The sequence below is a fragment of the Dolichospermum planctonicum genome (genome assembly GCF_005402965.1).
In the GTDB taxonomy this organism is placed as follows: Bacteria; Cyanobacteriota; Cyanobacteriia; order Cyanobacteriales; family Nostocaceae; genus Dolichospermum; species Dolichospermum planctonicum.
Genome location: NZ_BJCF01000018.1, coordinates 1 through 57,671, shown reverse-complemented (window position 1 = coordinate 57,671; position 57,671 = coordinate 1). Strand labels below are relative to the sequence as shown.

The 57,671-nt window shown below is 37.1% G+C and carries 60 protein-coding genes and 4 pseudogenes (1 of these 64 running past the window's edge); 32 read left to right on the top strand and 32 right to left on the bottom strand.

Annotated elements, in window-relative coordinates:
* From FFO06_RS10025 to FFO06_RS09980, 9 genes are all read left to right on the top strand, one after another.
* Nucleotides 1–327 carry the 3' portion of a DUF2808 domain-containing protein gene (locus tag FFO06_RS10025; protein ID WP_137907909.1) on the top strand. 186 nt of this gene lie to the left of the window's left edge, so only the last 327 of its 513 coding nucleotides appear in the window; its start codon lies beyond the left edge, outside the window; the stop codon is at nt 325–327.
* A gap of 466 nt (nt 328–793) precedes the next feature.
* Nucleotides 794–928, top strand: coding sequence for a 50S ribosomal protein L34 (gene rpmH / locus FFO06_RS10015; RefSeq protein WP_015209090.1), 135 nt, complete (start codon nt 794–796; stop codon nt 926–928).
* 25 nt (nt 929–953) lie between these two features.
* On the top strand, nt 954–1,325 hold the full coding sequence (gene rnpA, locus FFO06_RS10010) for a ribonuclease P protein component (protein ID WP_137907908.1): 372 nt from the start codon (nt 954–956) through the stop codon (nt 1,323–1,325).
* Nucleotides 1,312–1,698, top strand: coding sequence for a PH domain-containing protein (locus FFO06_RS10005; protein WP_028084490.1), 387 nt, complete (start codon nt 1,312–1,314; stop codon nt 1,696–1,698). Before rnpA ends, FFO06_RS10005 begins: the two co-directional genes overlap by 14 nt.
* A 255-nt stretch (nt 1,699–1,953) precedes the next feature.
* Nucleotides 1,954–3,099, top strand: a complete 1,146-nt coding sequence (gene yidC / locus FFO06_RS10000) for a membrane protein insertase YidC (protein ID WP_137907907.1) — start codon at nt 1,954–1,956, stop codon at nt 3,097–3,099.
* 2 nt (nt 3,100–3,101) lie between these two features.
* Nucleotides 3,102–3,617, top strand: coding sequence for a Jag family protein (locus FFO06_RS09995; protein ID WP_137907906.1), 516 nt, complete (start codon nt 3,102–3,104; stop codon nt 3,615–3,617).
* 86 nt (nt 3,618–3,703) lie between these two features.
* Nucleotides 3,704–4,207, top strand: a complete 504-nt coding sequence (locus FFO06_RS09990) for a YceD family protein (protein WP_137907905.1) — start codon at nt 3,704–3,706, stop codon at nt 4,205–4,207.
* A 261-nt stretch (nt 4,208–4,468) separates the two neighbouring features.
* Nucleotides 4,469–4,768, top strand: a complete 300-nt coding sequence (locus FFO06_RS09985) for a type II toxin-antitoxin system HigB family toxin (RefSeq protein ID WP_137907904.1) — start codon at nt 4,469–4,471, stop codon at nt 4,766–4,768.
* On the top strand, nt 4,752–5,153 hold the full coding sequence (locus tag FFO06_RS09980; RefSeq protein ID WP_137907903.1) for a helix-turn-helix domain-containing protein: 402 nt from the start codon (nt 4,752–4,754) through the stop codon (nt 5,151–5,153). Before FFO06_RS09985 ends, FFO06_RS09980 begins: the two co-directional genes overlap by 17 nt.
* Before the next feature lie 53 nt (nt 5,154–5,206).
* Here the strand turns inward: FFO06_RS09980 and miaA are convergent, their stop codons facing one another.
* A complete protein-coding gene (gene miaA / locus FFO06_RS09975) occupies nt 5,207–6,097 on the bottom strand; it encodes a tRNA (adenosine(37)-N6)-dimethylallyltransferase MiaA (RefSeq protein WP_137907902.1) in 891 nt (296 codons plus the stop codon).
* Between the two features lie 224 nt (nt 6,098–6,321).
* Here miaA and gyrB point away from each other — a divergent pair, with 224 nt between their 5' ends.
* Together gyrB and rpoD are read left to right on the top strand one after the other, a co-directional pair.
* Complete coding sequence (gene gyrB / locus FFO06_RS09970; protein ID WP_137907901.1) at nt 6,322–8,259, top strand: DNA topoisomerase (ATP-hydrolyzing) subunit B; 1,938 nt, start codon at nt 6,322–6,324, stop codon at nt 8,257–8,259.
* Between the two features lie 1,141 nt (nt 8,260–9,400).
* Nucleotides 9,401–10,570, top strand: coding sequence for an RNA polymerase sigma factor RpoD (gene rpoD, locus FFO06_RS09965; RefSeq protein ID WP_137907900.1), 1,170 nt, complete (start codon nt 9,401–9,403; stop codon nt 10,568–10,570).
* 54 nt (nt 10,571–10,624) lie between these two features.
* On the opposite strand, the gene FFO06_RS09960 is transcribed toward rpoD, so the two are convergent.
* The 6 genes from FFO06_RS09960 to FFO06_RS21500 form a co-directional block, all read right to left on the bottom strand.
* Complete coding sequence (locus FFO06_RS09960; protein WP_028084498.1) at nt 10,625–10,858, bottom strand: hypothetical protein; 234 nt, start codon at nt 10,856–10,858, stop codon at nt 10,625–10,627.
* A gap of 106 nt (nt 10,859–10,964) precedes the next feature.
* Nucleotides 10,965–11,876, bottom strand: coding sequence for a tetratricopeptide repeat protein (locus tag FFO06_RS09955; protein WP_137907899.1), 912 nt, complete (start codon nt 11,874–11,876; stop codon nt 10,965–10,967).
* A 77-nt stretch (nt 11,877–11,953) separates the two neighbouring features.
* Nucleotides 11,954–12,421, bottom strand: coding sequence for a restriction endonuclease (locus tag FFO06_RS09950; protein WP_137907898.1), 468 nt, complete (start codon nt 12,419–12,421; stop codon nt 11,954–11,956).
* 2 nt (nt 12,422–12,423) lie between these two features.
* On the bottom strand, nt 12,424–12,927 hold the full coding sequence (locus FFO06_RS09945; protein ID WP_137907897.1) for a hypothetical protein: 504 nt from the start codon (nt 12,925–12,927) through the stop codon (nt 12,424–12,426).
* A 16-nt stretch (nt 12,928–12,943) separates the two neighbouring features.
* A complete protein-coding gene (locus FFO06_RS09940) occupies nt 12,944–13,597 on the bottom strand; it encodes a ParA family protein (protein ID WP_137907896.1) in 654 nt (217 codons plus the stop codon).
* Nucleotides 13,598–13,655: 58 nt separating this feature from the next.
* Nucleotides 13,656–13,811 carry a hypothetical protein gene (locus tag FFO06_RS21500; RefSeq protein ID WP_190371842.1) on the bottom strand — a complete coding sequence of 52 codons (156 nt, stop codon included), beginning with the start codon at nt 13,809–13,811 and terminating at the stop codon, nt 13,656–13,658.
* A gap of 333 nt (nt 13,812–14,144) precedes the next feature.
* On the opposite strand from FFO06_RS21500, the gene FFO06_RS09935 reads away from it, so the two are divergent.
* Nucleotides 14,145–14,408, top strand: a complete 264-nt coding sequence (locus tag FFO06_RS09935; RefSeq protein WP_028084500.1) for a DUF3146 family protein — start codon at nt 14,145–14,147, stop codon at nt 14,406–14,408.
* A gap of 1 nt (nt 14,409) precedes the next feature.
* Here the strand turns inward: FFO06_RS09935 and FFO06_RS09930 are convergent, their stop codons facing one another.
* The 3 genes from FFO06_RS09930 to ntcA all read right to left on the bottom strand — a co-directional run bounded on the left by FFO06_RS09930 (nt 14,410) and on the right by ntcA (nt 17,452).
* Complete coding sequence (locus FFO06_RS09930; RefSeq protein ID WP_137907895.1) at nt 14,410–14,832, bottom strand: pre-16S rRNA-processing nuclease YqgF; 423 nt, start codon at nt 14,830–14,832, stop codon at nt 14,410–14,412.
* 175 nt (nt 14,833–15,007) lie between these two features.
* Complete coding sequence (locus FFO06_RS09925; protein WP_137907894.1) at nt 15,008–16,456, bottom strand: DUF3084 family protein; 1,449 nt, start codon at nt 16,454–16,456, stop codon at nt 15,008–15,010.
* A gap of 324 nt (nt 16,457–16,780) precedes the next feature.
* Nucleotides 16,781–17,452 carry a global nitrogen regulator NtcA gene (ntcA, locus tag FFO06_RS09920; RefSeq protein ID WP_028084503.1) on the bottom strand — a complete coding sequence of 224 codons (672 nt, stop codon included), beginning with the start codon at nt 17,450–17,452 and terminating at the stop codon, nt 16,781–16,783.
* 374 nt (nt 17,453–17,826) lie between these two features.
* Here ntcA and fabI point away from each other — a divergent pair, with 374 nt between their 5' ends.
* The 5 genes and pseudogenes from fabI to FFO06_RS09895 all read left to right on the top strand — a co-directional run bounded on the left by fabI (nt 17,827) and on the right by FFO06_RS09895 (nt 23,196).
* Entirely contained in the window at nt 17,827–18,603 is a 777-nt protein-coding gene (fabI, locus tag FFO06_RS09915) for an enoyl-ACP reductase FabI (RefSeq protein ID WP_137907893.1), read from the top strand.
* Between the two features lie 93 nt (nt 18,604–18,696).
* The gene (gene hisB / locus FFO06_RS09910; protein ID WP_137907892.1) at nt 18,697–19,308 is read left to right on the top strand and encodes an imidazoleglycerol-phosphate dehydratase HisB; all 612 of its coding nucleotides are present in this window, start codon (nt 18,697–18,699) and stop codon (nt 19,306–19,308) included.
* A gap of 65 nt (nt 19,309–19,373) precedes the next feature.
* A pseudogene (locus FFO06_RS09905) lies at nt 19,374–19,989 on the top strand (ATP-binding cassette domain-containing protein).
* A gap of 617 nt (nt 19,990–20,606) precedes the next feature.
* On the top strand, nt 20,607–22,043 hold the full coding sequence (locus tag FFO06_RS09900; protein WP_137907891.1) for a polysaccharide biosynthesis/export family protein: 1,437 nt from the start codon (nt 20,607–20,609) through the stop codon (nt 22,041–22,043).
* A gap of 292 nt (nt 22,044–22,335) precedes the next feature.
* On the top strand, nt 22,336–23,196 hold the full coding sequence (locus FFO06_RS09895) for an SPFH domain-containing protein (RefSeq protein ID WP_137907890.1): 861 nt from the start codon (nt 22,336–22,338) through the stop codon (nt 23,194–23,196).
* Nucleotides 23,197–23,304: 108 nt separating this feature from the next.
* Here the strand turns inward: FFO06_RS09895 and folP are convergent, their stop codons facing one another.
* The 6 genes and pseudogenes from folP to FFO06_RS09865 all read right to left on the bottom strand — a co-directional run bounded on the left by folP (nt 23,305) and on the right by FFO06_RS09865 (nt 30,256).
* Nucleotides 23,305–24,153, bottom strand: a complete 849-nt coding sequence (gene folP / locus FFO06_RS09890) for a dihydropteroate synthase (RefSeq protein ID WP_137907889.1) — start codon at nt 24,151–24,153, stop codon at nt 23,305–23,307.
* A 44-nt stretch (nt 24,154–24,197) separates the two neighbouring features.
* Entirely contained in the window at nt 24,198–24,923 is a 726-nt protein-coding gene (tpiA, locus tag FFO06_RS09885) for a triose-phosphate isomerase (protein WP_137907924.1), read from the bottom strand.
* A gap of 196 nt (nt 24,924–25,119) precedes the next feature.
* Nucleotides 25,120–25,557, bottom strand: a complete 438-nt coding sequence (locus FFO06_RS09880) for a hypothetical protein (RefSeq protein ID WP_137907888.1) — start codon at nt 25,555–25,557, stop codon at nt 25,120–25,122.
* A gap of 5 nt (nt 25,558–25,562) precedes the next feature.
* Nucleotides 25,563–26,846, bottom strand: coding sequence for an AAA family ATPase (locus tag FFO06_RS09875; protein WP_137907887.1), 1,284 nt, complete (start codon nt 26,844–26,846; stop codon nt 25,563–25,565).
* Nucleotides 26,847–27,036: 190 nt separating this feature from the next.
* Nucleotides 27,037–28,734, bottom strand: a pseudogene (gene crtO, locus FFO06_RS09870) (beta-carotene ketolase CrtO); the annotation flags it as partial.
* A 139-nt stretch (nt 28,735–28,873) separates the two neighbouring features.
* Nucleotides 28,874–30,256, bottom strand: a complete 1,383-nt coding sequence (locus tag FFO06_RS09865) for a cytochrome P450 (protein WP_137907923.1) — start codon at nt 30,254–30,256, stop codon at nt 28,874–28,876.
* A 445-nt stretch (nt 30,257–30,701) separates the two neighbouring features.
* Between FFO06_RS09865 and FFO06_RS09860 the strand changes: the two genes are divergently transcribed.
* From FFO06_RS09860 to FFO06_RS09840, 5 genes are all read left to right on the top strand, one after another.
* Nucleotides 30,702–32,915 carry a phosphoketolase family protein gene (locus FFO06_RS09860; RefSeq protein WP_137907885.1) on the top strand — a complete coding sequence of 738 codons (2,214 nt, stop codon included), beginning with the start codon at nt 30,702–30,704 and terminating at the stop codon, nt 32,913–32,915.
* Between the two features lie 210 nt (nt 32,916–33,125).
* On the top strand, nt 33,126–33,350 hold the full coding sequence (locus FFO06_RS09855) for a ribbon-helix-helix domain-containing protein (RefSeq protein ID WP_137907884.1): 225 nt from the start codon (nt 33,126–33,128) through the stop codon (nt 33,348–33,350).
* Nucleotides 33,305–33,457, top strand: coding sequence for a type II toxin-antitoxin system PemK/MazF family toxin (locus FFO06_RS09850; protein WP_306420212.1), 153 nt, complete (start codon nt 33,305–33,307; stop codon nt 33,455–33,457). The genes FFO06_RS09855 and FFO06_RS09850 overlap by 46 nt, the downstream gene beginning before the upstream one ends.
* A 169-nt stretch (nt 33,458–33,626) precedes the next feature.
* On the top strand, nt 33,627–33,863 hold the full coding sequence (locus tag FFO06_RS09845) for a hypothetical protein (protein WP_137907883.1): 237 nt from the start codon (nt 33,627–33,629) through the stop codon (nt 33,861–33,863).
* Nucleotides 33,853–34,278, top strand: a complete 426-nt coding sequence (locus FFO06_RS09840) for a PIN domain-containing protein (protein WP_137907882.1) — start codon at nt 33,853–33,855, stop codon at nt 34,276–34,278. The genes FFO06_RS09845 and FFO06_RS09840 overlap by 11 nt, the downstream gene beginning before the upstream one ends.
* A gap of 158 nt (nt 34,279–34,436) precedes the next feature.
* Here FFO06_RS09840 and FFO06_RS09835 read toward each other — a convergent pair whose 3' ends face one another.
* Complete coding sequence (locus FFO06_RS09835; protein ID WP_236097114.1) at nt 34,437–34,763, bottom strand: hypothetical protein; 327 nt, start codon at nt 34,761–34,763, stop codon at nt 34,437–34,439.
* A gap of 109 nt (nt 34,764–34,872) precedes the next feature.
* Between FFO06_RS09835 and FFO06_RS09830 the strand changes: the two genes are divergently transcribed.
* The 3 genes from FFO06_RS09830 to FFO06_RS09820 all read left to right on the top strand — a co-directional run bounded on the left by FFO06_RS09830 (nt 34,873) and on the right by FFO06_RS09820 (nt 35,793).
* On the top strand, nt 34,873–35,043 hold the full coding sequence (locus FFO06_RS09830; RefSeq protein WP_236097113.1) for a ribbon-helix-helix domain-containing protein: 171 nt from the start codon (nt 34,873–34,875) through the stop codon (nt 35,041–35,043).
* Between the two features lie 95 nt (nt 35,044–35,138).
* Nucleotides 35,139–35,393 carry a DUF2281 domain-containing protein gene (locus FFO06_RS09825; protein WP_137907881.1) on the top strand — a complete coding sequence of 85 codons (255 nt, stop codon included), beginning with the start codon at nt 35,139–35,141 and terminating at the stop codon, nt 35,391–35,393.
* Nucleotides 35,380–35,793 (top strand): type II toxin-antitoxin system VapC family toxin, encoded by a 414-nt coding sequence (locus FFO06_RS09820; RefSeq protein WP_137907880.1) that lies wholly within the window; start codon nt 35,380–35,382, stop codon nt 35,791–35,793. The genes FFO06_RS09825 and FFO06_RS09820 overlap by 14 nt, the downstream gene beginning before the upstream one ends.
* A gap of 64 nt (nt 35,794–35,857) precedes the next feature.
* Here the strand turns inward: FFO06_RS09820 and FFO06_RS09815 are convergent, their stop codons facing one another.
* Both FFO06_RS09815 and FFO06_RS09810 read right to left on the bottom strand, forming a co-directional pair.
* Nucleotides 35,858–36,151 carry a HigA family addiction module antitoxin gene (locus FFO06_RS09815; RefSeq protein WP_137907879.1) on the bottom strand — a complete coding sequence of 98 codons (294 nt, stop codon included), beginning with the start codon at nt 36,149–36,151 and terminating at the stop codon, nt 35,858–35,860.
* 10 nt (nt 36,152–36,161) lie between these two features.
* Nucleotides 36,162–36,437, bottom strand: coding sequence for a type II toxin-antitoxin system RelE/ParE family toxin (locus FFO06_RS09810; protein WP_268904596.1), 276 nt, complete (start codon nt 36,435–36,437; stop codon nt 36,162–36,164).
* A gap of 397 nt (nt 36,438–36,834) precedes the next feature.
* Between FFO06_RS09810 and FFO06_RS09805 the strand changes: the two genes are divergently transcribed.
* The gene (locus FFO06_RS09805; RefSeq protein ID WP_137907877.1) at nt 36,835–37,428 is read left to right on the top strand and encodes a Uma2 family endonuclease; all 594 of its coding nucleotides are present in this window, start codon (nt 36,835–36,837) and stop codon (nt 37,426–37,428) included.
* Nucleotides 37,429–37,594: 166 nt separating this feature from the next.
* On the opposite strand, the gene FFO06_RS09800 is transcribed toward FFO06_RS09805, so the two are convergent.
* Both FFO06_RS09800 and FFO06_RS09795 read right to left on the bottom strand, forming a co-directional pair.
* Complete coding sequence (locus FFO06_RS09800; RefSeq protein WP_137907876.1) at nt 37,595–37,855, bottom strand: type II toxin-antitoxin system RelE family toxin; 261 nt, start codon at nt 37,853–37,855, stop codon at nt 37,595–37,597.
* A 5-nt stretch (nt 37,856–37,860) separates the two neighbouring features.
* Nucleotides 37,861–38,100: a hypothetical protein gene (locus FFO06_RS09795; protein WP_137907875.1), complete on the bottom strand. Its 240-nt coding sequence runs from the start codon at nt 38,098–38,100 to the stop codon at nt 37,861–37,863.
* A gap of 257 nt (nt 38,101–38,357) precedes the next feature.
* Between FFO06_RS09795 and FFO06_RS21160 the strand changes: the two are divergent.
* Nucleotides 38,358–38,495, top strand: a pseudogene (locus tag FFO06_RS21160) (hypothetical protein); the annotation flags it as partial.
* 37 nt (nt 38,496–38,532) lie between these two features.
* Here FFO06_RS21160 and FFO06_RS09785 read toward each other — a convergent pair.
* Entirely contained in the window at nt 38,533–40,110 is a 1,578-nt protein-coding gene (locus FFO06_RS09785; RefSeq protein ID WP_137907874.1) for an Eco57I restriction-modification methylase domain-containing protein, read from the bottom strand.
* A 155-nt stretch (nt 40,111–40,265) separates the two neighbouring features.
* Complete coding sequence (locus tag FFO06_RS09780) at nt 40,266–40,466, bottom strand: hypothetical protein (RefSeq protein WP_137907873.1); 201 nt, start codon at nt 40,464–40,466, stop codon at nt 40,266–40,268.
* 127 nt (nt 40,467–40,593) lie between these two features.
* Between FFO06_RS09780 and mnmE the strand changes: the two genes are divergently transcribed.
* Nucleotides 40,594–41,988 carry a tRNA uridine-5-carboxymethylaminomethyl(34) synthesis GTPase MnmE gene (gene mnmE / locus FFO06_RS09775; protein WP_137907872.1) on the top strand — a complete coding sequence of 465 codons (1,395 nt, stop codon included), beginning with the start codon at nt 40,594–40,596 and terminating at the stop codon, nt 41,986–41,988.
* A gap of 51 nt (nt 41,989–42,039) precedes the next feature.
* On the opposite strand, the gene FFO06_RS09770 is transcribed toward mnmE, so the two are convergent.
* The 5 genes from FFO06_RS09770 to FFO06_RS09750 all read right to left on the bottom strand — a co-directional run bounded on the left by FFO06_RS09770 (nt 42,040) and on the right by FFO06_RS09750 (nt 45,943).
* Nucleotides 42,040–42,474: a hypothetical protein gene (locus FFO06_RS09770; RefSeq protein WP_137907871.1), complete on the bottom strand. Its 435-nt coding sequence runs from the start codon at nt 42,472–42,474 to the stop codon at nt 42,040–42,042.
* A 329-nt stretch (nt 42,475–42,803) separates the two neighbouring features.
* Entirely contained in the window at nt 42,804–43,100 is a 297-nt protein-coding gene (locus FFO06_RS09765; RefSeq protein ID WP_028083665.1) for a DUF2103 domain-containing protein, read from the bottom strand.
* A 1-nt stretch (nt 43,101) separates the two neighbouring features.
* Nucleotides 43,102–43,425 (bottom strand): ATP-dependent Clp protease adapter ClpS, encoded by a 324-nt coding sequence (gene clpS / locus FFO06_RS09760; RefSeq protein WP_137907870.1) that lies wholly within the window; start codon nt 43,423–43,425, stop codon nt 43,102–43,104.
* A gap of 118 nt (nt 43,426–43,543) precedes the next feature.
* Nucleotides 43,544–43,714, bottom strand: coding sequence for a hypothetical protein (locus FFO06_RS22565; RefSeq protein WP_370539402.1), 171 nt, complete (start codon nt 43,712–43,714; stop codon nt 43,544–43,546).
* Between the two features lie 204 nt (nt 43,715–43,918).
* Nucleotides 43,919–45,943 carry an FAD-dependent oxidoreductase gene (locus FFO06_RS09750; protein ID WP_137907869.1) on the bottom strand — a complete coding sequence of 675 codons (2,025 nt, stop codon included), beginning with the start codon at nt 45,941–45,943 and terminating at the stop codon, nt 43,919–43,921.
* A 277-nt stretch (nt 45,944–46,220) separates the two neighbouring features.
* Here FFO06_RS09750 and FFO06_RS09745 point away from each other — a divergent pair, with 277 nt between their 5' ends.
* Nucleotides 46,221–48,362 carry a tetratricopeptide repeat protein gene (locus FFO06_RS09745; RefSeq protein WP_137907868.1) on the top strand — a complete coding sequence of 714 codons (2,142 nt, stop codon included), beginning with the start codon at nt 46,221–46,223 and terminating at the stop codon, nt 48,360–48,362.
* Between the two features lie 162 nt (nt 48,363–48,524).
* The gene (locus FFO06_RS09740; RefSeq protein WP_028083656.1) at nt 48,525–48,719 is read left to right on the top strand and encodes a heavy-metal-associated domain-containing protein; all 195 of its coding nucleotides are present in this window, start codon (nt 48,525–48,527) and stop codon (nt 48,717–48,719) included.
* A 146-nt stretch (nt 48,720–48,865) separates the two neighbouring features.
* On the opposite strand, the gene FFO06_RS21495 is transcribed toward FFO06_RS09740, so the two are convergent.
* Nucleotides 48,866–49,051, bottom strand: coding sequence for a hypothetical protein (locus FFO06_RS21495; RefSeq protein ID WP_190371848.1), 186 nt, complete (start codon nt 49,049–49,051; stop codon nt 48,866–48,868).
* Nucleotides 49,052–49,361: 310 nt separating this feature from the next.
* Here FFO06_RS21495 and gyrA point away from each other — a divergent pair, with 310 nt between their 5' ends.
* A complete protein-coding gene (gene gyrA / locus FFO06_RS09730; protein ID WP_137907867.1) occupies nt 49,362–51,977 on the top strand; it encodes a DNA gyrase subunit A in 2,616 nt (871 codons plus the stop codon).
* A 101-nt stretch (nt 51,978–52,078) separates the two neighbouring features.
* On the top strand, nt 52,079–53,707 hold the full coding sequence (gene lnt / locus FFO06_RS09725) for an apolipoprotein N-acyltransferase (protein WP_137907866.1): 1,629 nt from the start codon (nt 52,079–52,081) through the stop codon (nt 53,705–53,707).
* Here the strand turns inward: lnt and FFO06_RS09720 are convergent.
* The 3 genes and pseudogenes from FFO06_RS09720 to FFO06_RS09710 all read right to left on the bottom strand — a co-directional run.
* On the bottom strand, nt 53,704–54,513 hold the full coding sequence (locus tag FFO06_RS09720; protein ID WP_137907865.1) for a TspO-related membrane protein: 810 nt from the start codon (nt 54,511–54,513) through the stop codon (nt 53,704–53,706). The genes lnt and FFO06_RS09720 overlap by 4 nt on opposite strands.
* Nucleotides 54,514–54,852: 339 nt before the next feature.
* Nucleotides 54,853–55,092 (bottom strand): 2Fe-2S iron-sulfur cluster-binding protein, encoded by a 240-nt coding sequence (locus FFO06_RS09715; protein WP_137907864.1) that lies wholly within the window; start codon nt 55,090–55,092, stop codon nt 54,853–54,855.
* Nucleotides 55,093–55,141: 49 nt separating this feature from the next.
* A pseudogene (locus FFO06_RS09710) lies at nt 55,142–57,547 on the bottom strand (WD40 domain-containing protein); the annotation flags it as partial.
* Nucleotides 57,548–57,671 lie beyond the last annotated feature (124 nt).

The window sequence follows — 57,671 nt, the reverse complement described above, 5'->3', positions numbered from 1 at the left end:
CCTGCTAAAAAAATGAAGTTAGCAGTGGCTCAGTTCGCCATTAGCTATCCTGATTATTATCAAGGAACTTTTGATACCAAAAATATTGAAGTCAGAGTTAAGGACAAAAGTGTTCCTCTGTCTGAAGTAAAATGGGACGAGAAAGGTGGGGTGATTCAAATATTTCCTAAAGACCCAGTTCCAGCCGGTCAAAAAGTAGAGTTAGTATTATCCAATGTTCAAAATCCCTCTTTTGGCGGGGTTTACTATTTCAACTGTCGAGTTCTTTCTCCGGGTGATGTGCCATTGTTGCGTTATATTGGCACATGGATTATCAGTATTAATTAACAAGGAAACAGGTTACAGGTTACAGGGAACAGGTTACAGGGAACAGGTTACAGGGAACAGGTTACAGGAAACAGGTTACAGGGAACAGGTTACAGGGAACAGGTTACAGGGAACAGGTTACAGGGAACAGGTTACAGGGAACAGGTTACAGGGAACAGGTTACAGGGAACAGGTAACAGGGAACAGGTTACAGGGAACAGGGAACAGGGAACAGGTTACAGGGAACAGGATACAGGGAACAGGTCACAGGGAACAGGGAACAGGGAACAGGGAACAGGTTACAGGGAACAGGTTACAGGGAACAGGTTACAGGGAACGGGAAAGATTAATCAACCTTTGCCTTTTCCCACTGATAACTAACAACTGATAACCGACAACTCCATCCAGAAATATATTTTTATTGCCTGTAAAGTGGTAAAATACCAGATTGTGACTTTTTATGAAAATCCGGTAAAAGGAGAAAGATATGCAAAGGACATTGGGAGGCACTTGCCGCAAGAGAAAAAGAACCTCTGGGTTTAGGGCAAGAATGCGGACACCAGACGGCAGAAATGTGATTAGTGCCAGAAGAAGAAAAGGAAGGCACCGGTTGAGCGTGTAAGGTAAATTCAGCAATAATAACCGCTGTGGCTTTACCTAAAGCATATCGTCTCAAATCCCGTCAGGATTTTCAGGCGGTTTTCCGGGAAGGAATTCGGCGACATAGTTCTCATTTTACACTGAGGGCTCTAAAACCTTCTTGGGATACTGCCCCTCCTGCCACGAAAATTGGTATTGCCATTAGTACAAAAGTTAGTAAACGCGCCGTTGTTCGCAACAAAATCAAAAGACAAATTACAGCAGCATTATATGAATTGTTGCCGAAATTAGTCCCAGGATGGCGGTTAGTATTAATTGTCAAACCAATAACAGCAGAATCTGAGCACCAAACCCATAAATTTCTGCGAGAATTAGAAGAGTTATTGGCACAAACTGAGGTACTAAATGGGCATTCGTGAAGAAGTTTATTATGAAGGTGGTCCCCACATTGGGGATTTGATTCTTAACCTACTCATTGGGCTGACAGTGGTGGGTATTCCTTTGGCTGTGGGGGCAATAGTCAGGGCTATATGGTTACGGTTTCGCATTACAGACCGTAGGATTTGTGTAACTGGTGGTTGGATGGGACGCGATCGCTCTGATGTTATTTACTCAGAAATTGTTAAAGTTGTCAAAGTTCCCCGTGCTATCGGCCTATGGGGAGATATGGCAATTACCCTCAAGAATGGTACTCTAATCGAAATGCGGGCTATTCCTAACTTCCGGGAAGTATATGACTACGTTAACGAAAAAGTTGCAGCTAAAAATCCCCAATATAGCAGCGGTAAATAAGTCATTCGTGCTAAGTTTCACCTCTTTGTATACTTAGCACGACTTCTACAAAATGATTTTATAATGTACGGCTATCCCTAGCTTTTCCAGAGCGGAATAGTCGCAGCAATGCTTAACAAAAACCTCTACAATATAGAGCAAAAGCTTGGGAGAAAACCGCCTCCATTTAACTCTATTTAGAGGATAGGCTTAACCAAGCATCCCACTCCCGCGCGGGGTGGGAGTGTCAAAGTACCGCAGGTTTAATTCAGAATAATGGATTTTGGTATCGGGTTTCTCTCGAACAACGTGATGTTGCCCATCATAGACCTTTTCTATGGTGTTTTCCCTAGTTATGGCTTGGCAATAGTAGCCTTAACATTGATTATCCGCTTTGCACTCTATCCCCTGAGTGCCGGTTCCATCCGCAGTATGCGACGAATGCGAGTTGTGCAGCCTGTGATGCAAAAGCGTATGGCAGAAATCAAAGAACGCTATAAAGATGATCAGCAAAAGCAACAAGAGGAAATGCTCAAGGTCCAAAGTGAATTTGGTAATCCCTTAGCAGGATGTTTACCTCTATTGTTGCAGATGCCAGTATTATTAGCATTGTTTGCCACTTTGCGAGGTTCACCTTTTTCTGGTGTTAACTACTCCGTTAACCTGCAAATCTTCCCTCAAGAACAAATTGAGCGCATTCAACCCCAAGCATTTGCTACTCCCCCACAAAATATCTACATTGCTGATGGTGAACATATTCCCATTTCCGCTATCTTACCGGGGGGTGATAAGTTAACAGTGGGAGAAAAAACTAAGATTCAGTATCAAACCGTAGAAGGTAAACCATTTGATTTACTCTTAAAGGAACATCCAGAATCTCAGTTGACACCTACCTGGAAAGTCACCAAAGGCGCGGAAAGGGTGAAAATTGATGCCGAAGGCAATATAGAGGCTCTAGAACCCGGAGACGTGACCATTCAAGCCACAATTCCCGGACTAGCAGCAGAAAAAGGATTTCTCTTTATTGATGCTTTAGGTAGAGTGGGCGCTATTGATCCCGATAATACAGTTCATTGGGATATTGTGGCCATGATTGTCTTCTTTGGTATCAGTCTTTATGTCAGCCAAATGCTCTCTGGACAAAATTCCAGCGGTGGCAACCCTCAACAAGATACAGTAAATAAAATTACTCCTGTGATCTTTTCTGGAATGTTCTTATTTTTTCCCCTACCGGCTGGGGTACTTATGTATATGGTAATTGGTAATGTTTTCCAAACTATCCAAACCTATATCCTCTCCCGTGAACCTTTACCAGAAGAAATCCAAAAAATCGTAGACTTACAGGCAAAAGAAGCACAAACCATTGAAGTAAAAGCGTTGCCATTTGAACCCAAAAGTTCTAAGAAAAAGGCTAATGGTTGATTATGAGCGACATTTCTATGCAAAATAGTGAAGACTGGTTACAAAATTTGCTACTTCTCATGGGTTTATCTACTCAAGTACGGGCTAATTTAGAAACTAACCCATCTTCTGAGCAAGATACACCCACAGGAGAAAGCTACTGGTTAACAATAGATCAAACCAATTTAACATCAGAACAAATTCGGATTTTAATTGGTGCTGGTGGTTCGGTGCTAGATAGCATTCAGTATCTCGCAAATTCCATTCTTAATTTGAACCAACCAGAAGACAATCATACCGCTTACACCGTGGAATTAAATGGTTATCGTGTGAGACGAGAAGCCGAAATCCGCACTTTAGCAGAAACGGCTGCCGCAGAAGTCCGCTTTTCAGGAAGAGAAGTAGAACTTCAATCTCTCAGCGCTGCTGAACGAAGACAAATTCACACATTATTGCAGGAATTTTCGGATTTAGAAACCTTCAGCCGTGGTAAAGAACCTCACCGTCATTTAGTTGTTCGTCAAGCAGTTACACCATAATTAGGTAGTAGGGAACTCTTAACTGGGAACAGACAAGAATATTACCCATTACCCATACTCAATTTTCAGGGTATTTCACAAATCCTATGGACGCTATTTTTATTCCGCAGCTATCTAAAGCCCCGGAGCGGACAGAGGAAATTCAAGTTCAAGAGTTTCTGCCTGGTTTGGAAACATTAACACCCGTGCGGGGAATTATCCAAGTTAAACATCAGGGTAATTATTTAGAAGTTTCATCTCAGGCAGAAACAATTATTACTTGTACCTGCAACCGCTGTTTGCAGCAGTATAACCATCGTCTGGTTCTTGATACTCAGGAAGTCATTTGGTTAGATGAAACCGCTAATCAAACGGAAGATTTTCCTTTAGAAATGGAAGTTGCTGTAGAGGATTTACTGGAAACTTTAGCACCTGATGGTCACTTTGATCCCGGTGAATGGCTATATCAACAGATGTGTTTAGCATTACCTCAGCGTCAATTATGTGACCTTAATTGTCCGGGTATTTTGAATACTGCTGTTTCTGAACCACCCATTGATAGCCGTTGGGCTTCATTAAATGCTTTGAAAAAACAACTTCCAGATAATTAGTAAATTTACTGTTTGGTGCGTTATGGCTTAATTCTTTATGGCTCGGTAAAATCCGTGAACACTCTCTCAAACTCCTCAAGGATTTTTTATCTTTGTGGAGTTTTTAATTACGGAAAAATTTTGTATAAGTCCTAATTAAGACTTGACAACTTACTCTCATTTTGCGAGAATAAAGTAGGTGGCAAGCACAAACACAAGAATAACCAACCACAAATTAAGTTATGTACACCAATCACTATTATTTCAAATCCAAAGTATATTATGCACCTAATTTCAATTCGCACCCTCCGCGAAGAAGCAGAAAAGTACCCTGATATCAAAAAACAAATTGAGAGTTGGTATATAACTGTTAAAAAAGCAGAATGGCAAAGTTTAAATGATGTTCAAAAAGTTTATCGAGATGCTGAAGCAGTTGGTAATTTTACTGTTTTCAATATCAAAGGTAATGATTATCGTTTAATTGTAGGGATTAATTATAAAACAAAAAAGGTTCACTATAAATACTTGCTAACTCACGCGGAATACAATAAAGATAAATGGAAAAATGACCCTTACTTTTGACGATAAAACTTATAGTCAATTACTGGCAGAAATCGCTCCTCAAGTAATTGAAACAGAGGCAGAGTATGAACGGCTTTTAAAAGTTGCAGAATTTCTAACTTTTAAAAAGAATCTTACTCCAGAGGAGCGAGCTTTAGATAAATTGATTGTCAGACTAATTGAAGATTATGAGGAAGAAAATTATCCAATGGATGAATCTACACCTCATGAAATATTGCTACATATCATGGAATCTAGCGGCATTCGTCAAGCTGACTTAGTACGTATTCTCGGTTCTAGCAGCGGTGTAGTTTCAGAGGTTGTCAACGGTAAACGTTCAATTAGTAAAGCACAAGCAAAAGCTTTGGGAGAATATTTTAAAGTTTCTCCTAGTTTGTTTATTTAGAGTTCAGTTTTTAAGAATTGCAGGATTTTTGTCTAAATACTGGATATCCTGATTTAGACAAAGTCGGTAATTCTTTGCCAAACACTTTCCAGTAAATCAGAATTATTCATATCAAAATATTCAAGATTAGGAGATTGTCTAAACCAAGTCCGTTGACGTTTGGCAAATTGTCTGGTATGTAAAATAATTAATTCTTTGGCTGCATCTAAAGAAATTTCACCAGCTAAATATTGTTTGATTTCTTGATATCCTAAAGTATTTAATAAGGATAAATAAATACCATATTTTTGAGACAAGTATTCAACTTCATCAACTAAACCATCTGTTATCATTTGTTCAGTTCGTTTGCGAATCCTGACATCTAAATGTTCTGCATCAGCATCTAAACAAATTTGTAAAATTGGATAATCTGGTGGATTTTCTCCTTGTTGTTCAGAAATAGGAATACCAGTGGTATAATAAACCTCCAAAGCTCTTAAAGTCCGCACCAAATCGTTAGCGTGAATTTTTTGGGCGGCAACGGGGTCAACTTGTTGTAACATAGGGTAAAGTTGGATTTGACCAAGGGGTTCTAATTGCGATCGCAATTCCGGCTGTGGTGCAACTCTGGGAATTTTCATTCCTTGAACAATGGAACGAATATATAAACCTGTTCCACCCACTAACAACAGTGTTTCAACTCCCAAACTAGCAATTAAAGCCTGTGCTTGTTGTTGATAATCTGCTAATGTCATGATTTGAGTTGGTTCACAAATATCTATTAAGTAATGAGAAACTAATTTTTTTTCAACTACATTTGGCTTGGCTGTACCAATATCAAACTCACGATATACTTGACGAGAATCAGCACTCAGAATTACAGAATTTAATCTTTGTGCTAAACTCAAGGCTAAACTAGATTTACCCGTGGCCGTAGCCCCACAAATTACAATTAATTTAGTCATTAGTCATTAGTCATTAGTTAGGTGTTCGTTGTCACTGGTCAGTGGGAAGAAAAACGCAAAATAGGGAATTTTCTCCCCAATTCTCATCAGGGTTACAACCCTTATGTAAACTTCTCATAAAATTGCGCTACAGACGGCAGCAAGGCTTTTATGTTATAATGTTGGGGTGATTTGACTTTTTTCGCATTTTAGCAATTTTAACCCCAAGCATCAGGAGAATTTTCATGACGAGCAGTTACAGCGCCGATCAGATTCAGGTTCTGGAAGGTCTGGAAGCCGTCCGCAAACGACCAGGGATGTACATCGGTACTACGGGTCCGCGAGGACTTCACCATTTAGTTTACGAGGTAGTTGACAACTCTGTTGATGAAGCTTTGGCGGGTTACTGTACCCATGTTGAGGTGGATATCAATGCTGATGGTTCTGTGACGGTGACAGATGATGGTCGGGGTATTCCTACGGATATTCACCCAAAAACAGGGAAATCAGCTTTAGAAACTGTGTTAACTGTTCTCCACGCAGGTGGTAAGTTCGGTGGTGGTGGATATAAGGTATCCGGCGGTTTACACGGTGTGGGAATCTCTGTGGTAAACGCTTTATCTGAGTTTGTAGAAGTCACGGTTTGGCGTGATCACAAGATACATACCCAACGATATGAACGCAGTTTCCCTGTTACTGAATTGGTAGCAAAGCCCTACAAAGAAGATCGAACGGGGACTTCTATTACCTTTAAGCCAGATACACAAATTTTTACTACTAGCATAGAATTTGATTACATTACTTTATCTGGACGCTTACGTGAGTTGGCGTATCTTAATGCCGGTGTAAAAATTACTTTTACAGATCATCGCTTAGAAATTATTAAAAGCGATATCCCTAAAATAGAAACTTACGAGTACAAAGGTGGTATTAAGGAATATATCGCCTACATGAATCGTGATAAGCAGCCTCTCCATGAAGAAATTATCTATGTTCAAGGGGAACGCAACAATGTCCAGGTAGAAGTGTCTTTACAATGGTGTACTGATGCTTATACGGATAATGTCCTGGGTTTTGCTAATAATATTCGCACTATTGATGGTGGTACGCACTTAGAAGGTTTAAAAGCAGTTTTAACTCGGACATTAAATGCTACCGCTCGCAAACGCAATAAAATTAAAGAGAATGAATCTAATCTCAGTGGTGAACACGTCCGCGAAGGTTTAACTGCTGTCATTTCTGTGAAAGTCCCTGATCCTGAATTTGAAGGACAAACTAAAACTAAACTGGGAAATACAGAAGTTCGCGGTATTGTTGATTCTTTTGTCGGTGAAGTTCTCACGGAGTATCTAGATTTTCATCCTGCTATAGCTGATGCTATTTTAGATAAAGCTATCCAAGCGTTTAAAGCTGCTGAAGCTGCTCGACACGCACGGGAATTAGTCCGTCGGAAATCAGTATTAGAATCTTCGCCTCTACCTGGTAAGTTAGCAGATTGTAGCTCTCGTGATCCGGCTGAATCTGAAATATATATCGTAGAAGGTGATTCAGCCGGTGGAAGTGCGAAGCAAGGACGCGATCGCCGCACCCAAGCAATTCTCCCTTTGCGTGGTAAAATCCTCAATATCGAAAAAACTGATGATGCCAAAATCTATAAAAATAATGAAATTCAAGCCTTAATTACCGCACTGGGTTTAGGAGTTAAAGGTGAAGAATTTAACCCCTCACAATTACGATATCATCATATAGTATTAATGACTGATGCTGACGTAGATGGGGCGCACATCCGCACCTTGTTGTTAACTTTCTTTTATCGTTATCAACGGGCGTTAATTGAACAAGGTTTCATTTATATTGCTTGTCCGCCATTGTACAAAGTAGAGCGCGGCAAAAATTACCAGTATTGTTACAGTGAACGGGAATTACAACAGCATCTAGATACTCTTCCTAGTAATGCTAATTATACCATTCAGCGGTTTAAAGGGTTGGGGGAAATGATGCCTGAACAACTGTGGACAACCACCATGAACCCAGAAACCCGCACTCTCAAACGAGTGGAAATTGAAGACGCAGCCGAAGCAGATCGAATTTTTACCATTTTAATGGGCGATCGAGTCGCGCCTAGACGGGAATTTATTGAAACTTATGGATCTAAACTGAATATGACAGATTTAGACATTTAAGGAATGGAAACAGGGGTAATGGGTAATTACCCCTGTTCTCCAAAATTTTTCTCGAAAAATTATAAATTTTCCCCACAAAGGCATAAAGCATTTGCTATGCTTAGATAGCTTGACTAGATATTATCTACAAAGCAAAAATTGATAAGTATACACAAGACTTTTCCGTTCAGAGATGACAGCCACTTTCTTAAAACCAGAAGTATTCACAAGGATAATTAACATACCTGAAATTACCTAAAAATATCATTAGGCAACTTTAGTAACAATATTATGTATCATCTGATTAAAATATCGTTGTATACAATAAGAACAGTTTGTCAAGTTGCACAGGGTAGAAATCTCAACTCTGCGCTAATGTGTGAATAAGGCTGAATTGAGTCAAATCTCAGTTCATCTCTCACAGTCCTAAAATACCCGATAATCTTAACTCCTTAGTTTAGATTTTTAGTATAGCATATACAGGGGTTAGCACCTGGAAACAAACAACAGTCATTAACAGACGGTGGTACAATTAGTTTAAGTAAAACTAGTACCTGTAAACAAGTGCCCGCCATCGGGTTTAGTTGAAACAGGACATAAACACAAATTGTCTACATCAGAACAATTTGTACAGGTTTTATAGAGCAGCAATTGTTCCTAACTTTTAATTTAATGACAATCCCACTGTCAAACCAACAAGTTTTCGATAAGATTAATGGTGTTACCACCATTTTTAATGTCTTTTTGATAAAGGTAGCTTGATCTGACTTTCAGGAGTTCATAAATAATGCACAAAAAAAGCGCATTTTTTGTGAAACAGGCTACAATCAAAACGGTATTTACAGTTAAATCTGCCAAAGGTCATACAATTGTGTCCGCATCAGGAAGCTTTTTGAAGAAAGATGAACCTAGTTTGATAGATTCAGTTAATCGAAAGTGATATCTAGCGTCGTCATGTATGACCATGGGGAAAGTGAGCAAGTCACATTACAAATGACATTGCCACTGCAAAAGCCTGATTAAAACAGGGAAAACAACAAACACCGAAAATATTTGAGGGTGAACAGCCAAAACCCAATTTTCGGTTCAAAGATTACTTGATGCCAAAAGTAATCAAAATGTCTTGAGTAACTGATTCTGCAAGGAGCATGAGGAACGCGGCATGAACCAGGCTAACAACGTACTCGATAATATTTATCAGCCTGACCTAGAAATGATAAATCCGCCTGAGATCGAATTACAAGAACTCTTAATAGAAGAAGAGGACTTATTGCTGGCTGATGATGGCGAAATTGATGATTTTTTAGATCCTCAGTCTGATGAGGACGACACCAAGTCTGGAAAAGCCGCTAAATCGCGTCCTCGGGCACAAACCAAGAAAAAGCAATACACCGAAGATTCCATTCGTCTGTACTTGCAAGAGATTGGGAGGATTCGTCTATTACGCGCAGATGAAGAAATTGAACTAGCGCGGAAAATAGCTGAACTACTGGTGCTAGAAGATGCTTACAAGAGTTTGTATGAAAAACTAGAACGGATACCAGAACAAGAAGAATGGGCAGGAGAAGTAAAATTATCATTACCAGCCCTACGCTCTAGACTCCACATAGGAAGAAGGGCTAAGGAGAAAATGGTACAATCGAACCTGCGGCTGGTGGTTTCCATTGCCAAGAAATACATGAACCGTGGCTTGTCCTTCCAAGACTTGATTCAAGAAGGTAGTTTGGGGTTGATTCGTGCGGCTGAAAAGTTTGATCACGAAAAAGGCTATAAGTTTTCTACCTACGCTACATGGTGGATACGTCAAGCAATTACAAGGGCGATCGCCGACCAGTCTCGCACTATCCGTCTACCGGTTCATCTCTACGAAACAATTTCCCGGATTAAGAAGACTACCAAACTCCTGTCCCAAGAAATGGGGCGCAAACCCACGGAGGAAGAAATTGCCACTCGCATGGAAATGACCATCGAAAAACTGCGGTTTATTGCCAAATCTGCCCAGTTACCAATTTCTCTGGAAACACCCATAGGTAAAGAAGAAGACTCCCGTTTAGGTGATTTTATTGAGTCAGAAGGTGAAACCCCAGAAGACCAAGTTTCTAAAAACTTGCTGCGGGAAGACCTAGAAAAAGTCCTAGATAGTCTCGGACCTCGTGAACGGGACGTTCTCAGATTACGCTATGGTTTAGACGATGGCCGCATGAAAACCCTAGAAGAAATCGGCCAGATTTTTAACGTCACCCGCGAACGTATTCGCCAAATCGAAGCCAAAGCACTCCGTAAATTACGTCACCCTAATCGTAACAGCGTACTAAAAGAGTATATTCGTTAAGTGAGTAGGGGAGGGTTTAACTGATTAACTTTTTAAACCTTCCCCTACTATTAACTACATCTTACCTTGCTGCATCACCTCTTGGAGATGCTGGCGAATTTCGTGTGCTTGTTCAATTTCTGACTGGCGTAATTTTTGGAATAGTTCTACACAAGGTGTAGAATTAGCCTCTTTTGCGTCTTTGATATAATTTTCATAAGCTTGAACGGCTACTGCTTTATTATGCAGTACGCTGATAAAATCATACTCTAAGTTACTAATGGGTTCTTGAGTTTTGGTTTTACTCATTTTTTTACTCCGTTAGTTGTTTAATTAATTTCTACTTATTCCTCCATAATTATTCATCTGTCTAAAAGCTGAGTTAGTCCTATAACTTTTTGGTGTAAATCCTACCTTACCTACTTAAATTTTGGGCTTTCTCTAATAACTCCTCGGAACTTTTCACCCACTGTAAATTACCTTGAATATTATATAAATCTCTAGCATATTGCAAGACTTGGACAGCTTCTTTGTACTGCTTTAACCCCATAAAAACCAACCCCGCACCATAATAAGCATTAGCATAACTAAAGTTCCCCGCAGCGGATTTTCTAAAGGCTGCTAAAGCTTCATTTAATTTACCCTGATTAAATAAAATTGTTCCCATACTATAATGGGCTTCTGCATATTTAGGATTGATTTTAATTGCTTCAGTAAAAGCTGCCTTCGCTTGCTCAATTTTCCCCTGTTGCAGATAACAGACACCTAAATGATAAGCTGGTTCAGGCGCGTTTTGACTAATTAATTTGGCTTTTGCAAAAGAAGCGATCGCACTTTCCCAATTTTTCTCCTCTTCCCTAATTAATCCCATATTATAATGGGCAAAACCCAAATTTGGATTTAATTCTAAAGCCCTACTTAAATAGTCTTTGGCCAATTTTAAATTATTTCCTTCTAATAAAGCCCCACCTAAATTCGCAAAAGCTAAAGCAAATTGAGGGTCAGCTTGAGTAGCTTGATAAAAAGCATCTGCTGCAGGTTGTAACTTTCCTGATTGTCGTAGTGCTAAACCTAAGTTATAGTGCGCTGCTGCTAATTTAGGATCTAGTTTAATAGCTTCACGAAAAGCCGTAATTGCATCTTCTAATTTTCCCGACTGAATCGCTTGTAATCCTTGATTTAAAGCCTCTGTAGCTGCTTTAGTATTTGTGTTTTGTGCCAGTATTAGAGTAGGGTAAGAACTGGAAAATACGGGTTGAATATTAATACTTAATAATAAGAAATTGATTATCCCAAAAATAGGATATTTAATTAATGGTAATTGCATGGATTTAGTTTTATTTCGTGTAATCTCTCTAAAATATAATTCACATAAACTTATAAGTAATACACAATATAATCATACTATTTATATTTAGCCCATTCACCATTACTCAAATTCCTCAATGAAGGTAAATCTTGAGTAGCTCTTATAAACATCTCCGTTTCTCCAAACACATCTTCAAGGCTTAATAAATGAATCTTTAGCTGTGTATTAATCTGCTTACTTTGAATAGCTTTATTTAAACGAGAACGAAATCCGTCTGTATAACCAACACCAGCTAACATTATGCCAATATTAGCTTCATGAATTATTATATTACCAATTAATTCTGCTGAATAAGAAGCATCTAAGATATTTTGGGATAATTTAGACTGAAAATAAATCATATCATTATTTAGTTCGGCATAATCATCTATTCCTCCATCACTTCCAGATTTTCCTGGTGTTAATCCCAGATAGGCAGCAAAACGTCTACCTAAATCTTGTTTTGCTGTTTCGCTAGAATAAATAATCCCTGTTACTAACGCATCAATTTCTAAGAAATCCATTTTTATTTTTCCTGATTAACAGTTTTAAATTCTGCAACTAAGTTTTTATAAAGTAAATTGATACCAACAAACAAACATTCATTTATTCTGTCTTTCATGTCCAACTGTTCTATTTTGTTTGATGTTTCAGGTGATAGCCTAATTTTTCGTGAAAATCTATCACGGTCTTTGTTAGACATTTTCTCTATTGGAGTAATTTGTTTTAACTCGGCTTGATAATTTTCTGATTCTTCATCAATTATTTTTTGGATACTTTCTTTATGCTCAGAGAAAAGAAAATGTACGTAACTAATTACTGATTCTAGAAATAGTTCTTTTTCTAATCTGAGGATTGCAGTTAGCTTTCCTATCTTTTTTAACTCAGAGTCAGTATATCTTAATTCTATATCTAAATCTAAGTTTTGATTTTCTTGTTTTTCTTCCTCTACTTTTTTTATGCCGTTTTGGATGGCATTATCGGTCAAAAAATCTTTACTTGGAGTGGTTTGTTTATCTTCTATAGACATAATTCATCTCCTAACATTATCCATCTAATAAATCAACAAAGTAATCGTATAAATGTTCTAAACCTTCATAGTCCCAAATATATTTTCTATCTTGATAGATAGCAAATTGCATCTGCTCTTGACAATCAGGCATTTCATCCGCAACTCTGTATCTTTGAGGTTTCAAATCGTCTTCTAATCTCTCAACGATCTGATATATAGAGGATTGTGATATTCCTAAAGGTACAATTACTACCTGTGGAGCATAGCCTGCTTTTGTTTCCAATTGAGCAATAACTTTTAGAGTTCTGGGAAGATTACGCAATGCTTTGATTTCCTGAGATTTATTAACTGGTACTAAAATCAAATCCGGGTCATTCCCTACTATTGTTTGTACAATATTTTTTAGAGGACTGTCAATATCTAAAACAATATGGTCATATTGCCCTTTTGGTAGCTCTTTCGGGATTGCTTCACGCCTTCCATTATACATTACTGTACTATTTTCTAGCCATTCCCAATCTTTTGATTTTTCTGGATTGCGATCAATGTAAAACTGCCAAAAATCTGCCTGATCATCACAATCAATTAGAAGTGTACTATCTTGTCTGTTAAGAAGAACACCAGCAATATGAACAGCAAGGGTAGTTTTTCCCACACCACCATCATTATGAGTACATAGGATAATCAATGGAAACAGCCTCCCTAAAATCTAAGTATTAAGACAGCAATAGCACAAGAGAGCGATCTTAGCCAAAAGACACACAAGGACTATCAATTTCTACCGCTGGAGTAAATGAACTACAAAAATTTACGGTAGCACAATCAACATCTAACTCATCAGGGTGAGTACACTGTAATTTAACATAAAAAGCACAGTCTTGACAAATAGTTTTATATAACATTGGCTGCAAGTCAATGACGGGACTCCATGGTGAATAATCCTCAAGTTGAGATAAAACCCACTACCTTGTATATTCTGTAGTGGGCAATAGCAGTAATAAACAATGTCGTTCTTATTATCTGTTATTTTCGTAACAAAATTGATTCCTGAATGCAATTATTGCATTATTATCTTGCATTTATTGTCATTTGACTACAAATCAGCAGTTAAAAACCCAGACCTTACTAACTTATGTTGTCTTTATTAGTTTATTGATTTAAGCTATTTTTAGTACGTAAAATAAATAGCCTACATAAATAATTGGCTTTTATCCCATACCTGACATTAAATAAGCGTGAGTGCAAAACGTCTGCCAGAAACTACTGCCCATGTTAGAATTATCCGCCAATCTTGGCAACAGGGCTTTCTTGAAGGTGAAGTCAGCGCTGGTAATTTTCAATGGCATTTCCAGTGGCATTTTCGTCGGGGGGAACTTTCTGTAAAGCCTTCCCAAGGTCGTGCTTTAATTAAAGAACCTCTAGGACGGTTTTTAGAACAACAAGATTATCAATTAGAACCTGGGGGGGATTATGCTTTTACAATTCGGGCTGAACTCTAAATTATTTGTTAGTTAGTCGGTTCAGGTATCTTTCAATTAGAAGGACTGCCACAATATCATCTATTGCCCTGGGAGGTTGACGCATTCCTTTGGGTAATAGTTTAATTATACCCTGGGGTGGATACATCTGCCAATAGCGATCGCGTGCTTCTAAGGTAGAATAACGTTCATCAACTAAAATAATATTTGTCGGTTTACTTAATTCTTGATTAAGTTGCTGTTTCCACTTTTTAGCTGTTGTTTGATCTCCCATCACTATTAATGATACAGGAAACTTTTGCAATTGTACTTCAATGTTAGCGATCGCCTCTTCTGCTAATATCACTTTATGATAATACAGTTGTCTATCTAATCCCATTACCGCAATACCACATTTATCACGACCAGGATCAAATCCTAAAACTACAGGTTGTGTATTAGTCATTGGTTATTAGTCATTAGTTCTTTGTTGTTATCAATTTTTACTGTAAGTCAATCATTTATAATTGTAAATTCGTCATTTGTTATTGTAAATTAATTATTTGTTATTGTAAATTAATTCAGTAATTGTGTAAAGTTTTGCTTTGTTATTAGTTTATGTTAAATTGATTTTTGATTGTTCACGTAGTGAAAAGAATTTGTCCATTTAATAAAGCCACTAATTTTATTCTTAATGGACCAATAGTATAAGTATCCTCTGCGGCTACGGCTTTAACTTCTATCTCTTGCTCTGTTTGCTGTAATTGAGTAACAAAGCGAACAAAAGTCCCTTCTACTTCTACAGCTTCAACAATTCCCGCATTTCGAGCGCGAAATTGAGAAGCAGAAACTAGCAAATCTAGACGTTGACGCAGTTGGTCAGATGTCATATTAATTAAATCGGCTGTAGTTGTAGCCAGTACCTCACCTGATGAAAACACTAGTTGATTTCGGGCTGCATCTGCAAAAAATTCGATTTGCTTTTCACCTCTAACGTAATTACCTGCTGAAAAGATTCGTACTACATATTCTCGACCATCTTTAATTTGTGCAATTAATTGATCAACTTGATTTTTAGTCACACGCAGTATTTCTGTATTTGTAGATTTAGCGCCAGGTTCAGTTAATTGAATATTGGCATTACGATTAGCTTCTTGTAAAATTTGGATAATTGCCTGAGTTGCCATAATAGGTTTATCAACAGTAATTAACCCTGCCACTATCACTTGACCCCTAACTAAACCTAATTTACCCAACCGGAGATCACGGTAAGACTGATAATATTTTTCTAATCTAGCTACTTCTTGTTCTAAAAATTTTTGTTGTTTTTCCAATTCTTGTAAACGAGATTCTCTTGTCAGAATAATTTCTTCTCGTTGTTTAATTTGTAGATTGCGGTTTTGAATCAGCTTATCTAATTTAGTAATTTTGCGATCGCGTTTTTCAATAGCCGTCTTTGCCTCATCAATAGCTTGCTTACTTTGAGCATACAATCTTTCTCGTTCTGACTTTAATTCTTGCACTGCACTTTGTAATGTCAGGCGCTGATTGTAAAGAGTTTGTAATTCAGTTTTAGCTTGTTGATATTGAACCACAATTCCACCGAGACGACGTTGAGTTTCATAAAGTCGTACTTGAGTTTTAGCCTGTTGGTTAAGAGTACGATTCAATTGAGATTGTGTAGCTTTTTGTTTAGTATTTGCCGCTCGCAAATATTTATTGATAGTTTGTAATTCCTGTTGTACCTGACTTCGTTCTTGTCTGCTTTGATTTAACTCACGTTCTACCTGACCTTTTTGAGTTTCTGCGGTTTTCAGTTGTTCCCGCTTTTGTCCCAAGTCCCTTTGAATATCCTCCAACTCAAATAAACCCTTTCGCAATCCTTCATCAGCAGCAAATAGAATTGCTAAAGTGGTTGCAGAAATCAGACCACCCGTAAAAATAGTCACAATTACAGCGGTTTTTTTCGGACGCAAGTTGAAGAGTGAGAGACGTGCTTTACCAACTCGTGTGCCGATGCGATCGCCCACGGTGGCAATCACGCCTCCCAGGATGAGAATTGCTGCAATTAGGATGTAACCAGTGGTCATTGTTAGCTACGGAAATGCTGACCAGTCTAGCCTACTACGTTCAACCATTGTCTGTGGATAAATAATCAATGGAGTGGGGGTAATTTTGGAATTGGTTGCCCCTAATATCTAAAAATTCGTACCAATTCCATTACCTGACCAAAAAATTTTAGATTTTAGATTTTAGATTGGGAATTTTCGGTACAACCCTCGCCCCTTCAGGGCAGAACTAATCCAAAATCGCTAATTTAAAATCCCCAAGCTCCACACTTTAGGGTGGAGTCAATCCAAAATCCAAAATCGTAAATCCAAAATCTATTGACCTTACCCCATAAATTATAAATTTTAAGTAAATTGCTTACTTAAAGCGACAGGTTTATGCACAGTAATCTTCTTTTTATGAATGGAAATCATTTTTTTCTCGCGTAAATCTCCCAGGAGTCTAGTCACAGTAACGCGAGTCGAGCCAATTGCTTCAGCGATCGCCTGATGTGATAACTTCAGATCAATGGTAATGCCATCAGCAGAAGGAACGCCAAAATCACGACAAAGAATCAGTAAAAAACTAATTAACCGTGAACCCATGTCGCGGTGAGCCAGAGTTTCAATCATCATCTCCGTCTGGAGAATCCGCGAAGACAGCCCTCGCAGCATTAACATTGATAATTCTGGATTTTCCTTTAGTGACTGCTCCACTTGTTCAATTGGCGCTGAAAGCAATTCTACAGTGGTAAATGCCACTGCATGATAAAATCGATCAGACTTATTACCTGTCAATAGAGACAGCACGCCAAAAACGCTATTTTCCCTCAGCAGAGCCACCGTTATTTCTTCTCCTGCTTCATACACCCTCGACAGTTTCACCGCACCCTTGAGAAGAAAATAAACTCGTTCAGCAGGATCTCCCGGAAAAAAGATCGTCTTATTGCGTTCAAACGTCTCGACAACCGGGGGAAAAGCCCCGGTGGCCATCTGACGAAAAACATTTGCTAGGGCTTTGTCTTGTGTCACGATCATCTCCCTTCCCCTACCCAATGCCAGAAAAACAAAAACTAATTACCTAAGAATACACCTGAAAAATCAATAAAGCACCGTTATTTTTTTTGTTTTTCCTATACCCAAATTCATATTTCCTAACCCTTCGTTGATTATGATACATAATTTTGGTTCAGGTTAGCTAGTAATTATTGATAAGTAGTTCTGCTAGTTATCGTCTCCAGGTTTTGCCCCAAAGCTGGGAAATTTCTTGAGAATCTTTACAAATATGGTTATGATTTGCCGGGTACTTCCTGCCTACTCTTTGCGGATTTTAGAAAATTTCTAGACTCACAAAGTTAAACTAGGGTCAGATTCTAGTATGCTCCTAATGATGAATTATATTAGCAAAGTTTATGCTGAATCTGTCTGGAAAAAATGCCCTAGTTACAGGTATTGCCAATAACCGTTCTATCGCTTGGGGAATTGCCCAGCAACTGCACAAAGCGGGGGCTAATTTGGGTATTACCTACTTGCCAGATGACAAGGGTAAAATGGAAAAAAAAGTGGCTGAATTGGTAGAACCGCTCAACCCTAGTTTGTTTCTGCCCTGCAATGTTGAAAATGACGAGCAAATTCAATCTACTTTTGAAACTATCCGGCAAGAATGGGGGAGATTAGATATTCTAGTCCATTGTTTGGCTTTTGCTAAAAAGGAAGATTTGACCGGAGGTTTTAGCCAAACTTCCCGTTCTGGTTTCAATACAGCTTTAGAAGTTAGCACTTATTCTCTTGTACAGTTAAGCGGTGCTGCTAAACCTTTGATGACTCAAGGCGGAAGTATTATTACTCTTACATATTTGGGAGCAGTTAGAGCAATTCCTAATTATAATGTTATGGGTGTGGCTAAAGCAGGTCTAGAAGCCAGTGTTCGTTATTTAGCAGCCGAATTTGGTCCTGAAAATATTCGTGTTAATGGCATTTCGGCTGGTCCTATTCGCACTTTAGCTTCTTCTGCCGTCGGTGGTATCCTAGATATGATTCATCATGTTGAAAAAGTAGCCCCGCTCCGTCGCACTGTCACTCAATTAGAAGTAGGTAATACAGCCGCTTTTTTGTGTAGTGATTTGGCAAGCGGTATTACTGGACAAATCCTGTATGTAGATGCGGGATATGAAATCATGGGGATGTAAGAAGAGGCCGGGAGCAGGGGGCAGGGAGAATATTTATTGCCCCTATTACCCATTACCCATTACCCATTACCCATTACCTATTGCAACTGACAAATGACAACGGACAACAAACAAACACCTCGCATAGTCTCAGTTCACCGTACTACTGGTGAAACAAATATTTATGTCACTATCAACCTTGATGGTACAGGTATATGTAAAGTATCTACTGGTATTCCCTTTTTAGATCACATGCTTCATCAAATCGCTTCCCATGGGTTATTTGACCTGGATATTCAAGCTCAAGGTGATTGGGAAATTGATGATCATCACACTAATGAAGATGTGGGAATTACCTTGGGACAGGCATTATTTCAAGCTTTGGGAAATAAAAAAGGAATTGTCCGTTTCGGTAATTTTACTGCTCCTTTAGATGAAGCCTTGGTACAAGTGTCCTTAGATTTCTCCGGTAGACCTCATCTAAGTTATGGTTTGGTAATTCCTACTCAACGGGTGGGGACTTATGATACACAATTGGTGCGGGAGTTTTTTGTGGCCTTGGTAAATCATAGCCAAATGACGTTACATATTCGTCAATTAGATGGTATTAATTCCCATCATATTATTGAAGCTGCTTTTAAAGCCTTTGCTAGAGCTATGCGAGTAGCAGCGGAAATTGATCCACGTCGAGCAGAAACCATTCCTAGTTCCAAAGGTGTATTATAAAAATTCCCGACAGCGGTTAATATGTAGATAGTTCTCAATAGTCAGTAGTTGATAATTTCACGTCCATGAATTCTGTTGCAGACAACTCCAATGCTCGACAAAATCCCCTAGACAAACAACCTGTAGTCCTGACTTGTGAACTACGAAAAGTCTATCGCACCGGATTTTGGCTCAATCAAAAAGTTGTATCCCTGAAAAACTGTTCTTTACAAGTGTATCCAGGAGAAACCTTTGGCTTGCTCAGTCCCAATGGTGCGGGTAAAACCACTTTGTTAAAATTGTTGTTGGGAATTATCCGCCCCACATCTGGAAGGGGATTATTATTAGGTCAACCCATAGGTGACGTTAAAGTTAAACAACATATTGACTACCTCCCGGAAAATCCCTATTTATACGACTATCTCAGTGGTTGGGAATTTTTAGAGTTAGCAGCGGGTTTATTTCAAATTCCCCAAAAATTACAACCTCAACGTATTCCCCAATTAATGGATAGCTAGTTTAGAATTTGGTGCTGATGGTTGTTGGCAAGGTATACTCGAAGAAAATGACTATGATTTTCTATCTAGTCTGGGTTTGATGGGTGGAAAAATCATTACCATGAATCTATCACGTCAATCTCTAGAAGAGTTTTTTATTCAGCAAATTCAAACCAGAAATCATACCCTGTCTGAATTGATTTAATCAGATAGCAAACGAAATCAGAAAGTAGCACTTTATCGTTTTTGCTTGATGGTAAATGGCTGTCCAGGGTATCAGCTATGGCGAATAGATTGGTGATTAAGATAACTACCATTGGTAAATTTTCATGGATAAATCAGCCATAAGTAGTAATTTTATTTTTCACAAGACTGCTATATTTACAGCTTAATCTGTAGTACCACAGTAGATTTCAGAGGTGTTTAAAAGGTCTAAATTCATATTTGTCGAAAACTTTAAAATATGCTCTCAGGTAAAAGTCAAACAAGGTAAAAATGGAAAGCGTGTAGAGATATCTAAAAAATAAAATTATGAATCTGATATTTTAGAAAAAAATCTCTGAGGAGAAGTGGAAAATATAGAATCGAAAATTGTTATAAAAATTGAGAATTAAATTGTCTAAATAAATTTAGAGGTGAATTAACTTCATGGAAAATATAAAATCCATATCCCAAAGCAATAAATTACAATTACTTATGTCCGGAAAATTAAAGATTTATGAGAAAATAAAATTGTTGAGCCACTGCGATGTTTAGGTGTAATCAACGTTAAAATGTTTCAGAATAACTGCAAATATCGTTATCTCCAAGTCTCAGGTAAGTATGCTTAATAAAAATTTGTGTAAATTCCTCACCCATTCAACCATGAGTTTAGCATTGCTAACAACCGTCAACATCGCTTTACCATCTGCGAGTATGGCACAGAGGCAGTCAGTAAAATCAACATCTAGTATAGTTACAGATTACTTATTAGGAGGCGGTGATCTCATCCGTGTAAATGTATTTGAAGTTCCAGAATATACAGGTGAATATCAAATTCCTCCTGGTGGTGCAATTAATATGCCTTTAATTGGTAGTGTACCCGTTTCTGGCTTAACAACTGAACAGGCCTCTGATACCATTGCGAAAAGATATTCTCGTTTTCTCAAACGTCCTCTGATTTCTGTTAACTTGTTATCACCTCGTCCCATAAATGTGTTTGTAGCTGGAGAGGTAACCAGGCCTGGAGCTTACACCCTCAGCTTACAAGGGGGAGCAGGGAATAACCCCGGTGTGCAATACCCAACGGTATTAGCTGCCCTAACTATAGCCCAAGGTGTGACATTAGCAGCAGACGTGACTCAAGTGCAATTACGGCGCAAAGTAGGGCGTTCTGGAGAGCAGACGGTTTCCCTAAATTTAAAGGAATTGACTCAAACAGGGCGAATTTCCCAGGAAATTACCTTACGAGATGGAGATACCATTATTGTTCCCACTGCTACTAGCCTAAATGTGGCTGAAGCTCGGAATCTCTTTGCAGCTAACTTTGCTGCTAGTCAAACTTCACCCCGCACAGTGGTGGTAATTGGTCAAGTTTACCGTCCCGGTTCTTATCTTGTCACCGCTGGAAATGCGGGTGGAGGAGAGGGTGGTGGTGCTGGTGGTGGTTTACCCACTGTGATGCGGAGTTTACAACTAGCTGGGGGAATTACGTCCCTTGCAGATGTACGGAAGATTAAATTACGCCGTCCTACTCGAACTGGTACGGAACAAACTATAGATATCAACCTTTGGCAATTACTACAAAGTGGTGATATCAATCAAGACATTGTGGTGCAAGATGGAGATACAATCGTCATTCCTACAGCTACAGACATTAGTGCGGCTGAAGCTACGCAATTGGCTACCACTACTTTATCGCCAAATACTATTGAAGTGGGTGTAGTGGGTGAAGTCAAAAGACCGGGAGCGGTAAGATTACAACCCAATAGCTCTTTAAATCAGGCATTATTAGCTGCTGGTGGTTTCAATGATAGTAGAGCCAGTAAAGGAAGTATAGAACTCATCCGCCTCAATGCCAATGGTACAGTTACTAAACGTCCAATTAAAGTGGATTTATCTAAAGGAATTAATGAAGAAACTAATCCGATCCTGCGTAATAATGATGTTGTCGTAGTTGATCGCAACGTTTTAGCTAAAACAGGTGACAGAGTTAATACTGTAGCTGGTCCTTTAGGGACTATCTTGGGGATTATCAGACTATTCACTACTGGATTTTAGGTTATTTAGGAAAGGTAAAGTAATGGTTTTCTAGATTTCCCACCAAAAAATCTAGGACTAAAATATGGTTATAATATGACTTAGTTACTTAGTCAGCAATTAATAATTAAATTAATAATTATAGTAATTATAAGTATAGCAATAATCGCCTATAATATCAAGGCAGGTTAATTATTAACAATTCTCATTCAAAAACTACACATTTAACCCATTTAAAATTACAGTTAGTTAATACACGGTATAACCATCACCCTGAAATCAATTCTGCCCAAAGCTGAAAGAGGAGAAGATCATGGACCCAATAATTTTGATTATATTTTTAGCTCTGGTAGGTTACGCCTTGGCCTCTGCAAAGATGGTAAATCAAGGGAATGTCGCTTTAGTTGAACGATTGGGGCGATATCATCGTAAACTTAACCCTGGACTGAGTTTCATCGTTCCCATCATTGATCAGATTGTGATGGAAAACACAACCAGAGAGCAGCTTTTAGATATTAAACCGCAAAATGTAATTACTAAAGATGGTATCTATTTAGAAGTAGATGCAATTGTTTATTGGCGCATTCAGGACATTGAAAAAAGCTTTTATGCCATTGATGATCTAGAACAGTCTCTAGCAAACATAGCCACAACTACCCTCCGGGAAAATATCGCCCAAAATTCCTTGGAGGATACTAATATGTCTAGAGATCAGATAGACAAAACTATATTAAGCGTATTAAATTCAATTACATCCACCTGGGGAGTTGAAATTACGCGATTAGATATTCAGAGTATCACCCCACCTGAGACTGTACGCAAGTCAATGGAAGAGCAACAGAACGCACAAATTAAAAAACGAGCCGCGATTTTAGCCGCCGAAGGGGAAGAAGAAGCGGCCGTTAAGAGGGCAAAAGGAACTAAAACATCTATAGAGATCATTTCTGAAGCCTTGCGTTCTCATCCTGAAAGTAAGGATATTTTACGGTATCTTGTTGCCCAAGATTACGTAGACGCTAGTGAGAAACTGGGTGCAAGCAATAATGCCAAAATTGTGTTTGTAGATCCTGCCAACTCAACGGAAATGTTTCAGGAGTTGATTTCTGATTCGGTACAAGAAAATCATAGTAAAAACCCTGGTAACGGTAACGGTAATGGTAATGGAGCTAATTAATACAGCGTATTTCATCTAGGTTAGGTACACTTTGAGCGGGCAAGATGCCCGCACCACGAGATTTTTATGATTAATACCTGTACCTCATCACATCGGAAACTGGTGTAATTAGTAGGAATAACGAAAAATGGCATCTGTCACCAGAGTTACCTCTTGCATTTCTTGAACATCGTGAACTCGCAGGATATCTGCACCATTAAAAATAGCTGCACAACAGGCTGCGGCTGTTCCCCAAATCCGTAATGTTGGATCTGGTTGCTTGAGGATATTACCGATAAAACTTTTGCGAGATGCCCCTACTAAAATCGGAGCATTAAGTGTTTTTAGCGATCGCAAACGCCGGAAAATTTCTAAATTCTGCTCATGATTTTTAGCAAAACCAATACCAGGATCAATAATGATTTTATTTTGGTCAATTCCCGCCAGGATAGCATCAGTAATTCTCTGAGATAAAAAGCTGTAAATATCACCTATTAAGTTTTGATAATCTGTGAGATTGACCATGGTTTGAGGGTTTCCACGGATGTGCATTAAGATAATTGGCACGTTTAAACTGGCTACGGTTGGCAGCATTTCGGGGTCATAAGTACCAGCAGAAATGTCATTTACTAAATCTGCTCCCGCGTTGATAGCTGCTTTAGCTACCTCAGCCCTCGTTGTATCTACAGAAAGAGGGACATCAACTACTGGGCGTAGCTCCTCCAAAACAGATATAACCCGATCAAGTTCCGCATCTACTGATATTTGCTTCGCCCCCGGACGAGTTGATTGTCCACCAATATCAATGATATCAGCGCCAGCGGCAACCATTGCTTGTGCTTGGGTTAAAGCGGCGGAGATAGTATTAAATTTACCACCATCACTAAAACTATCAGGAGTGACATTTAAAATCCCCATGATATAAGTCCGCCTTCCCCAGACAAAACAGTGATTTCCGATAGTTAATTGGTCAAGCATTATACATAATCCAAGTTGATAATTACCCCAATCCCCAATCCCCATTATTGATAATTGACAATTCTGGCAAAACTATCAGCTTCTAGACTAGCTCCACCAACGAGAGCGCCGTCAATTTCTGGTTGTGCCATAATTTCATCAATATTATTCGGTTTAACTGAACCGCCATACTGAATAGGAACTAGGGGATTAGTCAATTGACCACGAATTAAGCCAATTACCCGATTTGCTTCCTTCGATTCACAGGTATCACCAGTACCAATAGCCCAAATTGGTTCATAGGCAATAATCAAGTTGTTTTGATCAATATCTACCAAGTCCTTTTCTAACTGGGTGCTAATTATTGATTCTGTTTCCCCCGCGTCTCGTTGTTGTTTAGTTTCCCCAACACAGAGAATGGGAGTGAGTCCATGTTTTTGAGCGGCCTTGAGACGGAGATTGACAGTTACGTCTGTTTCCCCAAAGAATTGCCGTCTTTCACTGTGTCCAATAATGACATAACGCACACCGATTTCTGTGAGCATAGGGGCAGCGATTTCCCCCGTATATGCTCCATTTTCTTCCCAGTGGACGTTTTGCGCTCCCAAATTTACACGGCTACCATGCAAAAATCTGGACAGCAGGCTTAAATCGGTGAAAGGAGGACATAATACCACTTCTCGTACTGAGGGGGTTTCCTCCAGGTGAGGCAAAAATCCGCCTAAAAAGGCTGCAGATTCTGCCTGGGTTTTAAACATTTTCCAGTTACCAGCAATAACGATTTTCCGCACAGGTGATTTAATCAAAATTTTAATGCTACTAGATGCACTTTTTAATTTACTACTTTTTTAGGACTATTCACGAAGCAGAATTACAACAGAGAACAGGAAACACATTATTTAATGTATTAAATATCGCTTGTGTAAAATAGAAAAATACTTACCCATCCCTAATAGAGAAATTCTAGAACATATATATTTACTACGTTTATTTATCTGTAATCAAGGCATTAATATTTTCATTACAGCCTGTTTTTTTAATTCTTAGCACTGCATTGTACTTACTTTTAAATGATTTTGTCTTAACTTGAATTTGTGTTGATGTTATAGGGCATCTAGTTGTGATGACATAGCAATATTTGGGAACATTTTTATAACCTTGGGATATAACTTTAATTGTATTTTCAATTTGTGCAAATGCGTGTTCTACATCAGAACCTTTTAACTCTATATAAATTTCAATATAAGGTTCATTAATAATTAGTAACCAATCACATTTAACTCCTTGAATATCTAAACAACCATCTACTTTAACTTTAGTCACTTCTATTAATTTTTCATTCGTAAAAATTATTTTACTACTTTTCTTTTCTTCTATTAATATATTTTTATGGCTGATTTTTTCGGAACATTTATCTAAATCCACAGATGTTATTCTCCCAATTCAAGTTCTATTAATTTTTCAAACACTTGACTAAATTCGTTGGATACTTCATCAATGATATTTGCGTCAATCAAGTTATTGTCTTCATTGATCAAACTTTCAATCATACCATTTTTGATGGTGTAAGCAGCAACATCATTAATATCTAATATTTGACTTTCTGGAACTATTTTAAATAAATCTTTTAGTAAATCATTTTGTTCAGGTTTCTCTCTTAATGCTTTCAGAGTATTACCTGCTTGAATTAGGTTATTAAAAGCAGTTAGTATATAAGGACTGTGAGTAGTTATAATAAATTTATGCTTTTTTTCGGTTGCATTAAAAACTTGACTGATTAAACTTATAACGTGTTTTTGTGATGTAGGAAATAAATGTGCTTCTGGTTCTTCTATAATGAAAAGTGTTGTTGAACTAATAAAAGGCAAAATAGCTAATATAAGTGTCATAGGTAGGGCTTCCTGTTGTCCAGAAGATGAATGTGATAAATTAGTTCTTCTATTTTTGTTTGTTTCGTTAGTGTATAATATCCAGTCCTGATCTTTTTCGTATGAATAATTACCCACTATTATCTGATTAATTAATTCATCAATTGAATCATTTAGCTTAAACGCATGAATCAATTTTCTAAGATGATAAAAATTTTTTACTCTTTCATAAGCCGAACCAAATTCTTTCAGAAAATAATCTATGACTATATTTTCGGACAAAAAGGAAAAAATATTATTTTGTAAATTAGCAAAAAACGACCTCCCCGCAGGGATAAAAGTTACCAATTCAAGACTATTAAAATGATTATCTCTCAGAATATATTCAGTGAAAATTGTATTGTAATATTCTTCTATTTTCTCAGGGTTATTTTCTGCATATTCAATGGTTTTCTTATTATAGTCGCTTAATATTTTTCTGCGAACTTTAACTAAATGTTCAGAATATATCAAAGATAATTTAGACTTCTTATCATCTGATTTTTGGTTATTCAAAGCTATGGAATAACTATCAAATTCATATAAAATTTGAAACTCCTGATTTTTCCAAGAATATTCCGGGAATATAATTTTAAACGTTGTAATTATACTTCTATCAAATTCTGCTTTTTTTTGCTTATTCTGGATTGAAGAACGATATTTAATGAAAAAATCTTTAAAGAAATAAACTAATTTAGCAATTACACTTTTACCACTAGCTTGCTGTCCGATAATAATATTTATCTTGGATAAATTAAATTCAATATCTTTGATATTTAAAAAGTTTTTTACTGTCAGTTTTTCCATAAGTGCAATATATTATCAGTAATACAAGTGTATTACTAGGAAAATAAGTCATTGATGAATTGTACACGATATTTTAGAAATTTAAAATCAGAATAAATACGATTTTTTGAAGTATTGTAAAAATTATAATTCTCTAATGTATAAAAACTGGTGCGTTACGCTGCACTAACGCACCCTACGTCTGTATTACTTAACTAATCCCAAAAACCGAACCAACTGTGGACTTAATCGAATTTCCTGCATCTTTTAAGGCCTGACTGAATGGTTGCTTATTTTGCAAAAATACCCGCGCACAATTGCGTCCTGGCATTCCCGAAATTGAACCACCTGGATGTGTACCAGCACCAGTTAAAAACAGATGATCAATGGGGGTTTTATAATTAGCTAATTCGGGCAAAGGTCGGAAAAAGATCATTTGATCCATAGTCATATCAATATGATAATAATTGCCTTTATATGCTCCTAATCTTTCCCCTAATTCTGCTGGACTTTCTACCCTTCTAGCGATGGTTGCTTTTTTCACATTTGGGGCATAAGTTGCTAATTTATCAACCACTCTATCAGCAACTTGATTTTTCAAATCATCAGTCCAACCTGTACCTTTTAAACCTGTACTTTTTGCACCAGCAATTTGATAAGGAGCGAAAAATTCAATCCATAAAGTATGTTTCCCTGGCGGTGCTAAACTAGGGTCAAGGGCGCTAGGCATAACCACATACATCGAGGGGTCAGAATCGGGAATTTCGCCGATTGTACATTTATTATGAGCCTGTTCAACATGATTCATAGAATCGGCAATTAAAATTGAACCAATCAGATATTCATCTTTATGTTCATGATGAGAAAAATGCAAAGGTTCATCTAATGCCAAATCTATTTTGAGGATGGTTTCATTATTGTTGATAATGCGACGTTCTAGCCTTTCCCATAAATCAGGGTCAACTGCATCAATATCACTTTTTTCAGTCATTTGTAAGAATAATCTTTGGGCATCAATATTAGAAATTACTCCATGTTTAGCCATAAATTCCTTACCACCAGTCACCCTGACTCCTACCGCTTTACCATCATCAATTAAAATCTTTTCTACGTGCTGGTCTGTGAGAATTACCCCACCTTTACTATTAACTAATTTCACCAATGCTTGCACCAATGCACCCGTACCGCCGCGAGGTCTAGCCATACCAGGATGATGGCGCATAGCCATCATCATGACTCCAATTGCCAGATTTTTTTGTGAAGGTGGCGCACCTAATTCTGATGCTAATCTTGATAGGGGTGCTTTTAAAAATTCTTCATCAAACCATTCATTGAGAATATCCTCCGCACTATTTAACATTGTGCGCACAAAATCGAAACTTTTCGCCGGAGAACCGACAACAGAAACTAAATCTTTAACTTGTTGGAAATTGTAATTACCAAAAATATCTATAATTGACTTTGGTGGGGCATTAAACATGGGAGTCATGGCGTTAATTGCCCGTTGCCAATAATTGGTAAATTCGGCGTATTTTTTAGCATCTCGTTGATTATAACGAGCGATTTCTGCACAGGTTTTTTCTAAGGATTTATGTGCCAAGAAATATTTACCGTCCGGGTGAGGACAAAATACAACTGGGTCACATTCTAGATATTCCAAGCCGTATTTTGTCAGTTCTAATTCTTCCACCACTGGACCTAAATGAATAAATTCATGGTCAATGGCACACAAATTAAATTTAAACCCCGGTACTTCTGGGATACATTCTTCAGTTGTAGCAGCACCACCAGGGACAGGACGTTTTTCTAATAGCAGAACACTATAACCTGCTTTGAGTAAATAAGCCGCACAAACTAAGCCGTTGTGTCCAGCACCGATAATAATAACGTCGTATTCTTGCATATCTTGATAAGATAAAAACCTGGCTCTTTTATATTATTATATTTAATATATTTAGGGAATGTAAGCAAATGTTAAAAAAAGTGGAAGATAAACCTAAATCCCCGACTTCCTTAAGAAGTCGGGGATCTTGTTGGTTGTTAGTGTATCAAACTGCTGCTGCTTCTAAAATTGCAGATTTTGGTTGACGAATATTTTCAATTTCCAAAGTTATCGGACTACTCGGTCCTGTCACTAAACCCCGTCTTTGAGGTTTGATTTCATGGGTATCAACTAATTTCATTGACCATGTTTTTAGGACTTTTGCTAAGATCAATTTCATTTCCATTTGGGCAAATGCTAAACCGATACAACGTCTTGCACCACCACCAAAAGGTAGAAATTCATAAGGTGAAAATTGTCTTTGTAAAAAGCGTTCTGGCTGAAATTTCTCATGTTCAGGATAAGTATCTTCGCGGTGATGAGCTAAATAAATTGAACCCATGACAATTGTACCTGGTTCGAGTTGATAACCACAGAGAGAAATAGGGGTTTTAACCCTTCTAGGAAAAGTTAACATTCCCACGGGACAAATCCTTAAGGTTTCATTACAAACAGCAGTTAAATATGGCAATTTAAAGACAGTATTAGAATCATAATTTTCTCCTAAACTATCCAATTCTGCTAATAATTTTTCTTTAACTTCTGGGAGTTTATGAATCCAGTAAAAAGCCCAAGAAATAGCTGTGGCTGTAGTTTCATGACCTGCAACTAGTAAAGTCATCAATTCATCTCTTAATTCTGCATCAGTCATAGGTTGACCGTTTTCATCTTGAGCAGACATAAGTAAATTAAGGATATCTGTACGGTCAGGATCAAAATTTTCTCTTCTTTCTTTAATTTCCTGATAAATAAGTTGGTCAGCTTGTTGCTGTTTCTTCATTTGTTGTTTCCAAATTTCTGAAATCCCAAAGGTTTCTTTTAATTTGGGAAAATAGAGAAAAATCACTCTCCAAGGAGTGCCACCCTGTTCTAAAATTGCACAAAGTAAATGTTTAAGTTTTTCTGCTCGTTCTCCTTCATAAAGGCCAAAAACAGCTTCCATCATTACCTGAAGAGTGATATCTTGGGTAATGTTCCTAATATTAAAAGATTGATTTTTTGGTTGTTGATTAAAAACTTTTATGGTAATATTCTCAATTAATTCTGCGTAAGTTCGCATTCTTTCCCCGTGAAAAGGAGGCATAATTAATTGACGTTGACGTTGATGTGCTTTACCACTAAGACTAATGACAGAATTTTTGCCCAGTAAATATTCAAAAATACTGTTTAAATCTCCTGGTGCTTCCAACTCTTTTTGATCATTACTTAACACCTGCTGCATTGCTTCAGGAGAATGAACAAATAACATCGGTGGTAAATTACCCTGTAATTTTAGAGCAAAAACATCTCCATAATTTTTAGCACATTCCATCATATAAGGCATAGGTCTGAATATCCAGTTTAAGACTTGAATAATAGATATTCCTTTGGGTTGTGGTAGCATTTGCATCATATTCTCCTGTTGTTATCAAAAAAAAACAATTCAATTATATACATAATAACTCAACTTCAAGTATAAATCATCTTGGGGTAATTATAACTTTTCAGCCAGAAAATCTAAAAACCAAGCGAATTATTCTTAATTTCTATCTCCAGATACTTGTCAACAACGATATTTCAATACCATAGAAACAAGAGATTGATTCCCTTTTGCTTCCCTCTTTCTTCCTCCTTCCTGTACTTTGTACCTATCCTTACGGAACAATCCGCGAACGTAAATGTAGTTAATTTCATCAATATCTACAACTAAACACAAAATAACGGAAAAATCAATCATCACTTAGTTATAGTAATTTTCAGAAAAAGCAATTAATTATTAGAACCTTAAAGATGTAAAATATTTATTAAATTAAACCAGAATCTCTAGTTTTTTCGATTTTATTAAGGTACTCAGCATGACAGCAATTACGCAAAATACGGCTTCCGCAGTTCCGAATTTTTGTCTAGGGATACAATATTTTGGGGAAGTATTGCCAGATTTTCAAACTTATGGTACAGTACCAGCGATCGCATCTGGTCAAAAAGCAGTAGCAAATCCTACCGATACAAATGCAGTATATCAAACTTTATTGGCTGCTGATGCCCTGCGCTACCTGACGCTACAAATCACTGGTAGTAAGGCTTCTGGACACCCCGGTGGTTTTGCCAGTCAAGCGGAAGCTTATGCAGCTTTGGTCATGCTTGGGCATAAAAACATTATCACCGAAGTGGGACACCATGCCCCTGGTTTTTATAGTGCCATGTTTTTAGACCGATCTTTAGAAGACATGGGCATTTCTACAGTACAACAATTGCGCGATCGCTTTCGGGAAAAACACGGATTATTAGGACACCTATCCGGTTATATTCCCGGTATTTTAGCACCTGCCGGACCCTTGGGACAAGGGCAACATTTCGCCATGGCCGCCGCATTGTTACACCGTGACAAACTCTTCCCCTTTACAGTGGGAGACGGAGGACTAGGTGAACCCTACATCATGAGTTCCATGGCACATTTTAACACCGCTTACCCCACTGTCACCAACTTTTTACCAGTTTTAGTGTGGAATGGTTACAGCCAAGAACATCATAGCATGGTATCTTTAAAAACTAACGACGAAATGATCGCCTATTGGAAAGGTAACGGTTTTGCCGAAGTCGTGTTAGTCAATGCTAAAGACTTTGATGATCAAAACCAACCCGGTGATTATGTGGATAGTACCGCTTTCTCCTTCCAAAAACGGTTAGAATTTACCAAAGCGGTACTAGTAGGCATGGATAAAGCTGCCCGTTCCGCTTTAAGTGGCACATTAACAGTATTTATTATCAAACAACTCAAAGGGGCAGGGGTTCATGCTTTAGGTGCAAAATCCCATAACTTATATCCTAAAGATACCTTAGACGCGCCCCATATTGTCACCGCCTTACAAAAACGGGCTTTATGTGCCGAGGCATGGCAAACAGTCCGTACAAATGCGGAACGGGCAGGGGGTGGACCAGCAGCCAAAACCGCAGTTACAGAATTTGAATTACCCTTAGCAGAAATTGGCGAATTACCATTAGAAGAATATGCAGTGGGCGGAGAACCAAAAGTTTCAACCACCGCAATGGGAAGGTTAGTAGGAATAGTAGGAAATAAAGATAAAAATTTCCTGGTAACAAACGCCGATGGTAACGAAGCATCAGGAATTGCTAACATTAACCAGGCATTAAAAATCAACCATCCTACTACCGATGAATTATATAATCAAGCTCCAGGAGGTCAAGTTTACGAACCTTTGAGCGAAGATGCTTGTGCCGGATTAGCCGCTGGTTTATCCTTAATGGGGGCGAGAACCTTGTGGTGTTCTTACGAATCTTTTGCCATCAATGGATTACCAATTTGGCAAACTGTCACCCAAGCAATGGCAGAATTAAGACGCAAAACACCGTCAACAATTACATTATTTACAGCCGGAGCATTAGAACAAGGACGCAACGGTTGGACACACCAAAGACCAGAAATAGAGGCTTATTTTGCATCATTGATGAGAACAGGAAATGTATTTCCCTTATTTCCTCCCGATGCTAATAGTATTCAAGGTTGTTATGACTGGGCTTTGCAAACAAAAAATAAGGGAATTGTCATTACAGCCAGTAAGTCACCTTTACCCATTAGAACGACTTTAAAACAAACAGCAGAAGGGTTAGAAAAGGGCGCGATTTTATTACATGAAATTGCGGGAGGGAAGACGGTTGTATTTGCTGTCATTGGCGATATGACCTTAATTCCTGTGTTTGAAGCAGCCGCATTTTTAGAAACTGAAGGTATAGGAGTGAAGATTATTTCTATTATTAATCCTCGCCGTTTATATCGTCCTCATGATACAGCTTGGGATACTTGTTCTGAACCTGATAACGGTTTTTTAAGTGATGCCGATTTTGAGCAATTGTTTGGTGGAGATGCCTTAATTGGTGTGACAGGTGGCGCTGCGGCGATGTTAGAACCAATCATGTTACGCAGTAATTCAAAACGTGATTCTTTCGCCTGGAAGCGTGGGGAAACTACGGCTAGTGCGGGTGAGTTGATGGCTTTTAATGGGTTGACTGCGGAGGCTTTGACTAAGCGGGCTATTGAGTTGGTGCATTAATTAGAACGCAGATGTACGCAGATTAACGCGGATGTTTTGGCGTTGGGTTGCGTACATTTGCTGATTTTATACGCTATGAAACTCAACAATATAATAATTCAAATTCCCAAGTTATCAAATTAATTACCTGATAGAAAAATCTTGACAAAATTACTAGACTAAAAACATCAAAATCTGTTATGCTACCAATGGTATGATTATAGGTAGGATATGGCTAAAATCTCAATTTCATTGCCAGATGAACTACTAAATTACATTGACCAAAAAGTTGATAACCGTAGTGCGTTGATTGAAAGTCTTTTGAAACAATGGCAAGAACAAAAACAAAATAAAGCACTAGCCGCAGCTTGCGCTTTGGTTGATGAATTAGAATTAGGTTGGGAAGGTGAATGGCAAAATATAGCGATTACCGAATGGGAAGCATCTGGATCGTAACATTTGACCCATCCGTAGGTACAGAAATTCAAAAAACTCGGCCAGCAGTGATAATTTCTGGGACTTTGTTTAATAACCAACGCAGTAAAGTCACAGTTTTACCTTAAATTACAACTAAAAAACCATGTATCTGTTCACATTATCTCACCCAACCATTACGAGCGATATTTAGGGCGATCATGTAAATATTCACTGCACCTGAGAATTATCACCCAGGGCGTAGTTTATAATAGGATCATACCGAAAAATTTTATATAGGATTTAAGGTTATTCATAATGCTGCAAATTATCCAAGCAACCTGTACCAACGGTGAACTTATTTTGAATGAAAAACTAAGTTCCGAATTAGAAGGTAAAACCATACAAATAATGATTCTCGAACCCAGCGAATCTACACAACCAATAGATTCTCAAGAATCGAAAATACAGCAATTCTTAGCGCGAGTTAATAACTACTGCTTCCCACTTCCCCCAGACTACAAATTTAATCGAGAAGAAATTTATGACAGATAATATCATAAATAATATCTTTCTCGATAGTAATCTCTGGATTTATCTCTATGCTAAAAATCCGCCAGAAAAATCTCAGCAAGTTGCAGAAATAATTAAAAATAATTATTCATCTCTGCTAGTTAGCACTCAGGTTTTAGGAGAATTATTTCATGTTTTAACTAGAAAAAAATTCACATCAAAAACAGATGCAATTACAATCATATCAGATATAGTGAATACTTTTCCGGTTCAGGCAATTAACACAACAGAAGTTATACAAGCATTAGAAATCAATGCAAAATATAACTACTCTTATTGGGATAGTTTGATTATAGCTACAGCTTTATTAAGTGAATGTTCCATCATTTACTCAGAAGATATGCAACATAATCAACTAATAGAGAATAAGGTAAGAATTATCAATCCATTTGTTTGATTTCATATCTTTTTAATTCCTGTAGGGTGGGTTATCAACAATATAACCCACCATTAATAACCCTACTAGCTATTGATATCATTGCATACTTGATGGGATTGAATTTACCAATGTTTCAAATTGATTATTTTCTTCAAAAAAACATAAAGCATCTTTACTTAACACGCTTCTTCTTCCAAATTAACCCACTCGTCAACCAATTCTAAATCACGTTCTGCTCTTTGAATAGCTCCTTGTTTTAACTGTTCTTTGAGATTAGTAAATTTGTGATAATTACCATTTGCATATTCATCACGGACTAATTGAATTTCTTTTTTAGTCTCTTCATTTTCTCGCCAACTTTCCTCTTTAGCATCAGCGATCGCTTCATCAAGAATCTGCCAAAGGTGCTGTTTTTCTGATAAACTTAGTGCATTTAAGGAGTTAATTAGTAACTCCATCGGAATGAATAGATTTAAGCCAGTCTGTGACATAGTTTTTATCATGATGTGATAATTTCTTTACATTATATCAAATACGAATAGTTTTTTCTACCAATGGCAGAAAATGACAAAAACCGCGATGATATAAAAAGTACATTCAAGAATTCACATTATGAAAAGTATGAATATTTCCTTAACTGACACCATGGGCGATTATATAGAACAACAGGTAGCGCAAGGAGGTTACAGCAGCGAAGCGTCAATATTTTCGGGAATTAGTGCGACAAGACCAAAAACTCCAAAGCAAACGAACAATTACAAACCCTGCTTTGAGGAGGATTAAACTCAGGAAATGCAACAGAAATGACTGCACAAGATTGGGAAGATATTTGTCAAGCAGTATAATAGTAATAACATAATTCAAAAAAGGCATTAATTATGGATATCAAACTTGCAGAAATATCTCAAGAAATTAACCGCTTACCAGAAGAAGCGCAAATCTTACTACTAGATTTTATTCAACTACTCAAAAAACGTTATCCACAACCAGAAAATCATCATCAAGAAAAAACCATCTATGAAAAATTTGATGAAATTGGATTAATTGGTTGTTGTGGTGTGGAAGAAAATTTATCAACTACATATAAAGACGTTCTATCTAATACATTACCCAACAAATATGATCATAGTTGATACAGGATTTTGGTTAGCTCTTATTGATCAAAAAGACACCTACCACGAAAGAGCAAAACAGGCTTTAAAAAAATACAATGAACCTTTAATTACAACATGGTGTGTTGTCACAGAAACCTGTTATCTTTTGCTAACTCGCAAAGGAGTTCAAGCTCAAGTTACTTTTTTAAATAGTCTGGAACAAGAATTATTTACAGTTTTTAATTTAGAATCTCACCATACTCCACGCATTATCCAATTAATGGAAAAATATGCTAATCTACCGATGGATTTAGCTGATGCTTCCCTAGTAATTTTAGCAGAACATTTAGGACATGGACGCATTTTTTCAGTAGATCAGCGTGACTTTAATACCTATCGTTGGAAACAAACTTATCCTTTTGAAAATTTGCTATTTTGAGTTAATTAAAAACTGATACATCAGGAAATATTCACCTCACCTGAGAATTATCACCCGAACCATTTTAACTAATTTCAATAGGTGAAATATTTTTCCATTCTTCAGATTCATTTTTAGCACACCAAAGGTCAAACTTCTGTTGAAGATTTAACCAAAGTTCCGGCGTAGTTTGAAAAGCACTTGCTAACCGCAAAGCAATATTAGGTGTTACACTTGCACGTTCATTCACAATTTCCGAAACTGTTTTGCGAGACACACCCAAAATATTAGCCAATTCTGTCACCGTCATATTTAAAGGTTCTAAATATTGACGTTTAATCAAAGCACCAGGATGTCTAGGTTTTCTGTTAGTATTCATATTCATAATCCTAATGATAATCCTCGTAATTTACGTCGTAAGCATCCCCATCTTGAAAAACAAAAGTTAAACGCCAATTACCAGAAACCGTAACTGAATATTCACCTTTTCTATTTCCTATTAATTGATGAAACTTAGAACCAGGAAAATTCATATCTTCAGCTACAGATGCAGCATCTAGTCTATCTAATAAATCTAACAGTTTTTCAGCATGATTCGGATTAACCCCACTTCTATTATCATCTTCAAACAGCTTTCTTAACCCCTTATGCTTGAAATTTCTAATTATAAGTAAAATAACAATATCTACTGTAAACTATAAGGTTACACTTGTCAATCCATAACATACGCTAAATTTGGTAATTTTGAAAACTCATTGATTAATATTTACAATACTTTACAAATCATCATCACTGTTATCATGGCAGTAATTAGGTTAGGTTGACGCAAAGAAACCCAACATAACCCACTGTTAATAACCCTAAATTACAACCAAAAAACCCTGTGTATCTGTTCACATTATCTCACCCAACCATTACGAGCGATTACTAGAGCGATAGCGAAGCGCTGCTGTAAGTAGTTCGCAGCATGACAGATACACCACCGAAAGATTCACCTCACCTGAGAATTATCACCTGACCATGAGTTATAATCAAGATTAAAGTCATAACCATAAAATTACTATGACTATCCAAACCTTAGACAAAACCACCACAATTTCCGAACAGCAATTTCTTCTACCTGGCCATTACACCTGGAAAGAATTTGAAATAATAGAAACCTTAACCGCAGACGCAGCAGGTTTGCGGATAACTTATCTTGATGGGTACATCGAATTTATGACGCTGAGTGAACAACATGAAATGATTAAAACCATTCTTGGTTTTTTACTAGAATTATATTCCTGTGAAATAGGCATAAATCTGATTCCAGTAGGTAGTGCTACTCGTCGCGCAAAAGAAAAAAGTGCTTCCTTTGAACCTGATGAATCTTATTACATCGGAGAGAAAAAAGCAAATCCAGATTTAGCAATTGAAATTAATATTACCAGTGGCAGTATTGATAAACTTGAAAAATACAAACGGTTTAATATTACCGAAGTCTGGTTTTGGGAAAATAATCAATTGTCTCTATATTATCTTAAAAATGATAATTATGAGCAAATTAATCAAAGTGAATTATTGCCAGATTTAGATATAGATTTATTGGCGAGTTGTGTTTTAATGCCTTCCATTATTGATGCAAGAACAGCATTTATTAAAGGTATTAAAAAGTAGTAGTTTGTAGGTTGGGTTGACACAAGGAAACCCAACAATACCCACCATTAATAACACTAAATTCCAACCCAACAGCCCTGTATCTGTTTACATTATCTCACCCAACTATCACCAACTATCTTGTAAACAAGAGAAGATAATGAACTATTAGCCAAGAAAATGGGTACTACTTTTTATAAACATCACGACGATGCTTACACTGAAGAAGTAAAACAATTAATTGCTCATCTTGAATTTCATAAACCAAACGATAATCTCCTATTCTAATCCGATATTCATTGTCATATCCTTTCAAGTTGACAACCCCATCAGGACGAGGTTCTTTCGCAAGTTGGGAAATCTTATCATATACACGCTCTTGTATATTATTAGGAAGATTATCTAATTGTTTTTGAATAGATTTAGTGATAATAATATCGTAAGTCATAGTATCTATTTTCTCTGATTTAGATACTGTTCAAAAGTCATATATTCCCCATTTGCATATTCATCACGGACTAATTGAATTTCTTTTTTTGTCTCTTTATCTTCTCGCCAACTTTCCTCTTCAGCATCAGCAATAGCTTCATCAAGAATCCGCCAAAGTTGCTGTTTTTCTGATAAACTTAGCGCGTTTAAAGAGTTAATCAGTAACTCCATCGGAATGAATAGATTTAATCCACTTTCTGACATAGTTTTTATCATAATGTGATGATTATTCTAATTATATCAAATGATGGTGGATTAGTCTATACAAACCCTGTATCTGTTCCCATCATCTCACCCAACCATCACCAGCTATCATCTAAATAAGAGAAGACAATAGAACCATCATAGATACACCAACGAAAAATTCACCTCACTTGAGAATTATTTAGAAGCAGAATTATTAGAACAATCTCAAAATATTTTGCGGCGATATCTGAGTTTAAATAACAATTGATTGTCTTATGTTACACAGTAATTGTAAGCGTGATTCTTTCCCCTGGAAGCGTGGGGAAACTACAGCTAGTGCGGGTGAGTTGATGGCTTTTAATGGCTTGACTGCGGAGGCGTTGACTAAGCGGGCTATTGAGTTGGTGCATTAATATCATATTTTGATTTTGTAGGGTGTGTTAGCGATCGCTAATTCACCTGACAACAGGTTGAAAGCATATTCATAACAGATGTATCTACCAGTTTATAAGATATCTGTTTATTCACATATTTCATAATAGAATCAATAATTTCTTGTTGCAAAATTTCACATAATGCTTTTTGATTATCTTCCTTTATTTCTAATACTAATTCTTGAGTTTTCCAAGAGATATCTTTCATAGTATCTTCATCAGGTAAAATTACAGGAGTTTTTAAAATATATTTAGCAGAATTATTAGCAGATGGATTAATAGATTTTAAACATAACCAAAAAACCGGAGAATTACAATAAGCTAATAGAAAATATAAATCAACAGAAGATTTAGGAAAAATTCCTACTATAGATTGGTCAAAGAGACTTTCCTCAATTAATGCTGCTGTAGGACGTTTAGATGTTACCATTGGAAAACCAATTCCTGTTTTAAAGTAGTAGGAAGAATTTTGAAATCTTGATTTTTTATTATTTTTATAATATTCAACAGTTTCCCAACTCCAATCTACATACCATTGAGTAGGTTTAATGAAATTAAAACCACCACCTTTAAGAATAGGAATAAAATGTTTTGTTCCTGCTATTCCCTGTAAAGGATTTTGTAATGTGGAAGGTGTAGATTCAATAGCATTAGGATCAACCAATAAATAATCGGTAGAACCTTTAACAGAAGTTGATGCCTTACGCAAGAATATTTTATCATTTCCTGAATAAAACCCTGTTACACAGTCAGCAATATCAGCCATTTTAGTTATATTATTTGATAATTTATGAAAAACTGATTCATTAGCCGATATAGGAATAGATAGAGATTCACTATTAAAAATATCTTTCTGAATGATATTATTACCATTAGATTTCATATTTGGAGATTCTGTAAAATCCCCCAAAGAGTCAACAAATCTTACAGAAAAAGAATGGTTGTATTTCGGTTTCTCAGCACGGATAGAAATAATACAAAGACCAGCATAACCAAATGAAATACCAGGAAATAGAGATGAACGAAAGACATCTATACTTTCAATTGTAAATTGTTCGAGAATATAACGTCTAATAGTAATATAACTGTGAAGATACAAAAAAGTGTCAGGAATAATAAATACAAGTCTTCCTTTTTCTGCAAGTAATTTGAGACAACGTAGCAAAAAAACAGTATATGTCTCTTTAATATAAAATCCCGGATATTTTCTTTTTAATTCTGTACGACGATCATATTCTTGCCAACCTCCATAGGGAGGATTACCTAAAATTTTCGTAAATTTATAACCAAAATATTCACATAGATCTAAATCTCGGCAAAAAATTGTGTCACGCTCTCTTATCTCTACATTTTTAAATTGGCTAAACTTTAATCTGAGTTTTTTTGCGGATTCAGGATGTAATTCATAAGCAACAGATGATATATTTTTATTAGTTTGAAGTGCTGCTTCTAAAAGATGTCCTTCCCCAGCAGATGGTTCAAGTAGTTGATCATGATTCTCTAATTTCAAAAGTGAAACCATATAAGAAGATAAAGATTGATCTGATGTCAAATAAATTTGGTATTGATCTCTATATTTTGTTTCCATTACCATTGTAAATATCCCATTAAATCAGATTTCTGAAGATCACTTACTGTTGTACTTAATAAATCATTTTTGGTTGATTTAGTAGCAAGTGAGTTGGGTTTACTTGCGTCAACCCAACAATACCCACAATTAATAATCCTAAATTACAACCTAAAAACCATTTAAGGATCTTCTGGAAACACCCATTTCGGTGGTTCTGTCATTTTTTTCCGCAATCTTTCTTCAGCTATTTCTAGCATTTTGTCTAGGGAAGTTTCGGAGATAAATTTTGAAGTTGATTCTCTAAACTCGATATTCGGACATTTATCACCTAAAACACACCCGTTAACACAGGCTTCAGCACAGTTAATTTTTTGTTCCATAATTAATTCCTCAAGAATTTTTACTATTATTGGTAATGGGTAATTACCTCATTTCTTTCTTAAACTAGTGTACTGTAGAGGTTTAAGATTGCGCTTTTCCTCTATCCCTGAAGTAGAATAACCCTTCATGTCCGAATTATTGGCTAATACTGGAACTATTGCGGCGATCGCTACTGCTGTTGTCCCTCAACAAGGTAGTGTAGGTATTGTGCGGGTTTCTGGTGATCATGCCATAGCCATCGCTCAAACTCTATTTTATGCCCCAGGGCGACAAATTTGGGAAAGTCACCGGATTCTTTACGGTTATATCCGTCAACCTCAAACAAAGCAAATTATTGATGAGGCTTTATTATTGATCATGAAAGCCCCCCGTTCTTTTACCCGTGAAAATGTCGTAGAATTTCATTGTCATGGGGGAATTATGGCGGTACAACAAGTATTACAATTATGCTTAGAAAATGGCGCAAGATTAGCCCAACCGGGAGAATTTACTTTAAGAGCATTTTTAAATGGTAGATTAGATTTAACCCAAGCGGAAAGTATCGCTGATTTGGTGGGAGCAAAATCACCTCAAGCTGCTCAAATGGCTTTGGCTGGGTTACAGGGTAAATTAGCCGAACCTATTCGCAAATTACGGGCTAATTGTTTGGATATTTTGGCAGAAATTGAGGCCAGAATTGATTTTGAGGAAGATTTACCACCTTTAGATCAAAAAAGAATTATTACCGAAATTGAGCAAGTGACCGGGGAAATTAGTCAATTATTAACCACAAAAGACAAAGGTGAATTATTACGAACTGGTTTAAAAGTGGCGATAGTGGGGCGGCCCAATGTGGGAAAATCAAGTTTATTAAATGCTTGGAGTCGGAGCGATCGCGCCATTGTCACAGATTTACCAGGAACAACCCGTGATGTGGTAGAATCTCAATTAATTGTAGGAGGAATTCCCGTACAGGTGCTAGATACAGCGGGGATTCGGGAAACAACAGATCAAGTAGAAAAAATTGGTGTAGAGCGATCTCATCGTGCTGCTAATGCTGCTGATTTGGTATTATTGACTATTGATGCTACCGCAGGTTGGACACCAGCAGATCAAGAAATTTATGTACAAGTAAAACACCAGAATGTAATTTTAGTAATTAATAAAATTGACCTGATTTCATTAGCAGAACAAGAAAACCTTAAATCCCAAATTCTAAATCCTAAATCCCAAATTGTCACAGCCGCAGCCATAAATCAAGGAATTGATCGGTTAGAAATGGCGATTTTAGAAATAGTTCAAGCCGGAAAAGTTCAAGCCGCTGATATGGATTTAGCAATTAATCAACGCCAAGCAGCAGCTTTAATAAAAGCGAAAAGCGATTTAGAACAACTGCAATTTACAATCACTGAACAATTACCCTTAGATTTTTGGACAATTGATTTAAGAGGTGCAATTCAAGCATTAGGAGAAATCACTGGTGAAGAAGTTACAGAATCAGTTTTAGATCGAATTTTCAGTAGGTTTTGCATTGGTAAATAAATCAGATCAGTTCATATTTTTTATTCAGTAATATCGCTATTTTAATATTTCCTAACATTTAGTTGTATTGGGATTTTCAAATTTCCCAGGTTCACTAACGAACAATTGATTTAAAATCACCTTACCTGAAGGATCTATTACCTCTAATCTGATCAATTCCCGTTGCACAATTTGCCAAGAAACTCGATATTTATATTTAGCATTGATCCATGTGAATACCGGACGCGCTTGAGTACCAGATGCTTTAGCCCCAATTAAACAAATTTGTTTACCTGTTTTTAGATTTAAGTTTTTGTAGTAATATTTACCTTGAGCTTTCCAAAGTGTTAAATTCCAACTGGGTGGTTGTAGTTGTCCTTCGACATCAAAAAATTTTCCCTCTGGAAAAGCAAGATTAGCTACAGCTTGACTCGGAACACAAACATCTGCAACTATGGGTAAAGAAAGACCCAAAACTAAGGAGAGTGCTATTCCTTTGATTTGCATAATTAATTATTACCTCAAATACTAATATTACTAATATTACTCTTCTATTTTTTACAGCAACTCGATTTTAGTTGTAATACTTAATTTTAAGTGTATCATGCCTTGCATAAATATTAAATATTGTATTAAATATTGTCATAAAACTTTAAATAATCCATTATATGTAAAGAAAGTTGTGGAAGCATTGCGGTTTGTAACTATTTTGTACAACTACTAGGCATAATCCTTTAGACTAGGTTTCCATAGAAATATCAAACATTGAAGAATAATCAAAAGTCAAGGTTAAAACTGAAATTTAGTTCTAACCTTGCTGTTTGTAAATTCATAATTTACGCAATTTTCATAGCAATGGCTATCGCACTTTCCAGTTCATCCTGTAGTAAAGTTGTGAGGATAAACACCTCCTGTACTGTTTTACCTTGACGCGCAATGATTTTATAACCACCGCGAATGGGTACAGACACACGCAACTGCATTTTTGGAGCATGACCCCTGGCTCTCCCAATTACCGCAGGTGTGACAGTAAGAATGCCATTGTGTTGGCACAAGCGTTCTAAAATGGGAATTAGACCGGGAATATGGGTAGAGTGATTCCAAACAAGTCTACCATCGGTGGGTTTAGACATATTAGACTGGTTCCAGGGGAGCCATTGTCAACCCAGCGCGACGTAGTTGCTGGTGGTATAATTCCGCTGGTTCTTGGGGTCCTGTCCAGACAATTGCTCGTCCTTCGTAGTGGACCTGATTAGTCAGATCCCACGCGCGATCGCTCGACATACCGGGAATATACTTCATTAAGCATTCAGCGACGTGCTGAAAAGTGTTAAAATCATCATTCAAGACAATCACCTTATAATTAGGATAGGTTTTGCGAGTCACTTGATTAACCCGGTCAGGTGTCACAGTTGGTGCTGAGACCATAGTATACACATCCACAAGTTTTGTCACCATAGAAAAATGAGCCAAAAACGAATTTGTTCAAACTAAGATTACAAATAACTAGTTTAATCTATTGCTGGCTGGGTTAGTAGTCAAGCACAAGCCGATAATATGTCAAAATAATATTTGGTTAAGGTAAACCATTTGATTTCATGATTAAGCTGTTGAAGGTAGAAGCCGTTTCTTCTGGTTTTCCAGAAGCGGGAAAAACTAAAACACTCTTAATAGCAGGGTTATTTACTATTTCTTTTAAACGATGGAATTGTTTCTCAGTAATAGCAATTCCTGCCGAATTTTTCACATAATTTAATTCCTCTGGAAAATTAGCATCATTATAAGCTTGAATAAATACCCGATCAACATTCCATTTTTGCCAATCAGCCGCGAAATATCGTGTAGACCAATAGGGGTTATGATGGCAAATATCAAAACTAAAGTTAAAAAATCTGATCCCAACTCACAATAATCATCGGGGTTTACACAGTAAACCCCAAAAAGACTAAATTTACCGCCAATCATCCCAATTTTCGTTAAAAATAGAAGTATCAGGAAAAGCCGTAGGATTACCATTTTCCGTCAAAATCTGTTTTAAAATTTCTAATTGCGGTTCTTGTCTAGGTAAATCATTAACTAATTCATAGGGGTCAATTCCTTGTTTTAAAGCAAAACTAGCCACAGTTCCCGCAGCAGCACCAGAAGACCATTCAAAAGAATGAACTCGATAAGCAGCAGCAGCAATATGACTAGTAGCAATACTTTTTCCTCCTACCAATAAATTATCAATTTTTTGGGGAATCATTGCCCGGAGTGCAATTTGGAAAGGATAAGCAAGACCCGCACCTCTTCTTTCTCCTGCACGTTCCGTATTACCAGGTAGTTCCGCTGGAGTTTTTGTCATACAAGGATGAAAATCTATCGCATAATGACCAATACCTACAGCGTCAGGATAAATTGTAGAGCGACTTCTGCGAACAACTTTTTCTGGGGAAATTTTACCCATAATTACAGATGTTACTTCTAAACCAGCCACTGTTGCTTTTAAATTACGATACATATTTGCTGGGAGATTTTTTTGATAATATTCATCATTATAATTACGACGAGAAATATCAACTTCCCAAATCCCAAAACCTTCCGGTTGTCCCCAACTGGGACGGCCAATAATACGTCTTCCTTCCCTCATATAGGGGTATTTAGATAAACCATGAACCGTCCCCATAGGTGAATCTAAACCTGTTAAAAAACGAATATTTGTTTGCGGTTGTTTTACTCCTTCTCCTAATTGAGAATCTGTAGTTCCTGCATACAACCAATAAAAATAAGAAAAAGCCTTTTCTTCAGCTTTGCGGAGGGTTTCTGTGCGTAGTCCACCTTGCCAACCTCCTGGTTTTAACTGTCCAGAATTTTCTAATTGTTGACGAGTGTAAATCAGATTATCTGCGGCTGTTCCTGGACGGTAATCATTTCCCCAAGTCCAGTTTTGCATGGAAATATCCCCTGGTGTGGGTACGGTAAATTTCACACCATTAAATTTAGTTAATTGTCCTGTTTGGGGACTCCAAATTCGGCGATAGGTAAATACTAAATCAAAGTTTGCTAATCGTTTTAATTCATAACTAAAATATGGTGCATATTGGGAATAAAATGACGGCATTGTGATTTGTTGCGGTGATTTTGTTGCCTCCATAGCAAAGGTATAAGTAAACCCTTGAGTACAATAAGGATCATTAGTTGTGCTAGAAGATGAAGGTTCAAGGTGAGAAAGTGCATCAATTCCTAAACGGTAGGGAACATCTGCTAAAGCAATAATTTCCCCGGTTTCACTTGTGTCTATAACGTACCATTTGCCAAACTTATTGGGAGTTGGTTTAGGAAGAAAACGAATAATAGTTTTACTCAACAAAGATGAGTTTTCATAACTATAAGCATCGGCAATGGTTTGGGATAAAGTATTAGTATTTAAAGGTGGTGTACCTGGTAGTGGTTGATGTTGAATTGCGATCGCATTATTAATAATTTTGCCATCTTGACTAATTTCTAAATCTTTAATTACTGTATTCGGAAAAAATTGTAATTTTCCCTTACCTTTCTTTTCGGCATCTTTGAGCATTTGTGTGATCATATTATGAGCATCACTAGGAAGAAAACAGGAATCACTTACCCAACATTCACCAGGGTTAAGTTTACCATATTTACGTTGAATACGGTTTCTTAATTCCAAATATCCACGGGAATAGAATTGTTTAGATCGTTGAGTTGGTCTTTCGTCTAATGCAGATGTCCCTTGAGAGGAAATTTGTCCCCCCAACCAGTCGGTTATTTCTGTTAAACAAACTGTTCTTCCCGCAAGTAAGGCTTCATAAGTTGTTGCTACTCCTGAGAGTCCACCACCCACGACTAGAAGCTCACAGTTGACCGTTTTATCTGGAGTCCGTGGAGGAGTGGCTGTAACCGCATAAGGAGCGAGGAATGTGGTAAATAAGCTAAAACTAATGAATGTTTGTAAGCCTTTCTTGTATCTTTGTTTCATGGTTTCTGCACTCTGTACACTACTATGTCAAATTATATAAGGTATCATTGGGAAAAGATTAGTACTTCATTTTACATGATTATGGTACTTAAAGTCCGTGGACTTAAAGACATTAATAGCTTTTAATTGTTTTCATGACAACATCTAACAGTAAAATCGCAAAATCTGTTAATATCAAAAAAACCTAAAAATCCAGTAACCTGACACTAATCATCTATGATAGAGGGAATATAAGCACACCATTGTAAAAACTAACTACCGACTAGGGAAAATTGTCATGAAGAACAAAAACCCCATATTCTCAAATCTAGCTTTAAAAAGTACCATTTTCCTTTCACCTTTAGTGCTATTAACGGCTTTTATTAGTCAAAGCATTGTACCATCTGCTACCGCTCAGGTACTATCAAATCAGCACCAGGAAAAATTAGCGCAAAAACCAGTCAAATCTGATTTAGAAATTGCCTTTACTCGCACAAATACTTTAATCAATATTTGGTTAACTATTTTAAGTTTATTTCCTGTAGCTTTAATTGCGGTATTATGGTTTTTTCGTCGAGCTATAATTAGGGAAATTGTAGAACGAGGAATGCAACAAATTCAAGGGATTGAAAATTTGCAAACTCAATTAACTACAGTTCAAACAGAAGCTAAAAACCTGATTCGAGAATCTCAAAATACTACGCAAGAATTAGCGCAGGAAGTTGATAATCTTAAACAAAAGATTCAGGGTGAACAAGAAAATTTATCCATTCTTTTATCTGATTTACCTAAATCAAAACAAGAGTTTTTAACAGCTTTGGAAATTGAGGTGAAATCTGCTCAAGAAAATATCAGTAATTTAGAGTTTACATTGAATACTCAATTAGAACGATTAAATTTATCTGCTCAACAGCAAAAAATTACAATTGACAATATCAAAAAGTTAGAAACTGATTTATTTTCTGAATTTATCAAACTCAAGTTAGAAGTGGAAAATCAAAAAGATATTGCTATTATTGACATTGAAAAATCTCGCAGTAATTTAATATCTCAATTTCAGTTAGTAGAGTCAGAATCTCAACAACAAAAATATCAGACTTTTGAGAATTTAGTCAAATTACAAGTAGAATTTACCAGTGAATTATCTCAATTTCAATTAGATGTTAAAAATCAAAAAGATATAGTTATAGAGAATATCGAAAATCTCAATAATCTATTTAAATCTGAAGTTAGTGAATTAAAGACTGATACGCAAATCCAAAAATATCAATTTATTCAGGATTTATCTAGATCCCAAAGTGAATTTTCTCAGCAACTTACAGAATTACAAAATACAGCTATTCAACGACAGCAGCAAATTATAGACAATTTAGAAAAATCCTGCGGAGAATTTACATCTCAGTTTTCAGACATACAAAATCATGTCCAAAAACAGCAAACTACTATTCTGGAAAATCTGCAAAATTTAGAAATTGAATTTTCTCAGCAAATTACAGAATTAGAAAATACAGCTATTCAACGACAGCAGCAAATTATAGACAACTTAGAACAATCTGAAGAAGTATTTACATCTCAGTTTTCAGATTTACAAAATGATGTCCAAAAACAGCAAATTATTACTTTAGAAAATTTGCAGAAATTAGAAATTGATGCTCAACAACGGAAAGATATAATTCTCAAAGAACTAGCGGAAATTACACCTCCCCCATTCATAGAAAAAGCACCAGAACCATTACAACCACAAACTTCTCTTAATGATTATCTAAAAGAAGCAGAAATGCTATTTTTAGAAAAACGTCATCAAGATGCTTTAGCTATTTATGAACAAATCATTAAAATTCAACCTGAAAATCCAGAAAATTGGCTCAAACGTGGTCTAATCTTCAATAGATTAAACCGCTATAAAGATGCTATAATGTCCTATAATCAAGCTATTAAAATTAATCCCGAATATCATCAAGCTTGGTGTGATATTGGTGTATCTTGTGGAAAATTAGGAAAACATCAAGAAGCTTTTAACTGTTTTGATAAAGCTATTCAAATTAAACCTGATGATGGAGTTGCTTGGGTAAATCGTGGTTTATCTTTGGTAGAGTTAGAACGCTATGAAGACGCAATTGCTTCTTTTGATAAAGCTTTAGAATTTCAACCTAATTCTCCTAAAATTTGGCATAAACGCGGTTATACTTTAGTTAGGTTGGGAGAAGATGATCAAGCAATTAGCAGTTTTGATAAAGCACTAGAAATTAAACCTGATTATCATATTGTCTATTATCACAAAGCTGCTTGTTATGCACTACAAAGACAAGTTAAATTAGCTTTAGAAAATCTGCAAAAAGCCATTGAATTTAATCCTAATTATCGGGAAGACGCTGGAAATGATATTGATTTTGATCATCTCAAAAATGAGCCAGATTTTCAAGTATTAATTCAGGGTTAAAACTTTGGTTGGGTTTTCATTTAACCCAAACCACAATTTTCTTGAGTTTCTTCTAAAATATGTTCTATGTTAACTAATTAATCTGGAGGATTTAGGATATAATATTTTTGTTTTTGCAAACATTGTCTTATTTGTAATTTAGTTTTCACCTCTTTTTTGTTTATGACTATTCAACTTACTGTTCCGGGAATGTCTTGTTCTGTTTGTGCTAATAAAATCACTAATGCCGTTAAGATTGTTGATGTTAATGCTATTGTGGAAGCTAACCCTCAAACAAAACTTGTCAATGTAGATACTCAAGCTTCGGAAACTGCTATCAAAGAAGCTTTAATTGCTGCTGGTTATCCTCCTTCTTAATGGAATGGTGCGTTCAGCTTTGTGTAACGCACCCTAAATCACATAATGTCTTATTTTCTCAACCAAGTCGCGGGAAAAAAGAAGATTTAGGGGTTGACAATTGATTTAAAATTTGTTATCATGTAAATGACGAGGAAGAACTATTATCAAATAATTAGTAAATAGGCATTTACAGCAAGTTCAGCTTGAGTGAGGTATACTTTATGCGGGCAAGATGCCCGCACCACAGGAGTTTTATCATTAATATCTGTACTTAATAATACTGGAAACTGCTGTATAGTTTGTTTTAACTGACTTAATCTAAATATGGCTTTTATTTTCTCCTTATTCATTCTCGTAAATTTATAAATTAAAATTGTCTCAATTTCTTATATATTTCTATTATTTAATTCTCTGGCTTATTTAATGGCTTTATTTTCTTGAATTTTAGATCATCTAATATTACTTAATAAACACAAAATCAACTTTCATTTTCTGGATCTGATTGACTATTTTGGCCGATTGGATAGTATTTGTGCAAATTGGGTGACAATGTGTTAGAATTATAGCAAAATATGACAACTATTCAAAGTTTATTTGACATAATTTTGTATTTTGTCAAGTTGAAAGCTAAAATCTACATTTTTTGGAGTTTTGGAGTCTATGACAACCTCACAGGAGAGGATTATCCCGACAGATTTGCGAAATGAAATGTCGCGGTCTTATCTAGAATACGCTATGAGCGTCATTGTGGGTCGGGCGTTACCAGATGCTAGGGATGGTCTCAAACCTGTGCATCGTCGCATCCTCTATGCTATGCACGAACTAGGTTTGCTACATGATCGCCCCTTTAGAAAATGCGCCCGTGTCGTAGGGGAAGTATTGGGTAAATATCACCCCCACGGTGATACTGCGGTTTATGATGCTTTAGTACGGATGGCACAGGATTTTTCTATGCGATCGCCCCTCATCAATGGTCATGGTAACTTTGGTTCGGTAGATAATGATCCACCGGCGGCTATGCGGTACACAGAATGCCGATTGCACGCATTAACAAGTGTCGCTCTTCTCCAAGATATTGAAGCAGAAACAGTAGACTTTGCTGATAACTTCGACGGTTCTCAACAAGAACCAACGGTTTTACCCTCCCGCATTCCCCAACTCCTGTTAAATGGTTCTTCGGGAATTGCAGTGGGAATGGCGACAAATATTCCTCCGCATAATTTAGGAGAATTAATTGATGGATTAGTAGCATTAATTCACAATCCTGAAATTACTGACATACAATTAATGCAGTATATTCACGGTCCAGACTTTCCCACCGGAGCGCAGATATTGGGAGTCAGTGGTATTAAAGAAGCTTACACCACAGGTCGCGGTTCAATTACCATGCGGGGTGTAGCCAATATTGAAACCATTGCCCAACGCAACCGTCCCGAACGAGAAGCAATTATCATTACCGAATTACCTTATCAAACCAATAAAGCCGCATTAATCGAAAAAATTGCCGAATTGGTGAATGATAAGAAAATCGAAGGTATTGCAGATATCCGCGATGAAAGCGATCGAGACGGTATGAGAATCGTCATCGAATTAAAACGTGATGCCTATCCCCGTGTCGTTTTAAACAACCTTTATAAGCAAACTCCCCTACAGGCTAACTTTGGGGCGAATATGTTGGCATTAGTCAATAGCGAACCTCAAACCCTTAGCCTCAAACGATTCCTCAGCGTTTTCCTGGACTTCCGCATTTTCTCCATAGAACGCCGTACCCGCTACGAATTACGGAAAGCAGAAGAAAGAGATCACCTATTGCAAGGATTACTAATTGCTCTGTCACAATTAGATGCAATTATTGTTTTAATTCGTCATGCACCGGACGCACCCACAGCCAAAGGAGAGTTAATTACCAATTACGGACTTTCCGAAGTGCAAGCAGACGCAATTTTACAAATGCAGTTGCGACGGTTAACGGCTTTAGAAGCGGATAAAATTCGCCTGGAACACGAAGAATTACAAGTTAAAATCACCGACTTACAGGATATTTTAGCCAGACGGGAACGGGTTTTAGAAATCATCGAAACGGAAATCGGCCAAATTAAAGCCAGCTTTGCTACACCCCGCCGCACGGTTATCACCCATGGAGAAGGAGATATAGATGACATTGACTTAATTGCTAACGAAAAAGCAGTGATTCTGGTTACAGAACAAGGTTACATCAAACGGATGCCCGTCAACACCTTTGAATCTCAAAACCGCGCTACTAGGGGTAAAGCTGGTGCTAAAGTTAAAGATGATGATACCATTGAGCATTTCTTAACTTGCTGTGATCATGATAGCATTTTATTCTTTAGCGATCGCGGAGTTGTCTACTCACTCAAAGCCTATCAAATACCCGTAGGTTCGCGCACCAGTCGGGGGACACCCATAGTCCAAATGTTACCCATTCCCAAGGAAGAGAAAATTACTTCTATTGTCCCAGTAGACGAATTTAGTAGCGAAGAATATCTTGTGATGCTCACCAAAGGCGGTAACATCAAAAAAACCGTCTTAGAAGCATTTAGCCATATTCGCGCCAACGGACTAATTGCCATATCCTTAGAAGAAGGTGACCAACTACGCTGGGTGAGAAGAGCCAGAGTAGAAGACAGTATAATTATCGGTTCACGTCAAGGTATGGCCATTCACTTCCGCTGTACTCATGACCAACTGCGTCCCCTGGGAAGAGCCACTCGTGGTGTAAAATCCATGAAACTCAAGGATAAAGACGAACTCATAGGTATGGATATCCTACCTGCGGCCATTCTCGACACCTTAGATACTAGCACAGAAGTGGAAATAGAAGAAACAGCAGAAATAGAAGAAACCTTAGAAATTGCTGAAATTGAAAATACCGAAGAAACCGCAGAAACCAGTAACAGCAATAGTACCGGACCATGGGTACTAGTCATTACCGTAGGCGGTTATGGTAAGCGTGTTCCTGTTTCTCAATTCCGACTGCAAAACCGGGCTGGTCAAGGTTTAATGGCCACCAAATTCAAGACCCGGAAAACCAAAGACAAACTAGCCACTTTAAGAATTGTCAACAGCGACGACGAAATCATGATGGCCACCAATCGTGGTATTATTATTCGTCAAGCCGTCAATGCAATTTCTATTCAGTCAAGGTCAGCCACTGGAGTTAAAGTGCAACGTTTAGATGAAGATGATGCTATTACTGGAGTTGCGATTGTTCCCCCCGACACTGGTGATAATGGAGAACTAGAGGACGCAGAATAAACCATTTAAAATTAGACGTTGCTGACTTAAAAACTCTTACCTTTGCGCCTTTGCGTATTTGCGTGAGACTTCTTAATCAGTAACGTCCAAAATTAAACAAAATGCTAAAACTCAGACACCAAAAGATATACGATACCATCATCTATTATACCTTGTCTCTCCTCAGTGGCATATTCATGGGAACAACCGTCGCCCCTATTGGTGCATGGTTCTTAGCCTGGGTATCCCTAACCCCCTTGTGGATGCTAGTAGTTAAATTTACACTAAAGACAGATAAAAATTATCCATCTCCCCCTGTTCTTGGCTTCATCTGGGGCATCGGTTATCACGGAGTTGCCATATCATGGATTACAGGTATTCATCCCATGGACTGGCTGGGTGTCCCTTGGCTACTGAGCTTAATTATTACCCTCTTTTGCTGGGCATTTATCAGCCTCTGCGGGGGAATTTTCGTCTCTGTTTGGGCGGCTTTAATGGTGCGTCTAGACAGGGGAAACCCTTATTTGCGTGTTCTCATTGGTATAAGCCTTTGGTGTGGCTTAGAAAGCCTCTGGAGTGCCGGACCTTTATGGTGGAGTTCTTTAGCGTACACTCAATCACCATACAATCTCGTAATTCTCCATTTAGGACAACTTTCAGGACCCAATACTGTCACTGCGGTAATTGTCGCTTTTAATGGCTTTATTGCTGAATATCTGACGCAAAGGCGCAAAAGCGCGAAAGAAGAAAGAACACTTCATCCAAAAACCTCTGTGTCCTCTGTGCCTCTGTGGTTCGTTAATTCCTACTTAATCTTAGCCACCACTCTCTTAATTACCTCCCATTTGATTGGCTTTATCCTCTATAGCAACCCCTTGAATTTTACCCCAAATACAGCTTTAAAAATTGGCATTATTCAAGGTAACATTCCTAATAAAATTAAGGTTCTTCCTCAAGGTTTGCGTCAGGCTATGACAGCTTACACTCAAGGATATTTAAATTTAACTAATCAAGGTGTCCAAGCTGTTCTTACTCCAGAAGCTTCTATACCTATTTTTGCCCGTAATTTACCCCAAACTCCTTTGTTAGCTGCTATTCGAGAACGGGGTGTGATAGCTTGGATAGGTGCTTTTGGTGAACAAGACAGTAGTTATACAAATAGTTTATTTACTGTTTTGGGAAATGGGAAAGTTACCAGCCGTTACGATAAATCTAAACTTGTTCCTTTAGGAGAATATATTCCTTTTGAAAATGTTTTAGGAGGAATTATTCAACGTTTATCACCACTAGAAGCACATCAAGTTCCGGGTCAAGTTAATCAAATTTTTGATACTCCTTTTGGTAGGGTGATTATTGGTATTTGTTATGAATCAGCTTTTGCGGAAAATTTCCGTTATCAAGCTGCTATGGGTGGGAAATTTATCCTCAGTTCTGCTAATGATGCTCATTATACGCCAGCAATGGCAAATCAACATCATGCCCAGGATATCATGCGGGCAATTGAAACTGATAGATGGGCTGTAAGGGCAACAAATACCGGCTATTCCGCATTTATTAATCCTCATGGTCAAACTTTATGGAAATCAGGATATAATACCTACGAAACCCACGCAGAAACTATTTATCCCCGTCAAACTCAGACTTTATATGTACGCTGGGGTGATTGGTTAACTCCTTTTATCTTGGTTATAACTGCCTTAGTCTGGCCTTTGGTGAGCAAAAACTGTGTGAGATCATTTTTACATTTTTAATCACGGGAACGTTTAATTAGTGCCATCATCAGGCAAATAATCGGCAAAAATATCCCTAAATTCCGCACTAAATCAATGTTACTATGTCTAATAGCGATCGCTATTAATGTCCAAAATGTCACATAAACATAAATAATATCATCGCACGTAATCATGATTAAAGTCGCAATCGTTGCAGCTACCACAAGCATGATCACAGCCCATACTTGATGATTAAGTCCCCAACCATTCCAACCATAAAAATACAGTACACAAGCCACATTCACCATAGTGGCAACACTAGTCCAACTCAAATAAATACTCACGGGAATATGTAAACATAACTTTTTTCTCCCAGATATCCGCTTTCTGCCAATACGCAAAAGATGATAAATAACCATTAGTGGTACTAAAGTACCGAACATGGCCACCAGAGAAAGAGTAAAGAATCTAGATAGAAATAAATACAACCAAATATTTTGAAAAACACAAGCAATAACTAATAAATACCCTATTTTACGTAAGTCTTCATCCGTTCTTTTATAGGGGAGAAATTGATAAATTGCTAAAGTGAATAATCCTAAATAAATCAGTCCCCATACCCCAAAAGCATAGTTAGCAGGGATAATCAGCACACCTTGGTAAAATTTTTCATAAACCGCATATAAAGGAAGTCCATAGGGCGGAAAAATATTTAATGCTACATTCACTAAAAAAGAACCAACAATAGCTAATAAAGTGATCAGTTGTCGGATAAAATCTTGGTAATTTTGGTAATTTTGGTAATTTTGGTAATTTTGGTAATTGTCAGGGGTAGATCGCCGCATATATTCTATAATAGAGCTTAAACATCAATTTCTGTCCGTTTTAATGACATTATCATAATTAAACACCAATTTCTATTTATCCAACTATCTAAAGGTAGTTGACAGAAACTATAAAATCATAATTGCATAATTAGACACCTCTGGTCAAGGTTCTAGGGACAATTCATGAATTGTCCCCACAACGGTTTCTAGTAACGCATATTTACAGCAGTTTCCAATCTGATGAAGTACAGATATTAATGATCAAAATCTTGTGGTGCGGGCAAGATGCCCGCCAAAAGTGTACCTCACCCTGATGGTAATACGCTGTAATTTTAATTTTTACTAAATGTCTAATAATTACCAACTTGGATCACTAAAAAGATGTATGACTAACTTCTCCTTTCTGGGTGGAACTGCGGTAATACAAGCCCGGACAATTTCCCCATCATCCAATTCTACCGTACAAGCGTGACAAGTACCCATCCGACAGCCGGTGGGAATTGATACCCCAGCCCGTTCTGCTACATCTAATAAAGGTTCTCCCACTTGAGCATTAACAGTAACATCATCTGGTAAAAAAGTAATTTCCATAGTCATTTCTCAGTTTTGAGTTGTTAATATTGTTAATAATTATTATTGCTTTCACCTAATTATTCTCACACCAATTATGATAACTTTGATCGCCATCAGCATCACGTCTAGTCATATTCGGATTATATAGTAAATAATCACTTATTATATCGCAATTACTTCTCAATAAACTTTCTAATGTAATATCTGACAATTTCCTGAGAATTATCCTACCTTCACTACTACCAGCAGCTAACATTTTACCATCTGGACTAAAACTGACACCGGTTAACTCCTCATCACCACCTTTTAAAGACATCAGTAAAACACCTTGTCTATTCCACAACTTAACCTGACGATCACTGTTTACTGCTAAAGTTTTACCATCTGGACTAAAACTAACACCAATAAAACCATCACCAGATCCCCTTAGTGTTTTTATTAATTTACCATTTTCACCCCAAATATTAACCATACCATCAAGACTAACCGAAGCTAAAACATCACCATTGGGTGACCATGCTACACCATTGACCCCGCGAGTATGGCCTGTTAAATTTTTGATGATTTCGCCCTCACTTGTCCAGAGTTTAACCAATTTGTCATCACTAGCAGAAGCTAATAATTTACCATTCGGACTAAAACTAACCCAGTTAATAGCATGAGTATGACCAACCAAAGTTTTTAATAATTTACCATCCCGATTCCATAATTTTATAGTTTTGTCCTTACTCCCAGAAGCGAGAATTTTACCATCACTAGACCAAGCTACGGCTAAAACAGTATCTTTATGACCTAGTAAAGTTGTGATTAGTTTACCATCTCGATTCCACAATTTTATTGTTTTGTCCTTACTCCCAGAAGCGAGAATTTTACCGTCACTAGACCAGGCCACACCCCAAATTTGATCATGATGACCAACCAAGGTTTTGAGTAATTTACCATCTCGATTCCACAATTTTATAGTTTTGTCCCGACTAGCTCCTGCAACAATGCTACTATCAGGACTAAAACTAATACTTGTTACCCAATCGTTATTTTCCTGGGGATTACGCAAAATTAAACTATCCCAACGCCATAAAATAATAGTTTTATCCTTACCACCAGAGGCTAAACTTCGGCCGTCAGGACTGAAATTGACGCTATTTACCCAATTATTATGTCCTCGCAGTGTTCCTAATAAATTACCATTCAGATGCCAAAGTTTAATTGTTTCGTCCATACTAGCCGATGCTAGAGTATGACCATCAGGGCTAAAATTGACAGCGATAACACCACCGCTGTGTCCAGCTAGAGTTTTTAGTAATTTACCCTCTCGACTCCATAATTTGATTTTTTTATCTAAACTCCCAGAAGCCAGAATTTTACCATCACCAGACCAAGCTATGGCGACAACAGCATCTTCGTGGGCTGGTAAAGTTTTAATTAGTTTACCATCTCGATTCCACAATTTTATTGTTTTATCGCTACTGCTAGAAGCCAAAATTTTACCATCACTAGACCAAGCTACAGCTAAAACAGCATCTTTATGACCTAGTAAAGTTGTGATTAGTTTACCATCTCGACTCCACAATTTTATTGTTTTATCTGTACTTGCAGAGGCGATAATTTGACCATCAGGACTGAAACTAGCACTATTGACTACAGAACTATGACCTAGTAAAGTTTTCAGTAACTCACCGTTACGATTCCACAGTTTAATTGTGTTGTCTTGACCAGCAGAAACTAGCATTTGACTATCAGGACTGAAATTAACACTATTGACTACAGATTCATGACCCGATAAAGTTTTTAATAACAGACCGCAAGGACTCCAAAGATTAATTGTTGTATCCGCACCTGCGGAAGCTATTAAGGATTTATCATTGCTAAATGTTACCATTTTCACCGCCGATATATGACCTTCTAAGCGGTTACGTTCTTTGACTCCATAAATTGCTTGGTACATTGCGGTTAGTGCTTTTTCCCTAGTAGAAGCATCTACCCATAAAGTTTTATGTAATTTTTGACCTGCTTTTAAACTTTCTTTGAGAGAATTAATACCTTTGTGAGCAGCAAATAAAGTTTCACTAGATGCACTTAAGGTTTGTATTTCACTATTCATGGAGGTAATTACAGAACTAGCCAAGCTAAAAATAGCAATAATAGAAGCTGTTAAAGCAATTTTCAAAGCAATATTTAATCTAATTGCATTCAAATGTTGTTTTTTTTGGCTTTCTACTAATTTTTCAATTAACTCTTTTTCTCTTAGTTCAGTTCTTAAGCGTTCAATTTTTATTTGAGTTTCTTCCTCTCGCTGACGTAATTCTCTTATTTCTGTAAGTAAATTATCTCCCTGTTGATTTTGAGTCTCTACTAAAATAACCTTCTCTTCTGTTTTGCTTAATTCACTTCTGAGCCGTTCAATTTCTTGATAGCTATTTTTGACCTTATCTCGCAATTGATTAATTTGTGTTTGTAGTCCAGATTCCTGTTGTTCTAACCCACATTCCGCACCCTGAACTGTCACAGATCAAAAAAGCAGAGATAGTAGTACATAATAACTAACGATCAATTAAAGAGAAATAAGCTTAATGAGAATACATATCATTAAAAGGGGGGTGGTG

Coding starts and splice junctions, on each gene's coding strand:
- rpmH (WP_015209090.1), top strand. CDS start 794: ATGCAAAGGACATTGGGAGGCACTTGCCGCAAGAGAAAAAGAACCTCT.
- FFO06_RS10005 (WP_028084490.1), top strand. CDS start 1,312: ATGGGCATTCGTGAAGAAGTTTATTATGAAGGTGGTCCCCACATTGGG.
- yidC (WP_137907907.1), top strand. CDS start 1,954: ATGGATTTTGGTATCGGGTTTCTCTCGAACAACGTGATGTTGCCCATC.
- FFO06_RS09995 (WP_137907906.1), top strand. CDS start 3,102: ATGAGCGACATTTCTATGCAAAATAGTGAAGACTGGTTACAAAATTTG.
- FFO06_RS09990 (WP_137907905.1), top strand. CDS start 3,704: ATGGACGCTATTTTTATTCCGCAGCTATCTAAAGCCCCGGAGCGGACA.
- FFO06_RS09985 (WP_137907904.1), top strand. CDS start 4,469: ATGCACCTAATTTCAATTCGCACCCTCCGCGAAGAAGCAGAAAAGTAC.
- FFO06_RS09980 (WP_137907903.1), top strand. CDS start 4,752: ATGACCCTTACTTTTGACGATAAAACTTATAGTCAATTACTGGCAGAA.
- miaA (WP_137907902.1), bottom strand. CDS start 6,097: ATGACTAAATTAATTGTAATTTGTGGGGCTACGGCCACGGGTAAATCT.
- gyrB (WP_137907901.1), top strand. CDS start 6,322: ATGACGAGCAGTTACAGCGCCGATCAGATTCAGGTTCTGGAAGGTCTG.
- rpoD (WP_137907900.1), top strand. CDS start 9,401: ATGAACCAGGCTAACAACGTACTCGATAATATTTATCAGCCTGACCTA.
- FFO06_RS09960 (WP_028084498.1), bottom strand. CDS start 10,858: ATGAGTAAAACCAAAACTCAAGAACCCATTAGTAACTTAGAGTATGAT.
- FFO06_RS09955 (WP_137907899.1), bottom strand. CDS start 11,876: ATGCAATTACCATTAATTAAATATCCTATTTTTGGGATAATCAATTTC.
- FFO06_RS09950 (WP_137907898.1), bottom strand. CDS start 12,421: ATGGATTTCTTAGAAATTGATGCGTTAGTAACAGGGATTATTTATTCT.
- FFO06_RS09945 (WP_137907897.1), bottom strand. CDS start 12,927: ATGTCTATAGAAGATAAACAAACCACTCCAAGTAAAGATTTTTTGACC.
- FFO06_RS21500 (WP_190371842.1), bottom strand. CDS start 13,811: ATGTTATATAAAACTATTTGTCAAGACTGTGCTTTTTATGTTAAATTA.
- FFO06_RS09930 (WP_137907895.1), bottom strand. CDS start 14,832: ATGACTAATACACAACCTGTAGTTTTAGGATTTGATCCTGGTCGTGAT.
- FFO06_RS09925 (WP_137907894.1), bottom strand. CDS start 16,456: ATGACCACTGGTTACATCCTAATTGCAGCAATTCTCATCCTGGGAGGC.
- ntcA (WP_028084503.1), bottom strand. CDS start 17,452: ATGATCGTGACACAAGACAAAGCCCTAGCAAATGTTTTTCGTCAGATG.
- fabI (WP_137907893.1), top strand. CDS start 17,827: ATGCTGAATCTGTCTGGAAAAAATGCCCTAGTTACAGGTATTGCCAAT.
- hisB (WP_137907892.1), top strand. CDS start 18,697: ATGACAACGGACAACAAACAAACACCTCGCATAGTCTCAGTTCACCGT.
- FFO06_RS09900 (WP_137907891.1), top strand. CDS start 20,607: ATGCTTAATAAAAATTTGTGTAAATTCCTCACCCATTCAACCATGAGT.
- FFO06_RS09895 (WP_137907890.1), top strand. CDS start 22,336: ATGGACCCAATAATTTTGATTATATTTTTAGCTCTGGTAGGTTACGCC.
- folP (WP_137907889.1), bottom strand. CDS start 24,153: ATGCTTGACCAATTAACTATCGGAAATCACTGTTTTGTCTGGGGAAGG.
- FFO06_RS09875 (WP_137907887.1), bottom strand. CDS start 26,846: ATGGAAAAACTGACAGTAAAAAACTTTTTAAATATCAAAGATATTGAA.
- FFO06_RS09865 (WP_137907923.1), bottom strand. CDS start 30,256: ATGCAAATGCTACCACAACCCAAAGGAATATCTATTATTCAAGTCTTA.
- FFO06_RS09860 (WP_137907885.1), top strand. CDS start 30,702: ATGACAGCAATTACGCAAAATACGGCTTCCGCAGTTCCGAATTTTTGT.
- FFO06_RS09855 (WP_137907884.1), top strand. CDS start 33,126: ATGGCTAAAATCTCAATTTCATTGCCAGATGAACTACTAAATTACATT.
- FFO06_RS09850 (WP_306420212.1), top strand. CDS start 33,305: ATGGCAAAATATAGCGATTACCGAATGGGAAGCATCTGGATCGTAACA.
- FFO06_RS09845 (WP_137907883.1), top strand. CDS start 33,627: ATGCTGCAAATTATCCAAGCAACCTGTACCAACGGTGAACTTATTTTG.
- FFO06_RS09840 (WP_137907882.1), top strand. CDS start 33,853: ATGACAGATAATATCATAAATAATATCTTTCTCGATAGTAATCTCTGG.
- FFO06_RS09835 (WP_236097114.1), bottom strand. CDS start 34,763: ATGATAAAAACTATGTCACAGACTGGCTTAAATCTATTCATTCCGATG.
- FFO06_RS09830 (WP_236097113.1), top strand. CDS start 34,873: ATGAAAAGTATGAATATTTCCTTAACTGACACCATGGGCGATTATATA.
- FFO06_RS09825 (WP_137907881.1), top strand. CDS start 35,139: ATGGATATCAAACTTGCAGAAATATCTCAAGAAATTAACCGCTTACCA.
- FFO06_RS09820 (WP_137907880.1), top strand. CDS start 35,380: ATGATCATAGTTGATACAGGATTTTGGTTAGCTCTTATTGATCAAAAA.
- FFO06_RS09815 (WP_137907879.1), bottom strand. CDS start 36,151: ATGAATACTAACAGAAAACCTAGACATCCTGGTGCTTTGATTAAACGT.
- FFO06_RS09805 (WP_137907877.1), top strand. CDS start 36,835: ATGACTATCCAAACCTTAGACAAAACCACCACAATTTCCGAACAGCAA.
- FFO06_RS09800 (WP_137907876.1), bottom strand. CDS start 37,855: ATGACTTACGATATTATTATCACTAAATCTATTCAAAAACAATTAGAT.
- FFO06_RS09795 (WP_137907875.1), bottom strand. CDS start 38,100: ATGTCAGAAAGTGGATTAAATCTATTCATTCCGATGGAGTTACTGATT.
- FFO06_RS09785 (WP_137907874.1), bottom strand. CDS start 40,110: ATGGTAATGGAAACAAAATATAGAGATCAATACCAAATTTATTTGACA.
- FFO06_RS09780 (WP_137907873.1), bottom strand. CDS start 40,466: ATGGAACAAAAAATTAACTGTGCTGAAGCCTGTGTTAACGGGTGTGTT.
- mnmE (WP_137907872.1), top strand. CDS start 40,594: ATGTCCGAATTATTGGCTAATACTGGAACTATTGCGGCGATCGCTACT.
- FFO06_RS09770 (WP_137907871.1), bottom strand. CDS start 42,474: ATGCAAATCAAAGGAATAGCACTCTCCTTAGTTTTGGGTCTTTCTTTA.
- FFO06_RS09765 (WP_028083665.1), bottom strand. CDS start 43,100: ATGTCTAAACCCACCGATGGTAGACTTGTTTGGAATCACTCTACCCAT.
- clpS (WP_137907870.1), bottom strand. CDS start 43,425: ATGGTGACAAAACTTGTGGATGTGTATACTATGGTCTCAGCACCAACT.
- FFO06_RS09750 (WP_137907869.1), bottom strand. CDS start 45,943: ATGAAACAAAGATACAAGAAAGGCTTACAAACATTCATTAGTTTTAGC.
- FFO06_RS09745 (WP_137907868.1), top strand. CDS start 46,221: ATGAAGAACAAAAACCCCATATTCTCAAATCTAGCTTTAAAAAGTACC.
- FFO06_RS09740 (WP_028083656.1), top strand. CDS start 48,525: ATGACTATTCAACTTACTGTTCCGGGAATGTCTTGTTCTGTTTGTGCT.
- FFO06_RS21495 (WP_190371848.1), bottom strand. CDS start 49,051: ATGAATAAGGAGAAAATAAAAGCCATATTTAGATTAAGTCAGTTAAAA.
- gyrA (WP_137907867.1), top strand. CDS start 49,362: ATGACAACCTCACAGGAGAGGATTATCCCGACAGATTTGCGAAATGAA.
- lnt (WP_137907866.1), top strand. CDS start 52,079: ATGCTAAAACTCAGACACCAAAAGATATACGATACCATCATCTATTAT.
- FFO06_RS09720 (WP_137907865.1), bottom strand. CDS start 54,513: ATGCGGCGATCTACCCCTGACAATTACCAAAATTACCAAAATTACCAA.
- FFO06_RS09715 (WP_137907864.1), bottom strand. CDS start 55,092: ATGACTATGGAAATTACTTTTTTACCAGATGATGTTACTGTTAATGCT.